The sequence below is a fragment of the Blautia sp. HCP3S3_C12 genome (genome assembly GCF_052064155.1).
In the GTDB taxonomy this organism is placed as follows: Bacteria; Bacillota; Clostridia; order Lachnospirales; family Lachnospiraceae; genus Blautia_A.
In genome coordinates this window covers 1-57,671 of record NZ_JBQHWC010000017.1, presented here as the reverse complement: position 1 = coordinate 57,671, position 57,671 = coordinate 1, and the positions used below count along the sequence as shown (strand labels likewise).

Here is a 57,671-nt window from a genome sequence, read left to right as displayed (position 1 = left end):
TACAAATAAAATTTCAGCTGCGGATTTGGAATGGTAAGAGGTGTCAGGCATGAAAAATAAAAGAATAAAAAATCCTCTTATAAGACGAATTCCAAGAAAAATGAGATGTGAATGGAGAAAGTATCTTGTAGTAGGGCTGTTTCTGATTTTGACTATTGGATTTGTATCCGGCATGTATGTTGCCAATGGCAGTATGATAAAAGCTTTAGAAAAAAGTATATCCAGATATATGCTTGAAGACGGACATTTTGAATTAAGCAGCAAAGCAGACGAGAACCTTATTTCAAACATCAGGACCGGAGTTAAAGCAGATGTAAAACAATACTATCTGAATCAGGCAAAAGAAGAATTAGATAAAAAATATGGAATGGCATTTCCCGGAATATATGAAGAATCATGGAAAAAAATTCAGGATGAGATAGAAAAAAAGTATGCTGATGCGGAAGAAAAATATGAGTTAAATGATCCGGATTTCAAAACTGTTCCAGTTAGAGTATATGAAAATTTTTATAAAGATGAGGAAGAAGACAATGATATCGATGGTATTTCTGACGGAACCATTCGTGTGTATGTTAAGAACGATGATGTTAATCTGGCATGCCTCATGGACGGAGAATTTCCCAAAGCAAACGATGAAATTGCAATTGATCGGATGTATGCAGATAACGCAGGAATTGAAGTGGGAGATACTATACTGGTTGGCGGGGAATCCTATAAAGTAGTTGGGTTGATTGCTTATGTAAACTATTCTACTCTTCATGAAAAGAGTACGGACTTGATGTTCGATGCTCTAATGTTTGACGTTGCGATGGTAACAGGGAGTGGATTTGAACGATTGAGCAGCTCTGTCCATTATTCTTATGCGTGGCAGTATGTGGAGAAGCCGGCAGATGAAGTGGAAGAAAAGCGCTTTTCTGATGATTTTTTGAAAGCGCTGCTCACACAGACTGTTGTGAGTAATAATGAAATGGTAGATTATATTCCCAGATATGCCAATCCGGCAGTCACTTTCGCAACGAAAGATATGGGAGCTGATAAAGCCCTGGGAGGTGTCCTGCTGGATATACTGATTGTAATCATTGCATTTATTTTTGCTATTACAATCAGCAACACAATGATAAAGGAGTCTCAGACAATCGGAGCATTACGTGCCTCTGGGTACACTAAGGGAGAATTGATACGACACTATTTGTCTATGCCAGTGATTGTAACGATTATTTCAGCAGTTATTGGAAATCTGCTGGGATATTCAATGTTCAAGAAAACGGTTGTGTCTATATATTATAACAGTTACAGTCTCCCTTCCTATGAGACTATATGGAATCCAGATGCATTTATTAAGACAACGGTCCTTCCATTGATGCTGATGTTGGTGGTGAACCTGATTGTTATCATGAAAATGATGCAGCATACACCTTTGCAGTTTTTAAGAAATGACCTAAAAAAGAAAAAACGTAAAAAAGCCATGCGTTTGCCGAGATGGAGGTTTTTCAACAGATTCCGCTTACGCATTATTTTCCAGAATATTCCTAACTATATTCTCCTTTTTGTCGGGGTATTTTTTATCATGGTGATGTTGGCGATGGCGGTTGGGATGCCATCCACGTTGAATTATTATAAAGAAAATGCCGAAGATTTGATATTTGCAAAGTATCAATATGTATTGAAAACATATGAAGACGAAGAAGGGAACAGAATTGATACTGAAAACAGGGGTGCAGAGAAATTCTGTATGAGGCTGTTGCAGAAAAAAGGAGAAGATCTGGATGAGGAGGTTTCTGTATATGGGATATCTGCAGACAGTGCCTATGTAGAAATTGCGGATTTGGGATCACTGAAAGAAAATGAAGTCTATATTTCCAGATCCTTTCAGGATAAGTATGGTTTGGAGGTAGGAGATACATTTTTTCTTGATGAGAAGTATGAGAATAAACGATATGAGTTTAAAACTGCAGGAATCTACGGCAAATGCCAGAGTATCGCAATGTTTATGCCCATAGGAAGATTCCTTACAGTTTTTAATCTGGATGAAGGGGAATTTAGTGGTTATTTATCTGATACGGAAATTACGGATATTATGGAAGATAACATCGCAACAATTCTCACGGAACGAGATATCACTAAAATGTGTGACCAGTTAGATCATTCCTTGGGAGCATATATGCAGTATTTTCAGTTCCTTTGTATTTTGCTATCAACCGTTATGATATATCTTTTGACAAAGATTATTATAGAGAAAAATGAAAATGCCATTGCCATGACAAAAATTCTTGGATATGAAAATCGTGAGGTAGCAAGCCTTTACCTGTTTTCTACGACAATAATATTGCTTTTCATAGACGCAATCAGCGTTGGTTTAGGGGCGTTGGTTATGGGAAAGGCTTGGAGAGCAATCATGTTTGAATATAGTGGATGGTTTTCATTTGTCATTGAACCAACGGGATATGTGAAAATGTTTATTTTTGTTCTTGTGGGATATTTGATTGTTGTGATTTTTGATTTTAATAGAATTCGGAAAATTCCAATGGATAAAGCCCTGAAAAATGTGGAATAGAAAGACCATAACGAAGCATAAGCGCAGGTTAGCAGGAAATGTTTTTGTTGACCTGCCTTTTGTTATATAAATTACCACAATATCCCCATATCTTCCCGCTATACTCCATGTGTAAATTAAATTATAGCATTTCAGGAGGAAGTGCAATGGCAGATAATGACAAGTTGTCACAAAACGGGCGGGAGGAAAGTGAAACTGAGGAAAAAATAATAAGAGAGATGGAAGCACAGAAAACGGAAAATAGTGCAGAGGAGGCGTCTGTGTTTTCAGATCTTTTACATTCTATGGGTTTCACCAAAAGGCAAAGTGACGAAAAAGTGTTACAAGAAGAACTGGAAAATTATGAAAGGCAATTGGAACAACAGGCTGAACCTACAGAGAAAATTGATTTAAGCCAGATTACGGATGATGAAGAGATCGAACTTTCTAAAACACCTCAAAGGAGAAAATGGCCATTAGTTATGTTGGGAGCATTTCTTCTGGCTGGAGCAGGGGCTGTCAGTTATTATGTCCTTCCAGTTTTAACTGAGCCCAAACCTCCGGCTCCGGATGTAGTAGGTTCTTATAATGGTAAAAACATTACGATAGATGAACTTACAGATTTTATTGCGGTAGAAGGTGTAAAAGAGCGGGAACATATGTTATGTCCGATCCATGGTTATGACCATTCCAAGTGCGACCTGTCAGAAGAATGCGAAAGCCATCCGATTGATAGTCTGGAAGGATATCGGCAGATGGTATCAAGACTGGCATCTGAGCAGATGATTTTGGACTGGGCAAAAGAGCAGGGAATTACAGGACGAGAAGAAGTGAAGCATAACATGGAAGACTTACTGAATGATGCAACGGTAGAGCAGTATATGACTCAGCTTCACGAAGAAAACGTTTCGCCGGAATCCATTCCCAAATTAGAGGTTCAGCAATACTATTCAGAAAATCAGAATGACTTTGAAGGGAAAACTTTTGATCAGGTGGAAGATGAAATCCGACAGATACTGGCAGCTGAAAAGGATGGAAGCTTTTTTGAGGCATATATTGAAGATTTGAAAAAAACGTCCGGTTTACAGGTTAATTTTGAAGTACTGGAAGTAACGCCTCCAACAAAAGATGCGGTTGAAAACTATTATAATGAAAATAAAGAGAATTATGTCACAAAACCATCGGTAGAATACAGTGAAATAAGAATTGCAGCAGTAAATGCAAAAACCGCAACTCAGGCAGTACGAAAGATACGTTCAGGGGAATCATTTGAGAGTGTGGCGGTCTCTTTCGCAGAAAATAAAGAAGTAATAAATAATACATCTGAAGAAGACCGGGATACAGTGCTTGATAAAACCATATCTAAAATGATAGAAGGTGATATAAGTGATCCGGTGGAAAATGAGGATGGAAGTATCAGTATTGTCCGTCTGGACAAAAGAATACCAGAGGGAATAAAGCCTTTATCCGAGGTTCAAAAAGAGATTGAGGTAATACTGCAACAGGAAAACATGGATGCAGAATACCAGATGCGGGAAAATGAGACGCTATTTGTTGTCCACAGCAGGCGGTACACTCTTGGTGATTTTTATAAAGAGTTTAAGGAATTATCGAAAAACTATCAATCCCAGTTGGCGACTTTTGAGGCAAAAAAGAAACTGGTGGAACAAATGATTGCAAAGGAATTATTGTTGGAAAAGAGTACAGATGAAGCAGACGATGGGGAAAACAGTCACAGTTTTGAAGAACTGCAGACACAGTATCTCTGGCAGGTGATGCATCAGGAAGAGGTTGATACGAATCTTGCAGAGCCGACAGAGGAAGAAATACAGAAGTATTATGAAGAAAATAAAGAATCACTTATGACTCCGGCTTCTGTAGAACTGAATTTGATCTGGATCAGTCAGGGTGAAAATGGGGAAAAAAGAGAGCAGGCAAAAGCCAAAGGGGAGGAAGCATTGGGAATGTTAGAAAACGGAAAGGATTTTGCAGAAGTAGCAAAGCAGTATTCTGAGGACCCTTCTGCAGAAAACGGGGGACAGATTTCAGGAACATTGTATGAGGATCATTTAGCTGAACCTTTGGCAGAAGCAGCATTTTCCATGAAAGAAGGGGAATATAGTTCCCTGATTGAATATCAGAATGCATTTTATATTATTCAGTTAAGGAGTATGACAGAAGAGGAACTGCGTCCGCTGGAAGAACTGGCAAATGGAATTAAATTGCATTTGAAAGAACAGGCCCATGAGCAGCTTTCGGAAGATCTATCTCAGAAAATTTTAGATAAAGCTGGTTTTCAGATTTATGACCGGACACTAAAAAAACTATTAACAAAATCATAGGAGCAGAGTGATGGGAAGAAAAGAAAAAACGATTTTAGTGACTATAATTGCAAATTTAATTTTGATAGCCCTGAGATTTTTTCTCGCAGATATATCAGGGAGCATTGGGCTTTTGGCAAATGCATACCACTCATTTACAGACGTATTTGTAACCAGCGTGGTATTTATTGGACTTATGGTTACAAGATTTTATGGAGAAAAAGCAGGAGCTGTGTCAAAGAAAATTGAACATCTGCTTGCATTATTTGTTTCTGTATTCATATTTTATATGGGAATTGAGATATTGTCAGATGCACTTGGAGGAGAGCAGACGGAACTAAGGTATGTCCCATTTGTGGCAGCAGGTGCTTTTATCGGTGTAGTGATCAATTATTTTATGGCTCGTTATAAAATTTATGTTGGGGAACAGACAGGTTCAGAGAGCTTGAAAGCGGATGGTTACCACTCCAAAATGGACATGTATTGTGGAATTGCCGTTCTGGTAGGCATTGTCGGTTCACTATTTGGAATGCCAGATCTGGATAAAGTAGCTGCGATTGTTGCAATGGTTTTACTGATGATTTCCGGATATGAGATTTTTACAGAAAATATCAGGGCACTTCTGCATCCGAATGAGGAAGTACAACATTCGTACCATGCACATGGTTTCCACGGCAATAAGAAAATGTTGGCGGGGATGGGGAGTGTATTAGTGGCAGCATATCTACTGTCAGGAATTTATACAGTACAAATGGATGAGTCGGGAGTAGTAAAACGCTTTGGAAAAGTGGTCAAGGAGGTATCTCCGGGTATCCACTATCGGTTGCCAGCTCCGATAGAGGAGGTTTCCGTTGTCAATTCTTCCAATATTCAGAAAGTGGAGACAGGTGTTCAGGAGCTTCTCACTGGTGACACGAATCTGGTAAATGTTAATCTTTCCGTTCATTATCGAATAAGTAATGCAATGCATTATTTATTAAATGTAAAGAATGAGGACATTCTAATACAGTCGGGAGCGGAAACCAGTATCCGTCAAATTGTAGGTAAAAGCAAAATAGATTATATTTTGACAGAAGGAAAAGATGAGATTGAAGCTTCTGCAAAAGAAGCATTGAATGCGATAATGGGAAAAAATGAAACGGGTATTGAAATTGTAAGTGTCCAGCTTATTCAGGCAGATCCGCCCGAAAGTGTATTGTCCAGCTTTCAGGATCTCGCAACAGCAAGGCAGGACAAAAGCATTTACATAAATGAAGCATTGTCTTATCAGAATACGATCATCCCACAAGCGAAAGCAGACGCATATAAAATGGTTTCAGAGGCTGAAAGCTATAAGGAAAACAAAGTACAAACGGCGAAAGGCGATGCAGCTCTTTTCGCACAGAAACAGGCAGCCTATGCAAAGTCAAAGGAGATAACAGAATTCAGGCTTTATATGGAGGCTATGGAAAATGTGCTGCCAAGTGTTAAAAAGCTTCTGTTGGGTACAGGGGTAGCGGTTGATAACGCAGAGCTTTGGATTGGGAATAACGCAAATTCTGAAAAATAAAGGAAGGCATGGAGGATAAAAAATGGCATCAACAAAAAAAATCTCAAAGCATTTGGTCACAGGTATTGTGCTTATAGTAGTCTTGTTTATAGCTACGCTGATGTTATATAAAGTGGATGTGACAGAATACGCAGTAGTGACACAGTTTGGAAATCCGGTCAAGGTGAGTGACCAGCCGGGACTCAGTGTGAAACTGCCGGATCCGATTCAGGCTGTACAAAAATTGGATAAACGTGTACAGGTATACCAGACAAATTCAATTGAACTTCTGACATTGGATAAGAAAAGTGTATCGCTTGATTATTATGGGACGTGGAAAATTACTGATCCGGTACTATATCTGAAGACAGTGAAAGATCAGATTGGTGCGGAAGCGAGGCTTACAGACGTGTTTTCATCCAGCCTCGGAGTACAGCTTGGAAAATATAATCTTGACCAACTGGTAAATACGAATACAGAAGAACTCCAGTTAGATGCTATGGTGTCAAATGTAGTATCTTATGCAAAAGAAAAGGCTGCAGAGTATGGTATTGAAATAGTAGATGCACAGATACGTGTATTGAATTTTCCGGAGGCAAACAAACAGAGTGTTTATGACAGAATGAGTGCTGAGCGAGAACAGATGGCACAAAAATACAGGGCAGAAGGTAGTGAAGAGGCAGCTAAAATTCGTTCTGATGCAGAAAAAGAGCAAAAATTGATTCTTGCGGAAGCATACCAACAGGAACAGCAGATAAAAGGTGAAGGAGATGCTGAAGCAATCCGGATTTACGGAGAGGCATATCAGAAAGACCCGGATTTTTATGAATTTGTCCGTACCCTTGAGACCTATGAGAAAACAATTGATGGGAATACTACTTTGATTTTGCCTTCTACAGCAGAGATTTTGAAATATTTAGGTGGCAGTGAGAATGAGACAGGAGGGGAGACTGGCAAATGAAAATACCATTCAGGCAGAGAGACCCGGAAAAGAAAATAGAAGAGGGAGAGGTATCAGGTAGAAAAAAGGATAAAAAAAGCAGAAAGCTGATTAACTTTCATAAGAAAAGAAAGCATTCTGCGTCAGAGGGAAATGATGTTATTAAGGATTTGAGGGGAGCTTTTGGACATATCAAACCGAAAAAAGTTCTTTTAGTGCTGGGTATTTCTGTATTTTCCATTTATCTCTTAACAGGAGTTTATGTGGTAAATCCAGGAGAACAGGCTGTAGTAAGAAGATTTGGCCGCATCAGTAACCAGTCTGTGGGGGAAGGGCTTCACTACAGGCTTCCCTGGCCGATAGATCAGGTACAGAAAGTAAATGTTTCAGAAGTACGCAGGGCAGATATCGGTATGTCGCTTCCAGAACACATCCATCAACCAGATGAGGAACCGCAGGCAATCCAGTTACTGACAGGTGATGAAAATATTATTACGACTCAGGCGATTGTACATTATAAAGTCAGCGATGCTGCAAAATTTTTGTACGGAGTCAACGGAAACAGTGAACAGTTAGTACGCTATAGTGTAGAGGCATCTCTTGTCAGGCTGATGGCAAATACCGCTGTAGATGATATACTGGGAACAGAAAAAACCGCTGCCCAGAATGAAATACTGAAGCTTGCACAGGAAACTTTGGATGGATATGATGCCGGAATCCAGATCACAGCTTTTAATATTCAGGAAATCGTTCCACCAGACACGGTTTCGGATGCTTTTCTGGATGTTACGACTGCAAAAGAAGAAAAGGAAACGGCAATTAACGAGGCGAATGGATACTATAACAGCCTGATTCCACAGGCAAGAGCCCAAGCAAATTCACTTGTGTCCAATGCCGAGGCATATAGGGAGGAACAGATTTCCAAAGCTACTGGAGATACAGAAAAATTTTTAAGCATGCTGAAAGAATATAAAAATAATTCTGCAATATATTCGGAAGATACGACAAAATACAGGCTGTTATTGGAAACGCTGGACAAAGTGCTTCCATTGGTAAAAATGTATATTGTCGATTCATCAGATGGAAGCGTGGATTTGAAATTAATTGATGCAGGAGTATCTGGCGTGAGTATGATGGCAGAATAAGAATGGGAACAGTACATTGTACAGATCATTAGTCTGAGAGTGTACTGTTTTCAGGCGTTCTGAAAATGAGTATCATAAGAGAGAATTTTGACCATGAAAAGGGAGTGCGGATGATGGAACGGAGATTTTTTATGCTTTTCGGTTTATCAGATAAGATGATTGCACAAAAAATATGCAATGAACTTAGCAGGATATATGGCATGATATCCGTTGAAATAAAAAAAGAAACAAATATACTTGTATTGGAAGCAGCAGAAAAGGATATGCCAAGGATTATTTATGCTTCCCTCACGATTTTGAGCATCCTGGATAAAAGAATCGTTGCAAAGGAATGTGATCAATTTGGTGAGCAAATAAGGAGCAAACTTTAAACGAAAGGCAGAAAATACAGACATGGGAAAGAAAATATTGATTGTAGATGATGAGAAGAAAATTACAGAAGTTCTGCAGGCATATTTGGAAAAGGAAGGTTATCGTACATTAGTTGCGTTTAATGGAAAAAACGCCATAGAAATGGCTGAAACAGAAAGACCGGATCTTATTCTGCTGGATCTTATGCTTCCGGATATTATGGGAGAAGAGGTGTGCAGGATTGTTCAAGGAAAAACAAATACTCCTATTATCATGTTGACGGCCAAAATAGAGGAGCAGGATATGATCGGTGGACTGCAGTGCGGTGCCGATGATTATATTATGAAACCGTTTAGCCCGAGAAATGTTTTAGCGAGAGTTGAAGCCGTATTGAGGCGGGCCGGGCGATACAGTCCGGAATGCTTTAACATAGGTGATGGTTATCTGGAATTGGATTTTGAACGAAGGAGTATCAAAAAGAATGGTGAAGAAATACATCTTACGCCAACAGAGTATAAAATCTTTGAACTTCTGGTAAAGGCTCCAAACCGTGTTTTTACAAGGGATCAGATTATCACATATGCGTTGTGTGATGAGTTTGATGGGTTTGACAGGAGTATTGATACGTATATAAAAAGTATCCGTCAAAAGATTGAGCCAGATAACAGAACACCAAGGTATATTGTAACGGTGTATGGGGTCGGCTATCAGTTTACGCCATAGGAGAAGAGAATGAAAACAATAAAAAGCAGATTGATTTTATCTTATTCATTTATTTCTTTTTTAATTATTGTATCTTTGGCTGTTTTTTATACGATATCTATGGAAAGTGTATTCAGCAAATATGCAAAAGAACAGCTTGAGGAGAAGATCAGTTCAGTAGTCAGCCAGATGGAAGAACTATATCAGGAAGATACCGGGAAATATGAAATGACCGGGATAGAGATTATTGGAAATGCTGCATTGCAGAACGGACTGTTAATGCATGTAAAAACAACGGATGGCGAATTGGATTGGGATATTCGCACACACAAAGAAGAGGAATGTCAGATTGCGCTTCAACATGCAGAAAACAATATGCATGGACGTTATCTTGGATTTGATGGAAAATATCAGGAAAAGGAATATATGTTGGAGTCTGATGGAAAGCAGGTCGGAACCCTGACAGTAGGGTATTATGGTCCATATTCGTACACAGATAGTGAGCTTCAGCTTCTAGGTAAACTAAACCAGTTCCTTGTCCTTTTTGCCTCTGCATTTGTTTTCCTTGCTGTAATACTCGGTGGTTTTATGTCCCGAAAATTTACCAGGCCGATTTCATCAGTGATTGATGCTGCATCTCATATAGCTCAAGGACAATATGGAATAAAAATAGAAGAGAAAAGTAAAATTGCAGAGACACAGAAACTGATTAATGCAATCAATGAAATGTCAAAGGATTTAGAAAAAGAAGAAAAACAAAAACAGCAGATTTCTGCAGATGTGGCTCATGAACTAAGGACACCTTTGACAAACCTTCAGGGACAATTAGAAGCTATGATTGATGGAATATGGGAACCAACTGATGAAAGACTTGAAAGCTGCCATGAAGAGGTTTTACGCCTGATTAATATTGTAAAGCAGTTACAGGAATTATATGTACTGGAAAATAGGAAAGACATGATGCATTTTGAGAAGATTGATTTCTATGAAATGTGCAAAAAGCTGTACTGGAGTTTTTCAGCCAGATTGGAACAAAAACAGCTGAGGATTCGGTTATTAACAAAAAATGGGGATATGATATGGGCAGACAGACAGAGAATTATGCAATGTATGACAAACTTAATGTCTAATGCAATACGGTATTCGGAAGATGGAAGTGAAATCCAGATTAGTTATCATAGAACTGAAAATCATTCTGTGTGTCTGGAAGTGCAAAATAGAGGTAAGCAAATTCCAAATGAAGCATTAGAACATTTATTTGAACGTTTTTACAGAGTAGATAAATCAAGAAATATGCAAACAGGGGGCATGGGGATTGGTTTGTCAATCACAAAAGCAATTATAGATAGACATGGTGGTAAGATATGGGCAACAAGCGATGGAATTAGAGGAACAATTTTTTATATGGAATTGCCGGAGGATGGGGAAAATTACCATAAAATCCCCACAGTTCTTCGCTAATATGGAATAGATGAGTTTATTGAATAAGGGACAGGGATAAAATGGAACAGGTCAGAATGAGGGCAAGACAATTGAGAAGAGAGGAGGAAATAAGAAAACGCAAGGAGCTTCTTGTAAAAAAACGAAGACTTAAACTGACTTTGAAGTTATGTGTATTGCTTGTTATTCTTTTGAGCGCTGGATTTGTGGGGTATGAATTTTTCATTGATACACAGACGATGGGGTGTCGTATCTCTATTTTTGGAGAGGATGTATCACGACTGACCCCAGATGAGGCGGCACAGAAACTTGAAACATCCTTTGGGGAAAAACAGATATATTTTTATGAAGATGGAGAAAAGGTATATACAGCAACATTAAAGGAATTAGGGTATTCTTTTAACTTAGAGCATTTGGAACAGGCATTGGCTCAGAAAAGAGACGAAAGATTAAAAAGCAGAGGGATTGTTGAGAAAAGAGAAGATTTGGAAGTTACATATGAAATCGTTAAGGATGAAGTGGAACAGGCAATGACGTTGACGGAAGAAAATCTGAAAATAAGTACGGAAAGGAAAGCTTCTGAAGATGCGTTTATTGACTTCGATACAGTGGAAACGAAATTTGTGGTCGTAATTGATCAGCAGGGAAATCAGATAGACCAGAACAAATTGATGAAGTATACAGACGATTATTTGGAAAAGAGTTTGGCTGAAAAATATACAGATGATGTGATTATTATGGAAATTAACAGTCAGGTTTATAAAGCTGCGGAGATTACGGCAGCGTCAGAAGACCTGAATAGTAAAGTGAATGAATTGAATGCAAATATAGAGAAATACAAAAATACATCCATTACTTACTTATTCGGAGATACAACTGAAACAATAGATTCTACCACGATCAGTTCATGGTTAATTGTTTCAGAAGATAAAGTAGAAATAGATTTGGATCAGGTGTGGAGTTATGTAGAGGAACTTGGAAATAAGTATAATACTATTTACGTACCGAGATATTTCCAGACCTCTGGCGGACAGACGGTAGAAGTAAGTAATAACGAATATGGCTTCCGTATTAATCAGGATGCGGAGTTCGAGCAACTTTGTGCTGATTTAGAAAGTGGGCAGGCTATCCAAAGAGCACCTGTATATGAAAAGGAAGGAATGACCCGCAATGGAACGGATGATTTAATTGGAAGCTATATAGAAGTCAGTTTGGAACGGCAGTATCTTTGGCTATATAAAAACGGTAGTCTTGTAACGGAAACTGACATTATAAGTGGTCTTCCTACGGAAGATCGGGCAACTTATACGGGAGCATATTCAATTGCTTATAAGGCAAGCCCATTTACACTCACGAGCGATATTTATGGATACAATACAGAAGTTACTTATTGGATGCCTTTTGTGTATGGCCAAGGATTACACGATGCAGACTGGCAGCCAGTATTTGGAGGGGAAGTTTATAAAACAAACGGGAGCCATGGATGTATCAATCTGCCACCGTATCAGGCGGAAATTATATATAATGCGATTGAAGGAGGATATCCTATTATAATATATTAAAATATCTGAATATACAAAACGACAGAATAAATGGGAGTGAAGATATTACTGCATAAATAATTATAGGATGGAATACAAATGAGTCAAAAGATGGACAGACAGGAAATGTCATATTCCTGTTTAATAGATAATTTCAAAGTAATCTTAATATTTTTAGTAGTATTCAATCATATTATTGCGTTTCAACTTGTGAAGATTGATAAAATGGTAAAATATATCTGGTATGCTATTTATATTTTCCATATGCCGGCGTTCATATTTGTTTCTGGTTATCTGTCTAAAAAAACACAGAATGTTTTAAAGAACGTGAAAAATTTGTTGCTACCGTATGTTTTGGGATATAGTCTTACATGGTGGATTCAGGTGTGGGCAGGAAATAAAATGGATTATGAGCTTTTACGTCCATCAGGTACAGTAATGTGGTATGTTTTGGCTTTATTTGTATATCGGCTTACCATCGAGGCTTTTGGGAAGATTCGTTTTGTTGTACCACTAAGTATCATCTTTGCATTGTGGGCTGGAACCAGAATGGAGTTTTCAACCTTTTTGTCATCTTCCAGAATTGTGGTTTTTTTCCCGTTTTTTGTGGCAGGCTATTTATGGAAAAGCGAATATATAGAAATGCTACGTAAATTAAAGGGTAAATGGAATATTTTGGTTTTGGCGGTATTTTTACTTTTGGCAATAACAAACTATATGATTAGTAGAGAGCTTCCGGTAGATATTTTTCGTGGAAATCATTCTTATAAAGCCTGTGATTTAGATGATTTGCAAGGGATAATCATTAGGCTGCTCACATATTTTGCCTCTTTTCTTGTCATTCTGGCGTCATTAGCTTTATTGCCGGACAGGAAATTGCCGCTCACTTTTATTGGAAGCGGTGGAAAAACGATGGGAATTTATTTTTTCCATTACCCAATTATGATTGTAATGAATGAGTTGTTGATTTTAAAAATCCCTGAGCTTTTGAATATATGGGTTTTATTTGGACTCTCTTTGTTATTTATTTGTGTATTAGGAAGTCTTCCGGTTAATTGGGTGTATAACAGTATTTTACGGACTATTACTTCTATTCTTTTTAAAAGTAAGAGTAATAATGTGGTGTAATAAGATGATGAACTATAGCAGACATTTTTGAAATCAGTGAAGGAAATGTGAAAATGGAAATTGAAAAAAATAATATGAGAAAAAATGCATTTTGGATATCCAGAAAAGAAAACGTAATATCTCTTACAGCAAATTCTTCATGGGATATGGTGAGTTCAAGAAATGATAAAGAAATGTGGGAGAAGATGTATTCCTTGATTAATGCGGGGTATCGTGTGAAATAGTACACATTAATATGATAACTACCTTATGGTTATACCTATTAGTGAGACAGAAGATAGTTTTCTAAATAAAAAAATCCATGGGCTGTTAGTAAAAATGTGAAAGGAGGATTGCAGCAGAATAAATAGTATAATTCCATATGTAATATTTAAGGGATCCTGTTTAAATTTCTGCAAAAACAATAAATTATTAGAACAGTGTAATGTTGTATTGAAAGGATTGAAATAAATGTGGATTTGCTTCTGATAAAAATGGAGAAGGTGGATGAGAACTTTTATAAAAGCCTTTTACAATTCATATCAGAAAGTGGTTACAAGTCTCAAATTGTTACATATAGCACAGATGAATTAGTATATAAAGAGCTTGCAATAATTCCATCAAAACGGCAGGTGCTGTTGCATCAGAAAGAAGTTATCCTAACGGCGAAAGAGTTCGATATCCTTGAACTGCTGGCACGTAATAAAGGGCGGGTATTCAGTAAGGATGAGATATATGATCGTATTTGGGGAGAAAGCTATGTTTTGGATAATAGGAATATTATTGCTTATATTAATAAAATTCGTAAAAAGATAGAGCCTGATCCGTCAAACCCGATTTACATTTTAACAGTATGGGGAGTAGGTTACAAATTTAATGATCAGATAGAGTGAGCAGTGGTGTATGAAATGTACAATCGCTGCTTATTTTATAAATAGATGAATTCTAAGGAGGATGTGGGTAATGGAAAATGAAGTGCTTGAGAAACTTGAGGTGTTTTTGCAAAATCTAAGGTGTGAGGATACACATCGTAGCTCACTTGTACATTTGGAAAGTTGTAAACGAGAGCAGAAAAAACTAGACGGTCTTCAAAATGGCTATAACAAACTTCTAGCAAGTATTAAATCATCGGAGAAAAAGGAGTTAATTGATTATGTAGAGCAACTTTGGAGTGCTGCCTTTGCAGAGCAACAGGAAGCATATTTGCAGGGATTACTTGATGCTTTCCAGATACTATTTGGTTTGGGTATGCTTTCACCGAATGAAAATGTGAAATCCATAATAGAAAAAATTAAAAATGACTCATCAAAATAAATGATGGGCCATTCTTTTCTTGGTTTTGCGGTAAAAAATAAAAGAATACCGCAAATTCTATAATAATTCTATATTTAAGATGATAAAAAAACTATTTCTATCATTTATCATGTCTTGTGTCAGAGCCATCTTTCAGAAGGGCTTCAGCAGTGGCGAGTAATACAGAAAGTTTATATTCATCACACTGATTGATTAAATGAAGTAGTGATTTATATACAGGAAGCTCAATATTCTGATTTGGATAAACATAATCATCAGCCGAAATATTGAGTACCCTCATAATCTTGCAGAACATAGGAACGCTGGGCATGCCGATACCGTTTTCAAGATTTTTGTAGTATTGTGTGTGGCAGTCAACAAGCTCTGCTACTTTTTCCTGTGTTAACCTACGCTCAAGCCGTGTCTTTTTGATTAGCTCGCCCAATTTTGGATCAACTTCCCCCATGTTTTTACCTCCCATGCTTTCCTGTACGTAGTGTATAACAATACCTTTGGAAAGTGAAAAGTGTGTAGGATGAATAAAAAGTAGTGTATTACACTACTGAAATATAGATAAACCTTTGAGGTTGTAAAAAAAACACAACCGGGCAAAGGTTTTTTTGGCGTGCTTTTCCTAGAGCCTGTGTTGTGGCGGAAATGGAAATGTACATAGACAGGCAGAAGGAACAGATAATTCAATTAAAAAAATCCAAATTAATGTCATTTCCAAACACACTCTTGAAGGTAGTGCTAGAGAATACGCATATGTAGTTAGATTAAATACTATTGATATATTGAGCGTCCAGTGGGCTAGAACCCATCTGGGTGCTTTTTATATACGTCAAATTTTTTTTCAAAAAGTTTTGACTTCACCCCAACATGGGCAAATACCCAATCGGGATATTGAGCGAAAGGGAAACAAAGGATTTCGCTCATACCAGTTGGTCGGGAAGGAGGTGAACTCTTATGGAGCAATCTTCTTCCTGGAAAGAATGGACGGTCAGACATCAGTTTGACCGGATATGTAAATTGGCATTAAAAGGCGAAGTCATTGATTATCAAAGACATTTGGCCTATCGGCAAAAGCACGAAGTGATGTTGTCGGAATTGTCGCAGAAGGAGTTGAGCAGATTTTTTACGATGGATGAATACGATTTGGAAACATGCCGCTTTCAGGTCCTTGGTTATGATATTGAAGTTAAAGATGCTTTGATTGCGGAAGCCTTAAAAAATCTGACGGAAAAGAAGCGGAATGTCATTCTGTTATCCTATTTCATGGATATGAGTGATGCGGAAATTGCAAGGGAAATGAACCTTGTACGCAGTACCATCCATGAACATCGGAAACGCTCACTCGAATTACTCAAACAAATTATGGAGGCAAATACGGATGAGAAAAAACGAAAGACAGATTGATGAATCTGAATTGCTGCCTTTCCATATTATTCAGGCAGCATCAGAGGGTGATGTGGAAGCAATCAATGTAGTGCTGAAGCATTACGAAGGATACATAACCAGTTTATCCACAAGAATGCTATTTGATGAATATGGACAGGCATATTTCTGTGTAGATGAGACTTTGCGTCGGCGTTTGGAAACAAAACTGATCACAAAGATACTCGATTTTGAGCCGGTTCCTTATGGAACTGGAAAAGCTGCGAATAGGAGATAGGAGAAATAATTCTCTGATCTTTACTATTCGATTGCATTTCATAGTTTGCTACTCTTTTCCCTTTCAGGAGTAGGGCAGATTGGGATGCAGCGCACCTTGAAAATTGAATATGGTTGATCCTGCAAGACGTATGGAGCAGTTGAGCTATGGAATGGATACGCCAGGACTACCTGTCCTTCTGATTTCCCGACAAATTGTCGGGAGGTCAGAGGGATTGGAAGCGAGGAAATGCTGTTACGGGCATTGAAGCAAAGGTACGAGCGACAATTATTTGTTCCCGACAGAGAGATAGGTACTTTGTGGCGAAGATGCTGTTCTTGATAATGATACTTCCGGCAAGAGTCCGGTCTGATGAAGATGGTGCAAATCCAATGGGGCTATACCTGATAGCCACTTGCAGGATTTTTTGTGATGCCTACCAATAAAAGAGCATTTGAAAAGTGTTTTTTTATTGGTAGGCATACAGTATACCAAAATAGCAAAGAGGAGGTTTGAAAATGGAACTAGACAAAACGTTGCTGTCTATTGATGAATTTTGCAGTTATGTCGGAATTGGGAAGACAAAGGCAAGGGAGCTAATATCTAATCCATGCTGCAAATATGTTGTTCGCATTGGACGCAGAGTTTTTGTTCATAAGGAACTTTTTGATGAAGAACTAAAGAAAAATGCAAAATATCAATTAACAATGTGATTATCATATTTTATAGAAGAAATTATAGCTGCGACAGTTACTAAAAAGGCTTGAATTTGATGCATAATTATGCTACAATTAAATGCGAAAGGAGATGAAAAGATGCCAAGAATAATTCCTATTAGAGAATTGCGAGATACGAACGCAATGTCAGAGATGTGTCATAGCACAGAAGAGCCTATTTTTATAACTAAAAATGGTTATGGAGATATGGTAATTATGAGTCTGGAAACATTTGAAAAGAATTCTGGAATGAGTGATTTTTATGGCGATATTAAGTTCCGTAAGGGAAAGTATTCTGATACAGTAGGAACGAAAGAGCATCCAATCTCCAAGTAATTTTAGTAATTGCCGATAATTTGAACTTCTGTAATTGTGGAACACAATTGTGAAAGGATGAAAATTATGGGTAAGGATTTAAAGGGGAAAGAGTTAGGAAAAGGCTTATCCCAAAGACCGGATGGAAGATACATGGGGAGAGCCCAGATTGAAGGTCATCCGATAGTATTGTATGATTGGAAATTAAAAGAACTGAAAAAGAGACTGGCCATTGCTATCGACGAGGTAAAGAGAAGTAATCTAATGCCGGGAATGGATGGCAAATCCATTACTTTAAATGAATGGTTTGAAGAATGGTATTCAAAGTATAAGGCTCCCATTTTGAAGGATGGCGGATCGGCTTCATACAAAAGGAAATTTGTCAACTACTATGGTGTCCGCATCGGTTCTAAAGCTTTGGCTGATATTCGTCAGCTTCATGTTCAGACAGCGATAGCAGATATGTTGGAAGCAGGAAGATCATCAAAGTCGGTAAAAGACGCAACAGGTATTCTTCAGAATTGTGTTGAAGCAGCTATTGCGAATGGCTTAATGACACTTAATCCAGTGTTGGGTGTTGTGATACCAAAATGTGAGAAAGTGGAAAGACGTGTTTTGACAGTTGAAGAACAGCAGATTTTTCTGGACTATCTTGCAAGAACGAATAGCTGGTATGAAGAAATGTATCAGTTTATGTTGCTTACTGGTCTGAGGGTTGGTGAAGTAGGTGGATTGCAGTGGGAGGATATTGATTTTGCCAATAAATTCATCTATGTAAAGAGAACATTGTCTTATCAGTATGAAAATGGTACAAAGACAATGAAACTGACTTCTCCTAAAACTGAAAATTCAGTCAGAAAAGTACCTTTTTTCGGAGAGACAAAAACTATCCTTGAAAAGCAGTATGAGAAAGTGAATAGAAAACGTGCAGAATTGGGGACACGTTGGAGACAGCCGGAGGAACTTGGCAATTTAGTGTTTCTCACTTCAATGGGTTCTCCAATCGGAAGATACAGTGTTGAAAGTGATATGCGGTATGTAACAAGTCAGATTAATGATATGCTCCGCACAGAAGCACTGTATAACGGGGGAATTCCGAAACATATTGAAAGAATTCATCCTCATGCACTGCGTCACACATTTGCTACACGTTGCTTTGAAAAAGGAATGACACCGAGAACGGTACAGGAAATTATGGGGCATGCAAATTATAATACAACAGTGTCCTATACACACGTTTTAGATGATATGAAGACAAAAGAAGCGGAACGTGTGGGAGATTTTTTAAAGAATAACAACAATAAAGAAACGCACGAGTATGAGGCTTTACTGGGCATTATGTGAAAGGGACTTGTACTCAACGTAATTGAGTAAACTTGATAGGAAATGCGGGGTTAAGTTTATTTGATTATGTTCGAAAAATGCGATAAATACGGGCAAAATGTTCGTTACATAAAGAAATGCAATGCGAAACTTCGCTAAGCAGATGGGTAAATAATCTGTAAAGATTAATTTTCTATTTAGATTTAAGTATTTATAGGCCCTGAGAGTCTTATAAACACTATGTTTTAGAAGTGATTATAAGATTTTCAGGGCTTTTTTTCTCTATTTTTTTCAAAAAAGTCTAAATTATCTTCAGGCATCACTGAAAATCATCAAAAAATGCAATTAGTTGAGTACAAAATGAGTAAAAGTATAGGCATGTAATCTTCAGCGAAGTTTACTCAAGTTATCAGCGATTTTATTATAGTAATCCTCGTAAATAATGCATAAATATGATTATATATTGATCGACTGTATGCCGTCACTGGGGATGGTAACGATTAATGCACTGGTGGCTGCTGATTATGTATTGATTCCAGTGGAAGCTGCATATAATTTTGATAATCAATCATTTAGAGAGTTGAAGGAAGGAGAAAAAGGAATACTGACTTATCAGGGTACAAGGTATCTGGGGGTTAAAATAATTTTATATTCTTGCATTTCTTCGTGCATCCTTTAATTCTGTGATTTTGCGAAAAGCATCTTCCAGTGGCAATTCACGACCAGCTTCCATATCATCAATTCCCCGGTCTAATATGCAGAGAAGATGATTGTATTCCCGGCTTTTATCGGTTATAGGGATTTTTTTGTTAATTCCATGAAATCATTCCAATCATACGGTTTATAAATAGTGTAGTCAGATTGCAGGGAATCTTGGAATGATTAAGGGAGCGTTATACAGACATTATGAAAATAAGCTGTAAACGAAAGTATAGCATAATGCAATGATTTTTAACAAAAATCAGTAGAAAATGTTAAGGAAAGTTGGTCGTAAGACCACTCTTTTTATGCTAAAATATGTTAAAAATAATTGCAAAGGTGGGAAAAGTATGGATAACACAAGAAGAATATATTTGGATAATATTCGCTGGATTACGGTTTGCATTGTTGTAATTTATCACGTGATTTATATGTACAATGGTGTCCAGCTGTTTGGAGTAATTGGTCCGTTTAAAGAACAACAGCTGCAGGATACTCTCCAATATCTAGTATATCCCTGGATGATGGCTTTGTTATATACGGTGTCTGGTATGACAGTCAGATATTATCTGGAAAAGCATAATTTAAAAGAATTTATCCGAGATAAAACACGCAAGTTGTTGGTTCCTTCCACCGTCGGACTTTTTGTATTTCAATGGATACTGGGATATTATAATATGAAAATCAGCGGTGCTTTTGAAAGTTTTGAGTCAGTTCCAGGAATAGTTCGGTATGTGATCATGGCTATATCAGGAATCGGTGTTCTTTGGTATATACAGGTGTTATGGATTTTTTCGATGCTTCTGCTATTAGTGAGAAAAATTGAAATGGATCGTATCTGGAAAAAAGGAGAAAAAACACCAGTATGGCTGCTGGTTTTGTTAACTGTCTTTGTATATGGATTCTCACAAGTTCTTAATACCCCGATAGTAACTGTGTACCGGTTTGGAATTTACGGGTTTTGTTTTTTTACAGGTTATTTTATTTTTTCACATGATGAGGTTGTTGAGCGTTTAAGTAAATGGTGGGGGATTTTTCTGATCGCAGCTGGTGCAACAGGAATATTCTACACGATATATTATTTTGGTGAAAATTATGCGGTAGAGCCTGTGCTTAATAATCTGCCTGCCTGTATTTATTGTTGGTTTTCAATTCTTGCAATTTTGGCATTTATGAAAAAATATGGAAATTCAGAAAACAAAGTATCAAGATGGATGTCAAAAAAATCCTGGGGAATTTATGTTTTTCATTATCTTTCATTAGCTTGTGTAGCTTATTACCTGAGGTGTTTTGCTTCAGAACTTTCGGCAGGTATTGTATATATAGTCGTGGGAATCAGTGCATTTGCAGGTGCATTGCTTTTATATGAAATCATCAGTAGAATACCGATTATCCGCTGGTGTGTATTAGGTCTGAAAAAGGAGAAAAAACATGTTTAAAGATAACCTTGTATCCGTACGTAAAATGCATGGCTTTTCACAGGATGAATTGGCTGAAAAGATTGGTGTAAGCAGACAGACACTTTCAAAATACGAAACAGGAGAATCCTTACCTGATATTGAGAGGTGTAAGCTCCTGGCAGAAGTATTGGATGTAAGTCTGGATGAACTGGTAAATTATGACAGAGAAAACAGCAATAATCTTGGCCTGGGTGTACCACCAAAGGGAAAGCATGTTTTTGGAATCACGAAAGTGGGAGAGAAAGGTCAGATTGTGATACCGGCAAAAGCAAGAAAAATATTTGATATTCAGCCAGGTGATAATCTGATCATACTGGGTGATGAAAGTCAGGGAATTGCTATTATCAAAGAAAAAAGACTAATGGAAATATTAAACGGAAATGAATAAGAACACTTTACTTTACGTAGGTTGTTGCCACACAGATATTGCAATACAATAGATTATGGCAACAGCAGGTTGCTTTTCAGACTGCAGATTTATCGATATGATAAAGATAACGGAGGTGACGACTATGGAAACAAAAAAGATAATTCTTAAACTTAGAACAGAAAGAGGAATGTCACAGGACGAGCTGGCAAATAAAGTTATGGTGACGAGACAGGCAGTATCCCGTTGGGAAAATGGAGACACAGTCCCGAATACTGATACACTTAGACTTCTATCAAAAGAGTTTGGTGTCTCCATCAATACGCTTTTGGGAGAACCCAGAAAGCTGATCTGCCAGTGTTGCGGGATGCCAATTGATGATGATTCTATCTTGGGACGTGATAAAGATGGTACATTAAATGAGGAGTATTGTAAATGGTGCTATGCAGATGGAACATACACATATAATGATATGGATGAATTGATTGATGTGTGTGTAAAGAATATGGTAAATGAAAACTTTACAGAAGAACAGGCACGCTCTTATTTGAAGGAAATGCTTCCAAAGTTAGATTACTGGAAAAGATATGATGAACTTAGTGACAATGGGCAGTTTGAAGAGTTTAAAATGCAATTGATAAACGAAATAAATGATCTGCATATCGACGGACTTCCAAGAGTAGACAAGCTAAATGCACTTGTGGGGAAATATGTGAATCTGGAATATACTCTGCCTAATGGACAAAAAGTGAAATTCCTTGATGATCAGAAAACCTATCTGGGGAATCAACTGGAGTCTGAATTTGGAGGAGATAGGTGCTTCGGTATTTTGGCAAGTATGGATTTTATTCTGGTATGTACATATGAGAAGGATGGTGAAAATCCAGAGCTGTTGATTTATAAAAAGAGATAATATAAGATGATATATGCAAAAAGAAAATGCTTGATATTAATTTTGAAAGAATGCCGTAAATACGCGCTTTTCCGGGCATATTGGCAGGAGTCTGTGACAATCTTGTGACAAATGCGGGAAAAATATGAATTTACAGTGTGAGAAAGCAGTAGAAAAGATATGGTGGTTCGGTTATAATAAAGAAAAAAGTATCGAAGCAGGAAAGGAGAAAACATTATGCCGGTAACAATAAAAATATTGTTGGATCAGTATACCGAAATATTACGGAAGATATATGGAAGTCATTTAAAGACAGTAATTTTATATGGATCCTATGCAAGGGGAGATTATAAGGCAGATTCTGATATAGATATAATAATTCTCCTGGACTTGTCAGACATAGATATTAAACAGTATCGCCATGAATTGTCAGGAGAAACTTTTGATTTCAATATGGATCATGACCTTGATATTAAACCGATAGCAAAAAGCCAACAGCATTTCCAGAACTGGGTTGATGTATACCCATTTTATGCGAATGTAAAGAAAGAAGGGGTGAAACTGTTTGATGCAGCCTAATGAAAAGGGAACGCAGAAAGATTTGGTACTGTATCGTATTGAAACCTCTAAAAGTGATATTAAGGCAGCCGAAATCCTTTTGGCAGCTAAAGAATTCCGTGGAGCAAATAACCGGGCATATTATGGGATTTACCATGCAATATCAGCTGTGCATGCGCTGGATGGTAATGCGTATAAAAGACATAAAGATGCTCTGGCGAATTTCAATAAGAATTATGTAAAAACGGAGATTTTTCCGAGAAAGCTTGGAAAGAAAATTGTTGAATCAGAAGAAATCCGTCATGCCAGTGATTATGATGATTTTTATATAGCGACAAGAGAAGATTATTTATCACAGTAATCCTGCCATTGCTGAAACCGGTACTTGCAACCACTGGTATTCTGAGTTTCATGTGGGTATGGAATGAACTTCAGATTCCAATGTACTTGCTGAATTCATCATCTAAATGGACGCTTCCGCTTTCAGTATATAATTTCTACGGACAGTACAGCCATAGCTGGAATCTGGTATGTGCGGACGTTGTTCTTGTATCCCTGACAGTTATCCTTGTCTACATTTTTGCACAGAAGTGGGTAATCGAAGGAATGACAGCAGGAGCAGTGAAAGGATAAAAAAGAATGGACCATTGGATATTGAGCTACAAAAGCCCGGCAGAAGCCTGGAATGAGGCACTGCCGCTGGGAAACGGAACTCTTGGAGTGATGTCCTATGGCCGTCTGGAAAATGAAACGCTTAAATTGAATCTTGATACTTTATGGTCCGGTGACGGCAGTTCAAAGCTGAATAAAAACGGTCATGCTGACCTTGGGCATATCTGGGAACATTACTGCTATACAGAAGACCTGGATTTCCTGAAAGACAGGGCATATCCGGTGATCGAGGGAGCCGTAAAGTTCTATCTTGGGTTCCTGTTCCCGTATGGGGGATACTATGTTACCGGACCTTCCACTTCCCCGGAGAACCGTTTCTGTGGAGGAGATGGAAAATCCCACAGTGTGGGAATGGCATCCACCATGGATATCAGCATCCTGAAAGAATTGTTTGGGTATTACCTGAAAATCTGTAACATCCTGGATATAGAGGGAGAGACAGCGGATGTAAAACGGGTACTTTCAAAACTGCCGCCATTTAAGACGGGAAGCTTTGGACAGATCCAAGAATGGTTCCTGGATTATTCGGAAACAGAGATCCATCACCGCCATGTATCCCATCTGTATGGCCTTTATCCCGGAAGCCTGATCACAGAAAACACCCCGGAACTTCTGGAAGCCTGCCGGGTGTCACTGGAAAGGCGCGGGGACGAAGGAACCGGATGGTGCATGGCATGGAAGGCATGCCTCTGGGCCAGACTCCGGGACGGGGAACATGCACTGGGGCTTTTGAAAAACCAGCTCCGTTATACCAGGGAGGAAAATATCTCCTGTGTGGGAGGCGGCATTTATCCCAACATGCTGTGTGCACACCCGCCATTCCAGATCGATGGGAACTTTGGCTTTGCAGCTGCAGTTGCAGAGATGCTTATCCAGAGCAGGAAAGGGTATATCCTGTTACTTCCGGCACTTCCGGATGAATGGAAGGATGGAAAAGTCCGGGGAATGAAGGCACAGGGTGACATCACAGTTGATTTCGAATGAAGAGAGGGCAGGATACACAGGGTTCGCCTCTGTTCTTCCCATGAGCAGAAAGTAACGCTGGAATGTAATGGAATTTTGAAAATAATATTTATAAAACCTGATGGGACAGAGGACATGATTTTTGCTTGACCTGTCCTTAGGGCCTGTAATAATTGACAGCCGTATCATGTAAAAACACATGGTACGGCTGTTTTTAGTACCTGGAATATTTTATAGCACCTTGACTGATAATCATGAAAAGCATGGAAGCGTTCAAACTAATCTTTTGGGGATTTTCTGAGATTGTTAAAATAAATTGCAACTTTTTTGGGAGTTTGCACGTCTAATAAGTAGAAGCACATAAAGAAAAGCTTTTATACAATATTTCCTGATGACCGGTCTGATATAGGAGAAGGGAGACGACAATGAATGAGATTTTGATACGAAAAGCAAAGAAAGGCGATAAAGATGCTTTTTGTCGGCTTATAGATGAGAATGTACAGAGTATGTACAAGGTTGCAGCGGCATATCTGAAAAATGATGAAGATGTTGCGGATGCAATACAGGATACGATTCTTTCCTGCTATGAAAATTTGAAAAGTCTGAAACAGAACAGATATTTCAAGACATGGATGATCCGAATTCTGATCAATAAGTGCAAGGACATGATACAGAAGAAAAAGCTGGTTACTTATACGGATCAGATGCCGGAAACGCCTTTTCACGAAGAAAAATATGCAGCAATGGAATGGATCCAGGCCTTAGAGCCATTGGACAGTAAATACCGCTTGGTTGTTCTTCTATACTATATGGAAGGATTTGGTATCCGGGAAATCAGTGACATTCTGGATATGAAGGAAAGCACTGTAAAATCTCGTCTTTATCGTGGCAGAAAACAGATTGCAGAGATGTATGGATATAAGGTTAAGGAGGGACGTGCCTAATGATGACTTTAAATTATAATGAGAAAGACTTCCAGAAAAAACTTCAAAAGGATATAGAAATGCCGGAAATCGTGCATGAACATATTAATCAGGCATATCGTTTGATTGAAAATAACGCTGTTTTACAGAAAAAAGCATCAAAGGATCCATATCATTGGATGAAAAGTGGAGGCAGGATAGCAGGAGGAATGGCAGCGGTACTGGCAGTAGGATTTGTATTCTGTGCAATCAATCCGGTAATGGCAAAGAATATCCCGGTTGTAGGAGGACTCTTTGAAATTTTACAGGATAATGTGAGTTTCTTTGGTGACTTTTCAGATCATGCAACAACTTTGGAAGCTGTTGATGGAACGAAGACAGACAGCAGTGAAACAGATGGAGCCAAGACAGATCATGCCAATAATGATACTATTTACACTAAGACAGCAGATGGGCTGACAATTACATGTTCTGAGGTATATGCAAACAGCCAGGCAATTTATGTGACTATGCAGTTTAAAAGTGATAAACCGTTCCCAGAAACAGAAACTGGGGCGGAAAGTGGAACACCAGTCATTGATCTGGATATGACAGGGGGTGTGGACTTTAATTCAGAGGCTAGCCCGGTAATTGACGGTCAAGTGGAAGGAAAATTTCTGGATGATAACACCTATGCATGTATTTTCCGTTATGATTTGGCTGAAGCCGCAAAAGATTATACGGAATATAATGAGAAATACAATGAAATGACACAGCAGGTAATGGATGAGATGGGAATAACTCAGGCGGACTTAGATGATCAGACGGATGAAGGTTATGCGCTGCTGGAAGAGTTTATCAATAAATTGTCTGAACGTGGTGGAGAATATCAGAAGTACATTAAAGATATTGATATTCCAGATACCTTTAACCTGCATCTGGATATTACGAAGGTAAGAGGACTGGAAGCAAACTATCAGTGGTCAGAAGAGGATGAGAAAAAATATGGAAGGGATGCTGGCTACTACAAATATGAAGGTGACTGGAGCTTCGATATCCCGGTTACGGTAGATGATTCCCAGACAGAAGTATTGGAACTCAATGATACAAACGATGCAGGTATTGGACTTAAATCGGTGATTCGTACTCCATATGAATTGACGGTAAATGAACTTTATAAGGAAGGTTCCAACAGTGATTGCTTTATGGTAGCTCTTGATGCCAATGGAAACACACTTCCGTACAATGAGTCTACTGGAAACTGTAATAACTTCGCAATTCAGGACAGAGATATTTCTACGGTAGACATTTATTTTCTGGATTATGTCCAGTATATGGATGAATTGAAAGGTCAGCAGAATTTTGATAATCCTACGAAAGAGGATGGACAAAAATGGAAAAAACTTCTGGAGGAGAATGCGAAGTACCATAAGACATTGCATTTTGACAATGACAATGTAAAAAACTAGTTGATATAAAAGAAAGATGAATAAGATATGAGACAAAAAGAAGTGATGGGGCAATCAATAAGAACTTCAAAATCGGCAAGACCCGGAACAATTACTTATGTGCCGATAGACAAGTCTGAATTCAGATCTACTGTATCTTCAGACAAAAAGAAAAACAAAATTATGAAAATAGTTGTAATGCTTATAGTGATGATTTGGGTTATGAGCTGTTGTGTGTATGCAGGTATATCTTATTATTACTCATATCACTTCTTTTTGGGTACGACCATCAATGGAATTGACAGTTCAAATAAGACAGCTTATGAAGTTGAGCAGGAGATTGCAGGGAAAAAGGATAACTATGTTATTCAGGTAAGTGCAAGGATGCAGGAACCTCAGACTATCACAGGGAAAGACATTGATTATCAATATGTATCCAGCGGGGAAATCCTTCAGTTGCTGAAAACTCAGAAACCATGGGAATGGATCAGAGGTTTTTTTGAAACGAAAAATTATATGGTTCAAGAAGAGACTGTTTTCAGTCGGGAAAAGCTGGAGGAACAGGTAAGTTCACTAAATTGTGCCAAAAAAGAGAATCAGATAGCACCGGAAAATGCGTATGTAAGTTTTTCTAATTCAGAATTTACTATTGTGCCAGAGACAGAAGGCAGTGAATTAAATGCCAAGGAAGCTTATCAGATGATAAGCGGAGCAATTGATAATGAGGCGGCAGATGTAGATCTGGGAAGCAATCCAAAGGCTTATAAGGAAGCAGATGTGACGAGAGATAGTTCAGAACTTCAGAATATGGTAAATACGTATAATAGCCTGGCAAAAGCAAATATCACATATACATTTGGAGATGAAATGGTAACACTTGACGGGAATACCATCAAAAACTGGCTGCAGTTTGACGAGAAAGGGCAGCTGCTTCCGGATGATGGAGCCTTCAGGCAGCATGTAGTGGATTATGTGGCACAGCTTGCAGCAGATCATGATACAGTTGGCACTGAAAGACAATTTGAGACCACAAGCGGAAGGACTGTGTATGTATATGGCTCAGCCTATGGATGGAAGATTGATCAGGACAAGGAAGCAGCACAGCTCATGCAGGAAATTCAATCAGGAACCCAGACAACCAGGGAACCGGTATATTCTATGAGAGCAAATGCACATGGGATCAATGATCTCGGAGATACATATATAGAGGTAGATCTTACAGAGCAGTATATGTGGTATTATCAGAATGGGAATATTATTTTTCAATCAGAAATCGTATCCGGACTGCCAGGTGATCCGGATAGAAAAACACCTCCTGGAATATTCACACTGGATTCAAAGAGCAGTCCGTCTGTGCTGCGAGGTGAAATGACAGCAAATGGAACCTATTCTTATGAACAGCCGGTAACGTACTGGATGCCATTCAATGGAGGAATTGGCTTTCATGATGCAGACTGGCAGCCGTACTTTGGTGGTGACAGATATCTTACAGGTGGTTCTCATGGATGCATCAATCTTTCCCCGGAAAATGCCGGGCAACTTTATAGTCTTATTCAGTATGATGTCCCGATAATTTGTTTTTACTAATTCTATATTATTCTGCCAGACGGCTTTAATTAATATGTTTTCAATCCGCCGGATATTTGTTTTGGAAAAGAAGACCTCATTTTTAAAGAATTAAAAAATGCCTGTGATGTGGGCAAAACTTTTTCAGGATCTTTTAAAAGATTGTGACCGGGAAATATATTCAAATCCGCGATTTTATACATGGAAGAAAACAAAGTAATAGCAAGTCGAATGGCTGTGTATTAAAATTAGGTAATGTAATTGAAGAAAAGATATGATATCATATGGGTAACAAATTGAACTGTGTGTGGAGGTGATGGTCGTGAAGAAAAAAGTGACAATAGTGTTGGTCATTATTAGTATTGTTGTTATAAGTACAATGATTATGTTTTCAATATATAAGTCTTCAGAAACCTGTCGAAAAGCAAATGCAGCGATACAATGGGATTGTTCTGTAACCTGTGCGGAAGAGTCAACGCCTGATTCTTATGTAATTACATATTCCGATGCAAAAATTTTATCCAAAACAGGCGTGTTGACGGTTCAGAACAGAAACGATTTTGACATTATTGTGCATCTGCTCTGCGAAGGAAAACAGGAACTCGTATCTGGCAGTATTCCTGCGGGTGGCTGCTATTCTTTTCTGAACGTTACAGATGAAGAACACACGGTAGGTATTCATGCTGATGTTGGTGAAAATACGGATATAAAAGTATTTGTATATGACGGAAAAGACACCGAATCATATACAAGATAATTGATAAGACGAAGAATATTGAAAAAAATATTCGCAGATATTTTGGGATATGAAGTTCAGGAATGGATAATGGATTTAGAAGCGTTAGGAATTCACTCATATGATTTGGACGATCTGGCACAAACACAGAAAACATTCCACTGCCGATAAAAAAGGCAGCTTTTCCCTATATCTACACGCCATAGGTATCGAAAACCTATGGCGTTTTTTATAAAATTTTTTTCTTGAAAGCAAATGGCTGTTTTTCAAGTCTAATAATTATAAGAAGAAAAGGAGGTACGTTATGGATGCTTTAATAACAGAGGCTAAAAATGGAGATAAAGAAGCATTTGTCAGATTAATCCGGATGAATAAGCAGAGCCTGTATAAAACTGCCTGGATTTATCTTCGGGATGAGCAGGACATTGCAGATGCCCTGCAAAATACAATCCTATCCTGCTATGAAAATATACAGAGATTGAGAGAACCGAAGTATTTTAAAACCTGGCTGATGCGGATCCTTATAAATGAGTGCAAGGACATTCTCCGCCAAAAGAACCATGCAGCAGAACTGGATGATTTTGCAGAAGGTGTACATTGTGAAGAACTGAATCTCTGTGAATGGAAACAATTGCTTTTATGCCTGGATGAAGAAAGTAGGAAAATCGTGGAACTCTATTATTTTGATGAGTTTTCAGTTAAGGAAATCAGTGCCCTTCTTGAAATGAACAGCAATACCGTATCAACCAAACTTTCCCGGGCAAGAGCAAAATTAAAAAAGGTGATCAGGAGGTGAGACTATATGAGGGAAATCAGAAGGATTTTAAAAGAAGAAACTGCAATACCGGAAAATATTGATAAAGCCATGGAAGATGTTCTGAGTGGAATTTTAAATTCCCCAGACGAGAAAACAACGGGGGCTTTAAGTAAAAAAACAGATGGAGAAAGAACGAAAAATTCAGGAAATAAGAAAAAAATAATTCGGATTCTTCTTCCAGTAGCTGCTATATTAGGAGTTAGTACTGGTGTACTTGCAACAAATATCGGACGACTGTATAAAGAACTTGAACAACAGGGTGTCGCTGAACAGGAGGCAGCTCAAATGGTTGTCACAGAACCTGAGTCAACTGCAGAAAATGTGGAAAATATTACTTCTTATCCAATAACTCCCGAGGCGGTCGATTGGAATCAGTCCATGTTGACTGTTAAAGAAGCGTATTTTGATGGCGGCGGTTTAAGTTTTGTGGGAGAACCTTCCAATGAGGCAAAGAATTATATGATCACTTGCCGTGATCATGCAACGGTGAATGGAAAAGATGCACTGGCTTCTTTAAATAAAATAGAAGGAGAAGATCTTTATTATGGGCATATTACTTTGTATGATGACGCTTTGATTGAGAAAATATTAAATGAAGATTCTGAAGTAGAACTTTCCATGACTATTCAGGCATATCCTGTTTATGACGGTAAAATTTATTATATCTGGAAAGACACTGAAGCTTACGAAAAGATTTTTAAAATTGGTTCTTTTACAGATTCAGAGGGAAGGATTTCTTATGCACTTCCTGCGGAGGACGTTTACAGAGGATATACGCCTCAGACTCTTACGTTAACCCTTCCATTAAAGGATGAAGTAAGGGATATCATTGAAAAATATAGAAAAGAAGGGAAATTGCAGGCTGCTGACACCGGAATAGAACCATCTTCGGGTGAGAGTACGCAGAACACAACAGATTTGGATAGTTCGTCAAATACTACGAGTGTAAATGAAAAATATGATCCGGAGAAAACAATGTTACAGGTAAAGGAAAACCATGTAACAGCTTCTCTGTCAGGGAAATCAGGAACCCTTACAATAGAAGCTGATATTACCGGAAATACTGATGACGTTTCAAAGGGAGTTCTGAAAAAATGCAATATATCAGAGAAAGACATCTGCTCCTGGTTTGGCGGGAAAGATGGATGGGAAAAATCTGTAACAGATGAAACGGTCTGGGAAAATAAAGAAAAAGGACTGCAGTTATTTATTTCGGATGGGATGATAGAGTGTGATGGATTAAGTGAAAAAGATCTGGGATTTTTAGGCGAGAATACGGAAGATGAGAAATTAAATATTATAAATCAACTGTTTTCCAAAGCTGATTTATCTGGAACTTCTGTAAGAAAACCAATTAGCGACATGACGGAAGGATATGATTATTACGACATAGAAGTTCTGTTGAATGGAATACCGGCAGGTGGACTTTCTCAGTATCATTATCAGGGAAGCACAGGATTTGGTCTCAAGCCTGAAGACTGCTATTTCAAAATACCAATCCCGCTTCAGGTGAAAGAGAAAGAAACAGTTACTATGCTTCCCATGGAAGAAATTATGAAATCGGTGGAACAATATGTAAAAGAAGGAAAAATCGGATTTTTTACGGAAGAGGACACGACGGAGAAAACAGAACCAATCACGATTCCAGTTACGAAAATCTGCCTGAAATATTATATTGATGAAACCGCAGATGGACTTGTTTACAGGCCTGTATGGAGTTTTTGCTGTCCTTACCAATGGAAGGATTCACCAGAAGAACAGGAATTGTTTTATATAGACGGAGAAACCGGAGCTTTGATCCGGGACGCATTCGGATGGTAGACAATCATAAACAAGATATCTGCAGAGTAGAAAATTATTTACACGCCATAGGTATCGAAAACCTATGGCGCTTTTTATGCCCATTTCTGAAGGAGTACCGGAAATAAAACTGGCAAAAGTAAAAATGAAGAGTATTCATGGTACAGCTTCCATTCCTTATTTTTGCTGATATGAAGCAGGCAGAATGCCGGGAAGACGATGTATCAATTGAAGGTATGAGAATCCTTTTGGCCGAAGACAATGAATTGAACATGGAAATTGCGGAATTCCTTCTGACAAATGCAGGAGCAGTAATTATAAGGGCTTCAAACGACAAGGAGGCTGTTGAAGCATTTGCAAAATCAGGTGTTGGTGAGGTCAATGTAATTCTGATGGATATTATGATGCCAGTTATGGATGGCCTGGAAGCTACCAGAGAAATACGTACAATGAACAGAAGTGATGCATCTGCTGTTGTGATTATAGCCATGACAGCAAATGCCTTTGCAGAAGACAAGAGTAAAGCGTTGAAAATGAATCTGTATACACCCTTGGTTTCGCAGTCAGATTATCAGGCACATGAAAGCCAGAGTGTTCTTGAGAAACTTTATGGGAATTCACTAAAAAAGTTTGTAACTTCACTTTATCATGGAAAGAAGATCAGCTCGGAAGAAGTCCAGGATCTCAGTGAATTTCTTAAGAACCTGGAGGACAGGGAGGAATAGCGAATTACGGAGGTTTTCATTCTGCACATTCTGAAACTGAATATTATTGCAGCAGTAGTAATTTTACTGGTAAAAGTGCTTGCGACTCTGTTTAAAGGACGTGTATCAGCGAGATGGAAGTACTTTATCTGGCTGTTGATTACGATAAGCCTTTGTGTTCCGGTGCGCCTTCCGGAGAATCTGGCACTGGTGGATTTCAAAGTACTTAGAAGCAGTCAACAGAATACGCAAAACCCGAAGATAACGAATTACGCAGTCAGACCAGAGGAAAGTCAGAAGATAACAGAAACCGTATCATCTGCGAGCAATGACATGAAAAATCTGACAGAAATCCCGGAACAAAAGAGAACTGTCAGGTACGAATCAGATAAATGGCTGGGAATTGTGGCTGTGATTTTTGCTGCTGTCTGGCTGAGCGTAGCGGTACTTAAACTGACAGGAGAATTGCTGGCATATTATTTTTCTATAAGGAATCTGGAACGGATGAGTCTACAGGTAAGTGATACGGTGAGTATTCAGATGTACCGTGCAGCTTGTCAAAAGAAGCACGTACGCAGAATACCGGAACTCAGGCAAAACGCAGGTCTTACCACACCGCTTCTTGCAGGACTTTTACATACAAAATTGTATCTACCAGCAACTGGGTATTCAGCAGAAGAAAGAAAACTTATCTTTTACCATGAACTTACACATTATTGCCATCGGGATCTCTGGTATAAGATGATCCTTCGAATCTGTGCATCGATATACTGGTTCAATCCCTTTCTTCTTATCATGCTGAAAGAAGCGGATAAGGATATTGAGAATCTGTGTGATGCAGCAGTTGTTCGCAGAGTTAATAAAGAGGAACATAAATTATATCGACAGCTGCTTCTCAGGACAGTGGCCATGGAAAATCAGATTCCATATGTGACAGCAAGTCTTAATGACAGCGAAATGGTGTTTAAAGATCGGATTCTGTATATGGTGAACATTCGGAAACTCCGCAAAGGAATTCTTCCGGGAATTCTTGTGACGCTGCTACTTGCAGGCGGTAATCTGGTATTTAATGTTTCTGCCGGGACAGATACAGTTTCAGTAGAGACGGAGAAGTCTGGTATTGAAAAAAATGCAGATCCAGAGAAAAATAATGTACCGGATTATGCACCGTTTTCTGAAATGGTAACTATGCAGAAAACTGCTGAAACACAGGACGAAGGAGGAGTGACAGAGAATACAGATACAGAGGATTCTGTAGACGAAGAGGAAAAAGCGGATGCGGAAACAAATGATGAACCTGCCATGGAAAACAGCGGACAGGTAAGTGAAACGACCGATGATGGAATTACCTCTGACAACAACGGGTCTGTTTCATCTTATGAGAGTCTGCCAGCAGGCGTACCATATACCAGTGGATTCAGTACTGCCTCCGGTGTAGCATCAATTGTAGCACCGGATGGAGGAGATGAAGAATCCAGAGTTCTTTACGATAACGGAGATGGGACCTATTCTGATGATTATGGGAGCCGATACAGTTATCAGGGAGATGGAAACTGGGCAGATGCCAATGGAAATTCATATCGTACCTGGAATGACGAAGATTATTATTCCGGAAACCAACTGGAACAGCATGAACTCCAGGGCAGTAACGGTACTGTTAATGTAAAAGAAACAACAAACGGAGATTATTATTATCGTGACGCAGAGGGGGTCGGATACACAGACAATGGTGACGGTACCTGGACGGATGAGAATGGGAACATCTATACAGAATGAAAAGAAGCAGGACAATGGGAGTTGCTACCCAATGCCCTGCTCCTTTGTTTATTGAAAATGAACCGTAATATGTTTTTGATTGCGACTTTTAGGTTTATCGGGAATAATCATTTCTAATTTCCCGGATTCTAAAAACGGATTGATATGCTTCAAAGTGAAGTTTCTTAAATCTTTGAAGCCACAAAATACTGCAAGCTTTTTCTTTGATTTTGGTGTTGTGCAAAAAGCCAAAATCTGTTTGGATACCGTTGATGATTCCGGTTCCTGTCTGTCAGCCAGATTTTCCAATGGGATAAATTTACTGGATTTACGCACAAGGCTGTAACATTCGTTGATTAAGATACGGATTAACCAGGTCCGGGCATAGTTATCGTTTTTTAATGTACCGACGTTGGAAAAAGCCTTCACAATTGTATATGGGTAAGAAGTAAGACAGGTGTATCATGTCAACAGAGGGGAAAGATTTATTTCTTCTATTATTAAAAAAATAAAGTTTATTTGGGGATATTTTGAAAAACTGTACGTCTAATTTATGTAAATGAAAATTGCCGGCCGGCTAAAGAAGGTGGTGTTAAAGTGACCAAAGAAGAATTAGGGACGTTGATTCTCAATTCAGAGAGACAATTGTATTCTACTGCCAAAACAATTTTAATTAACGATCAAGATTGTGCGGATGCTATTCAGGAAACGATAGTTAAGGCATTTTCAAAGATTGGAACTTTGAGAAATGACAAATATGCCAAGACTTGGTTGATTCGTATATTGATCAATGAGTGTTATACTCTTTTGAGAAAGTCGAGTAAACTTGTTTCTTTGGAAGGTATGAGTGAAATGACAGAAATTGAGACAGATCAGAAAACTGACTACAGTGACTTGTACAGAGCCGTAAATTCTTTGAAAGAAGAATTACGAATGCCAGTTATTCTGTACTATATTGAGGATTTCAACATAAAAGAGATTGCGCAGATTCTTGAGATAACCGAGGGAGCAGTTCAAAAAAGACTTGCCAGAGCACGGGGAAAGCTTAAGCGTAATTTACAGGAAAGTGAGGAGCTGACAGTATGAGGTTAGAAGATATGAAAAAAAATATTCCTGAAACTCCGGAGTTCATCCACACGATGATCCAAAGCGAAGTGAAAAAACAGCTTCAGGACACGAAGGTGGTTAACATTCAGACAAGGAGAGTGAAAAAATGGACAGGTGCCAGAGTGGCTGCAGCAATAACCGTATGTGTATTGGCTACATCGACCATAGTCTATGCAGGTGCCAAATTATATCATATGTTTTTAGAAAAACAAGGAGCCTACAGTATCGTAACGGGAATTAAGGCGGATGGCAGCACAGGGAAAATTAATCTTCCTGAAAAAATTCATGATATAGATATCTCAGCAGGATATATTCCAGAAGGTATGGAATGGATTGATGAATTTCATCTGGAATATCCTGAGCATGATCGAACCGGAGGATTCAGCTTTGCATCTGTGCTTTTAGACGAGGATGATTTGAGCAAAGTAATGCAAGATAAGAATGTTGTTGACTGTGAGGAACGAACTTTTGGCAATTATGAAGGTGTATATCTTAAATATAATGATCTGGCAGAGGATGGATCTTTTAATCAAAGGATTTACCTTCTTTGCCCAGATGTATATCGTGTAATTACTGTTTATATCGGTGATGATATTTCAAAAGAGGATGCCATTAAAGTGGTAGAAAACCTTGTAATCACTGAAAATGATACAATGATTGAAACCGCTGGTTTGTATACGTGGAGCGAAATGGTATCCCCTGAAGAATCATCGGGAGAAGCAGTGATGACTTCTATTGCAGATAATAAATTGCTAATGCATCAGATTGGTGAAGTGTTTGATATATCAGCATCTGGTGAAGACAGAGATGGCAACTATATTGAAAATGATAAAATTTCAGTTTGTGTTGATGCTGTTCAGGTGGAGGACAATCTGCAGCTGCTTGGTCAGAATAATGTGCCGGAAGAATGGGCTGATGCAGTTGGAACTGATGGAAATTTAGTAAATAATACGCTATCTTATATTAAGTCCGGTAATGGCATTGATTCAGTGGATGAGATTGTAAAAACAGAAAGTGTGAAACAAAAGCTCGTCTATGCGACAGTTACTTATACCAATAAGTCAGATGAAGAAATTAACCATATGCTTTATATTGGTACATTGCTGTTGATGGACCATGAAGATGGATCATATCAAATTTACGATCCGACAGAACAGTCCGGAGATGACTACGATCGTGTTATATGGGATGGTGTTGCACGTACAGCTGAAATGACATACAACAGTATATCAGAGGATTATGGAAATGGAGGAAACTATATTTCTTCATTAAAACCTGGTGAGAGTATACAGGTGAATATGGCATGGATCGTAAATGAGAATGACTTGAATAATATGTATCTGAATCTTAACGGTGATGGAGCTGCATATGAGTTTTCAGATTCAATGTTAAAAACAGGATTGGTGGACATATATCAGTAATGAAAAACTTATTATAGAGAAGAGGCTGTCCGTAGTGGGCAGCTTCTTTTAGATGTAGCGTTCGGGACGGATTGCTTAAAAACATCATTCCAGATGCTATACTCTACCATTAACCTGCCAAACATCAATCTGGGGCAGTTGCAGATAATTCTAGCAGCAGCGGGCTTGCTTTCTGTATTAGTAACGGTTAGCTGTACGTTGTTCCTGTCTGCAAAATGTAAAGACACATTGACAGTTTTGCTGATCTCTATTGTAGTTCTTCTCATGCCGCTTTTTGCTTATGTGGCGATGGGAGCAACATGGCTCTCTACCATACTTCCATCTGCCGGAATTGGTATGCAGAACAATTTCCTTTCTCAGCTTGCAGATTTCAATTATCTGAATATCGGTGGAATGAGTTTCTGGACACCGTATGGATTTCGGCAGGAATTGAATAACTGTGCATCGCATTCTCGTTACTTTAGTGATGAGTTAGGCGCACTTTTTTTAAAAAACGAGCAGAACAAATGTTTGTAAACACTTCTTGCATATGATATAATATAAACATGGAGAAAAATATGTTTAATATCAATAATAATGAACTTTCATATGGTAGAGGATATGTGTATTCCCTACAGTACCATCTGGTATGGTGCACAAAATATCGGAAAAAGGTTTTAAAAGATGGTATTGATGCAGAATGCAAAGAAATGCTCTGTGATCTTGCAGAAGAATATAAATTTCAGATTCTGGCTATGGAGGTTATGCCGGATCATATCCATCTGCTTGTAGACTGCAGACCACAGTTTTATATCTCTGATATGATCAAGATCATGAAGGGGAACATTGCCCGGCAGATGTTTCTTGCGCATCCAGAACTGAAGAAAGAGCTTTGGGGAGGGCATCTGTGGAATCCATCTTATTGTGCAGTAACGGTGAGTGACAGGAGCAGGGAACAGGTATGTTCTTATATCGAGGGGCAAAAAGAAAAACAGTAACCTGAAAGAATCCGTTTTTTATATTTGTAAGAAAGAGGAAAAAAGATGAGGACAGTATCCAGTTATGGTGTAGAATTGCGAAAATAAAATATCCCGATCCGCCAGACACTGGATATTTATCGTTCTGCGGTCAGTTGTCTGATTGAGATCTATGCCCAGATATGGGATGAACTGGCAGTGATCACAGAACCTAAAAAACGTTTCAACACGGCAGAACATCTGGTACATACCACCAAAAAGAACCAGGCAAGGTTTGATTTTGACCTGCGTTTTCCAAAGATGCCTTCTTATCTCAGAAGGGCGGCTATCCAGCATGCCCTGGGAAGTGTATCCTCATATAAGACAAGGATGGAACTGTGGAAAAAAACGGATCAGAAAGGTGGCAGGCCGAAGCTGGTGTGTGATAATCATGCCATGCCGGTATTCTACCGAGATGTGATGTATCGTGAGGATACAGAAGAAAAAGATGGAGCGTGCCTGAAACTTTATGATGGTCATGACTGGAAATGGTTCCGGGTCAGCCTCAGCCATACAGATATGGAATATCTAAGAAAGAACTGGGCAGGAAAAAAAGCTGCAGCACCCGTGCTGGAAAAAAGGCATCGTAAATACTTCCTGCGTTTTTCTTATACGGAAGAAGTGCCGCTTACAAAGACACCTGTAAAAGAACAGATCATCTGCAGTGTGGATTTAGGACTCAATACGGATGCAGTCTGTACCATTATGCGGGCAGATGGAACTGTCCTGGGAAGAAAGTTTATTGATTTTCCCAGTGAAAAAGACCGGATGTACCGTGTGTTGGGACGAATAAGCAGGTTCCAGAGGAAACATGGTTCTGCACAGGTGAAAAGCAGATGGGCCTACGCGAAGCGTCTTAACACAGAACTTGGAAGAAAGATTGCAGGTGCAGTCACAGGATATGCAGAAGAAAACCATGTGGATGTGATTGTGTTTGAGTATCTGGAAATAAAAGGAAAGATATCCGGAAGAAAGAAACAGAAGCTGCATCTGTGGAGAAAAAGAGATATCCAGAAAAGATGTGAACATCAGGCGCATCGCAGAGGGATGCGGATTTCCAGAATCTGTGCATGGAATACCAGCAGGCTTGCCTATGATGGGTCAGGAACAGTTGTCCGCGATCCGGGCAATCACAGTTTATGTACATTCCAGAATGGAAAAAGATATAACTGTGATCTTTCAGCGTCCTATAATATTGGAGCAAGATATTTTATACGGGAACTTTTAAAACCCATTCCGGTAACGGAAAGGTCTTTGCTGGAGGCAAAAGTCCCTTCAGTAAAGCGTAGGATCTCATGTGTATATGCGGACTTAAGAGAACTATTTTTAGAAATGGAACTCTTAAGAGCAGCATAAACACAGGCAGATATACAGCGGACTACCTGTGGTGTGGGAACCTGCCATATCTGGCATGGAAAAAAGCGCATGACTGCGCATATCCTAAGTTACAGGCGTATCCGCCGATATTTAGCCTTGTCGCTTAAAGCGGCTGAGGAGCATGTGACTTTAGTCATGTGAGATCCACTTATTTGTGTTTACATTCTTGGCGATTCATTCCTATTGCAGACATCAGGTAGCATAAAAGAAATTCAAAATAGAATGAATTGATTATCTGCCGCATGACGGCAAAAGAAAAAAGCAGACAATTTGGAACGGCGGCTTTGATTTCAGAGCCAACGTTTCTTTGTGGCAACACAAACCTATGATGAATTTTCCAGAAATATTGTAGCTAATAGCATTGTTTATGCGTTGAAAATATCTGAAAAATTGATGATAGTAGAAATATAATATTAAAATAAAAAATAATATAAAAAATTGTTTTACTATAGAGAAATATATAGTATAATACAACCATAAGAAGTGATAAAAAAATAACAAGTTGACCTAGCCAAACATAATAAGTTTTACTGTTGTGTTTGGCTTTTTTTATTTGATAGCCAGAGCGGGAAGTGAGGTGTCTGCAATGATAATCTGTGTTATCTTTGATTTGGGAATGGCAGTGATTATGTTTTTATTCGGAATCTGCTTTGTAAAATCAAATGGAAAGGCCGCTGCATTTTTGTCTGGCTATAATATGAAATCTAAGGAAGAACGAAAACAGTATGATGAAAAAGAAATGTGCAGAGTATATGGAAATCGGATGATGTGGATGGCACTGCCATTTGTAGCCGGGGCAGCCATAGATTTTTTATATAGTGGAGTTGGGTGTCTGGCAGCATGGGTAATATGGACAGTTCAATTTGTTTTATTGATGAAAGAACGTAAGAAACGAGAAAAATAAAAAAGAACATTTAGGCGAAAGACATATGCGAAAGGAGATATACAATCTATCTAGGAACAGGATAATACTCGGTAACAAGAGGAACTTTAACTACTTAAAGGAGATGACATGAATATGAGATGTCCATATTGTGAAGGAAAAATGCGAAAAGATCAGTTGCATGCGGTTGGTGCAGGGGCAGGACTGGAGTGGAAAGAAGACTCTGAGAGTTTGCGATTAAATACGGATCCAGAGTTGGCAGCAAGGATATCTGGAGATCGCATAGCTGCCTATAATTGTGATTTTTGCAGAAAGATTATTGTTTCTTACGAATATTGAGATTTTCAATTCTTTGAAAAATATGCTTTATGTAGAGATGGGAACCAATTGAATTTGAATACGATTACTTGCGAGGAATCAGGCGATGAAGATAAAACGTGAAGATACTTATCAGATAAAATTGTATCTGGAACCTGGGAAAATTTCTGATCACAATAGAAGAGACAATGGAACTTTGAAATTTACAGGGGTAGCATCATGGTTTATCGGATTGTTTATAGATGTAAATATTGATTTTGGTGATCCTCAAGGATTTTGGACTCTTAGGGTGCTGCTTCCTGTTTTGGCAATGGGAATTTGTATTCTAAAAGCTATCAAAAACAATGAGAAGAAATAAATTGGAATTTGGAAAGGGGGGCACTGCCATGCTGAGAAAGTTGAATTGTTTTTTAAACATCGTTATCGGTTCATTCATAGGAGTTTTCATTGGGTTCGGAATTTATAAGTTTTGGCATTTTAAAACCTATCCAAATCTATATGTCATGCAATCTGCACCGTGGTACACAGAGTTACTGTTGGATGGTGCCTTGGTGGCTGTTGTGGTGGTCGTATGTATTATCCTAAAACTGATTATTTGGAGAAAGTTATAAATTTCTATTTACCTGATTCACGAACAGTTTAATAACAAATTTACATAGTATTTTATCCAAATGGTTAATGAGCTATTTTTATACCACAAAAAGAGAAACGAAATGTCACATAAATTAAAAACTGAAGGGAAAACGGACTATCCGTTTTCAGCATTGGCGGATCCGTCTGCTAATAAGTGGTTTATAAATCAAAAAACGTGGTAAGGGTATTTTCATAATTCTGTTCAATTTTGTCTATGTTTTCGAGAATCCTGTTCATGTACAAATGCAACTAAATTAGAGTATAATAAGGGAAACCATTGAAACTGGGTTTCCGTATTGGACATTCCTGTGATGGCAGGAGTGTCCTTTACATATAGAGGTAAATTTTGAAGTAGTTTGCATAGAAGTTCATGAGGTAGTTGACGTATGCTTTAAATCTTTTCATTTCGTTTTCCTCCTTTCTTTATCTTACAAGCACATTATAATATCAGAAGACGTATATTACTTGCCAAATGGGAAGAAAAAGTAGACAAAACTTGCAGGAGATTAATTGGAATGTACTGATAAGAGCATCACAGACATTTGCATGGATGCAGGATTTGAGGTCTAAAGGAGAAATAGGATGGCATTTATAATCTGTATAGCAGCACTCATAATCATGATGTTTGTATTTACCAAAATGTTGTTAGGTTTTAGCAATAACAGCAGTGCGGCAGTTGAATCTGTTGATGCGACTGTAGTTGAAAAGAAGCAAGGTATCTATACCCATATGCAGTCTGAAGCACATGTACCTTGGTTTCGCGTTGTATTTGAGATGACAGATGGAAGTTTGATGGAATTTCAAATGCAACAGGGAGATTTTCGTGAATTGGAAAAAGGCGATCGAGGTATGCTGACTTATCAGGGAAATCGGTATATATGTTACCAAAAATATAAATTTAAAAGTGAAGCACAGGAGGAAGAAAAATGTTAAGTGAAAGCATTGCAAAACTGGTACAGTATGGAATTACAACAGGTCTGACACCGGAATGTGAAAGAAACTACACAACAAATCTTCTGCTGGACGTTTTTCATGAGGATGACTATGAGAAACCGGACAACATTGAGGAATCTGTTAATCTTGAAGCAACATTGGGCGAATTGCTGGACGAAGCCGTAAAAAGAGGACTGATCGAAGACAGTATTGTATACCGGGATCTATTTGATACCAGATTAATGAACTGTCTGATGCCGCGTCCGGGCCAGGTGCAAAAAGAATTCTGGGATAAATATAAAGAAATCCCAAAGGAAGCAACCGATTATTTTTATAAACTGAGTCAGGACAGCAATTATATCCGCAGATATCGCGTAGAGAAGGATCAAAAGTGGAAGGTAGACAGTCCATACGGTGAGATTGATATTACCATCAATTTGTCCAAACCGGAAAAAGATCCAAAAGCAATTGCCGCGGCAAGGAATGTAAAATCCGGAAGCTATCCGAAATGTCTTCTTTGCCCGGAAAATGAAGGATATGCGGGACGTGTTAATCATCCGGCAAGGCAGAATCACAGGATTATTCCGATCACAATCAATGATACTCCTTGGGGATTCCAGTATTCTCCGTATGTATATTACAATGAGCATTGTATTGTATTTAATTGCCAGCATACTCCAATGAAAATCGAGAGAAATGCATTCATTAAACTGTTTGATTTTGTAAAACTGTTTCCGCATTATTTCCTTGGATCTAATGCAGATCTGCCGATCGTAGGCGGCTCGATCTTAAGCCATGATCATTTCCAGGGTGGACATTATACATTTGCAATGGCAAAAGCACCAATTGAGCAGCACGTGGTACTTCCGGGATTTGAAGATGTAGAGGCTGGAATTGTAAAATGGCCGTTATCTGTACTTCGTATTCGTCATAAAGATTCTAACCGTTTGGTAGATCTGGCAACACATGTGCTGGAAGTATGGAGAGGTTATACTGACGAAGCAGCATTTATTTATGCTGAAACCAATGGAGAGCCTCATAATACAATTACACCAATTGCACGTAAAGTAGGGGATATCTACGAATTGGATCTGACATTAAGAAACAACATTACAACAGAAGAACATCCGCTGGGCGTGTATCATCCGCATGCAGAATATCATCATATTAAGAAAGAAAATATCGGTCTGATCGAAGTTATGGGCCTTGCAGTTCTTCCGGCCAGATTAAAAGGAGAGATGGAACTTCTGGAAAAGTATATTCTCGAAGGCAAAGATATTTCTTCAAATGAACAGATTGAGAAACATGCAGAGTGGGTTAAGAAGTTCCTTCCGAAATATCCGGAAATCACAAAAGAAAACATCCATGGCATTCTTCAGAAAGAGATTGGAATCGTATTTACCCATGTTCTGGAAGATGCAGGAGTATACAAATGTACGACCGAGGGAAGAGAAGCATTCATGCGTTTTCTTGAAACATTATAAAAATTGAAATAAAAGGATTCTTTGCAGGAAATGATTGCAGGAGTACAGATAAACCAGGAATCGGATGTTTAATTGCATGTGCGATATGGTTTATTATGTTTATTCTGTTGCTTATGGAGAGACATAAAAGAGAAAGATAATTTATAGAAAAATAGAATGTTTTCGGGGTGAAAATGCTGTTTATTTGTTTTAGACATACGATGTCCGGTTGAAAATTAGCGGATTCTCGTTTTATGTCGTGGTAATTTTGGTGCATATTGGTAAGCTGTAAGAGGAAGGGAGGTAGAAACATGGATACAAAAAAGATTGGAGCTTTTTTAAAGCAATGTCGTAAAGAAAAGAATCTTACACAAGAGCAGCTTGCCGAGAAGTTTGGGGTATCTGCAAGAACAGTTTCCAGATGGGAAACAGGAATAAATATGCCAGATCTCAGTGTACTTGTTCAACTTGCTGAATATTACGATGTTGAGATGAGAGAGCTCCTGGATGGAGAAAGGAGCCAGACTATGAATAAAGAGATGAAAGAAACACTGGACAAAGTTGCGGTGTATGAAGAATGGGTGAAACAAAAAGCATTAAAGGCTGGAAATCTTGCATTTGCATCAATGTTTGTGATTGGTGTGTTAGCGATTATTATTCAGATGCTATTAATAGTGGATACTCGTTTGGTTTTGGGAGAGATAGTAACTGTCTTAGTAGGAGGAATCCTATATGTAGCTATTATGGTGTATAATGGAATATGGGATAAATGCCTGCCAAAAAGTGCTGCTATATGGCGAAATTTTCTCACCAGTGTAATATGTGCAGGAATTTTTACCGTCATCTATGGTATATGTTTATTTAGAATGGGAGCTACAGAAACACAGATAACACGATTGGCATTGGGATTTCTGATAGGTATTACTATTGTGTCATTTATTATTCTTAGGACCTTAGCATTTATTAATCGAAAAAGAAGTCAGAATTCACCAAATGTTCAGGAGAGAAAAGAAACTTCCCAATCTAAGACAGAATGGACAAAGATTTATAATGCACAGAATATAGTAGAGACAGAACAGCTCGTAGAAATGTTAAAGCAAAGTGAAATAGAAGCTTTTTCCCAGGAAGCAGGTGCGAATGTTGCAATGCATGGAGCACCTGGATTTGGAATATATGGTGTGAATATATTCGTGAAAACCGATGATGCAGAGAAGGCAGTACAGCTGATCAAGGAGATTAATAACCAAGAGAATGAAGAAAAATTTTGACATTTCCACACATGCGTGCTAATATGATTATAGAAAAAGAGTGCTACCGATAGACGGTTTGTCCACATACTTAATTGATTGAAAATAACCGTTCAGTTTGCGAGGCTGAAGCGGTTATTTTTGTGTCTTTTTATTATCTTTGCCGAATACCTTTGAGTAACGAGGGAGTGAGATATATGGAGCAATTATTGATTGTTGAAGATGATATTGGTTTGAATCAAGGTTTATGCAAAGCACTGAAAGTAGATGATCGGAAGGTTATTTCCTGCAAAGACCTGAAAACGGCGAAGGAGCAGCTGCTTTGCGGCGGTGTATCCCTGATCCTGTTAGATATCAATCTGCCGGATGGCAGTGGGCTTGAATTGCTACGGGAGGTCAAGGAAACCACACCCGGGATTCCTGTTATTCTGCTGACTGCCAATGATACCGATCTGGACATCGTGGACGGACTGGAGAGGGGCGCTGATGATTACATTACCAAGCCCTTTTCTCTTTCGGTTTTGCGGGCAAGGGTGAATACCCAACTGCGAAAGCAAACGTCAAGCCATAAAAATGCACCGATCCATATTGATCTTTTTCACTTTGACTTTGAAGCAATGACCTTTTATGTGGGAGATTCAAAAGTGGAATTGAGTAAAACAGAACAAAAATTACTGCGTCTGCTTGTTGAAAATCGTGGTCGAACCATGACCCGTGGAGACCTTGTAGACAGGATCTGGACAGATGGTGCTGAATATGTGGATGAAAATGCTTTGTCTGTTACGATCAAGCGTCTGAGGGATAAGCTTGGGGCACAGAAATACATTAAAACCGTCTATGGAATCGGTTATAGCTGGGTGACAAAAGATGAATAAAACCGGCATTGTGATCATACTGCTGTGTTCTCTGGCGGCGGCAGCTGTTGTATTATGGGAGCGGAGAAAGGTCAGAAAAACGATGGAAGAAATCGAAAGGATGCTGGACGCTGCCATGACCGGTTCTTTTTCTGAAATCACTTTTGATGAAAGCCAGCTGTCTGCTTTGGAAACAAAGTTTGCACACTATCTTTCTGCCGCAGAAGCATCTTCTCGAAATATGGCACAGGAAAAAGACAAAATCAAATCCTTGATTGCGGACATTTCCCACCAGACGAAAACGCCGATTGCAAACCTGCTGTTATACAGCGAGCTTTTGATGGAGGAAACTCTGCCTGCATCGGCAAAGGAAAACGTGGAGGCACTGTACAAACAATCGGAAAAGCTACGATTTCTGATTGATTCTCTCGTAAAACTTTCCAGACTGGAAAATGGGATCATTTCACTTTCCCCTCAGCAAGCATCACTTCAGCCGCTGCTTGAAAGCGTAGTAGAACAATATGCCGCCAAGGCTTCTGGAAAAGGATTATCCATATATCTGTACGATACAGATATTTCCGCTACATTTGACTTCAAATGGACAGCGGAAGCACTGGCTAATATTGTAGACAATGCCATCAAATATACGGAGCATGGAACAATCACGATTTCTACCGTAAGTTACGAAATGTTTACAAGGATCGATATATCGGATACCGGTTCAGGTATCCCGGAAAACGAGCAGGCAAAGATATTTTCCCGTTTTTATCGTTCAAATGCTGTTCAGGAACAAGAAGGGGTTGGCATCGGCTTATACCTTGCCCGACAGATTATATCCGGTGAGAGCGGTTATATCAAGGTTGCTTCCGTTCCGGGAAAAGGAAGTACGTTTTCCATATTTCTGCCGAAATAACAACAATTCTATCAAAACTGTTAGATTTCATTTTCCGCCGGAAAGAATGTGGAAAGATTCCTATGCGATAATCTGTATGTATCAAAGGATCATTTCCTTTCATACATACAGATTTTTTTATGGAGGTACTCATTTATGGAAGTTTTACAGGCAAAAAACCTGAAAAAGATTTATGGCTCCGGCAATAACGCAGTTCATGCGTTGGATGGAGTTGATTTAAGTGTAAAGAAGGGCGAATTTGTTGCAATTGTCGGCACATCCGGCTCCGGCAAATCCACGCTGCTGCACATGCTGGGCGGGCTGGATCGCCCTACAAGCGGCACGGTCATGGTGGACGGACAGGATATTTTCTCCCTGAAGGAGGAAGCGCTGACCATCTTCCGCCGCAGGAAAATCGGCTTTGTGTTCCAAGCATATAATCTTGTTCCGGTGCTGAATGTGTATGAAAATATTGTTCTACCCATTGAGCTGGACGGTGGCAAGGTCAATAAGGATTTCGTACAGCAGATTGTACAGACACTTGGGCTGGATGATCGTCTGGATGCGCTGCCCAATCAGCTCTCAGGCGGTCAACAGCAGCGAGTAGCCATTGCCCGTGCGCTGGCGGCAGCACCCGCTATCATTCTGGCAGATGAACCCACAGGCAATCTGGATTCCAAAACCAGCCAGGATGTATTGAGCCTTTTGAAAGTCACCAGTCAAAAGTTCGCCCAGACAATCGTAATGATCACTCACAACGAAGAAATTGCGCAGATGGCAGACCGCATTATCCGTATCGAAGACGGTCGGATCGTCTCCCAGAACTAACGGGAGGTGGCTACGATGAATGTCAAAAATCGAAAATGTATTCGAAAACTCAGCTTAAAATCTCTTTATGCGAACCGTCGTCGCAATCTGATCGCCATTTTTGCCATTGCGCTGACAACGCTGCTATTTACGTCCATGTTCACCATTGTCTTGTCGTTGAACGCCAGTTATGAAACCTACCAGTTTCGGCAGGTAGGCGGCTATGCGCATGGCACCTTTAAGGATGTTTCCCCCGAGCAGGCGGAACGCATCGCTGCCCACCCAAAGGTGAAGGCTACGGGGGCACGGAAGGTAATCGGTATCACTGCGGAGGGGGTCTTTGCCAAAATACCGGCAGAGATCAGCTACATGGATGCCAACTGCACTAAATGGAGCTATGCAACCCCTACTACCGGACGGATGCCCGAAAGCGGCAAAGAGGTAGCCATGGATACGGCAGCGTTGCAGCTGCTTGGCGTAACGCCGGAGCTGGGCGCCGAGGTCACGGTTTCCTATTCCATTACGGACAAGGATCAAACCGCCTTTACTGTAACAGACACCTTTACGCTGGTGGGCTATTGGGACTATGATGAACTAATGCCTGTTCATTACATCAACATCAGCCGTGATTACGCAGATGACATCGAAGCGCAGGCAGTGAAAACAGGTTTACAGCCTTTCCGCACCGATTTGAATGTCATGCTGGCCTCCGGCACAAACATTCAAGGGCAGATGGAGCAGGTGGATACCGATCTTGGCTACACATGGGACAGCTATACCGATCCCAACAGCGTCCGGATCGGCGTCAACTGGGGATATACCTCATCCCAGCTGGAGTCGAAGCTTGATCCGGAACTTGTGATCGCCATAGCAGCTTTTTTGCTGCTGGTGATTTTCACTGGGTATCTTATCATCTATAACATTTTCCAGATCTCTGTTGTAGGGGATATCCGGTTTTACGGACTTCTGAAAACCATTGGCACAACGCCCCGGCAGCTCGAACGCATCATTCGCCAGCAGGCACTTCTGCTTTGTCTGATCGGCATTCCGGCAGGGCTGCTGCTGGGCTACGGCATTGGCGCTGTTCTGGTACCTGTTGTCTTGCGCTCCACCCAGTTGGGGATGGGCATCACTACCATCAGCACCTCGCCTGTGATCCTTGTTGGCTCCGTGCTGTTTGCTCTGCTGACAGTGCTCTTGTCCTGCTCCAAGCCCGGAAAAATGGCAGCCAAGGTTTCTCCGGTGGAGGCTACCAAATATACGGATGCGATGCAGACGAAGAAAAAACGGCGCAGTACCCGGGGAGCGAAGCTCCATCAGATGGCCTTTGCCAATCTGGGACGAAACAAGAAAAAGACGGTACTGGTGGTGGTGTCTCTGGCACTGTCGGTGACACTGTTCAATGCGCTGTGTGCCTTTGTGGGCGGCTTCAGCATGGAGAAGTATGTATCCACCATGACCTGCGCCGATTTTATCGTCAGCACTCCCGACTATTTCCGTTACAACCCGGCAGATGAATTCATCACGCCGGAACAGATCGAAGAGATCGCAGCAAACACAAAGGCCAGTCTTTCCGGCACGGGATATGCTGTGCGAAAACCCAAATATCTGTGGATGGCGGAGGATGCTCTGCGGCAGGACTATGCAAGGTACGAAAGCGCCGAGCAGTTGGACAGCCATATGAGCCGTCTGGAGCACCGGGGCAATATGGTGATGGGAGATACCAGAATCGAAGCTCTGGATAACAGTCTGTTTGACAAGCTGCAAGTGCTCGACGGAGATATTTCTCCCATGTTGGAGCCGGACAATAACGCCATTGCCATTGCGGTTTCTTTGGATGATTACGGTAATCTGCCCAATCTTGAATACTACCCCAAGGTGGGAGACACGATCACCGCTACCTATGCGGATGATGTGAAATATATCGACAGCCGCACCGGAGAACTCCGCACCGAAGATACACCGGAGGAGTACATTCAGAAAAAACTGTATGGAGCCAGAGATGTAGAGTACACGGTCTGCGCCTTGGTAAATCTTCCGAATTCCATGAGTTATCGTTATAGCGGCGTTGGCTATGATGCAGTTTTGTCTGTGGATACCGCACAGCGGGACAGCGGTGGTGCAGCCATTCCGATGCTCTACCTGTTCGACACAGCGGACGACGCTGACGAGGCCGAAGCAGAGCAATATCTATCGAAGCTCACTGCCGGTGAGTTTTCGCCCTTGATGTATGAAAGCAAGGCCACGGCTCGCTCTGAATTTGCTCAGTACCGGCAGATGTTCCTTCTGATAGGTGGTACCCTCTGTGCTATCATCGGGCTGGTGGGACTCTTAAATTTCTTCAACGCCATGATGACCGGTATTCTTTCCCGCCGCCGTGAATTTGCTGTGCTTCAGGCTGTAGGAATGACGAACCGGCAGCTCAAAACCATGCTGATCTACGAGGGATTGTTTTACGCAATGTCCTCCGTAGCGGTGGCTTTTATTCTGTCGCTGGCGGTGGGACCTCTTGCAGGAAAAATGCTGGGCAGTATGTTCTGGTTCTTTGAGTATCGGTTCACCGTTCTGCCTGTCCTGCTGACAATTCCGGTATTTCTTCTGCTTGGGTGGCTGATTCCTTGCATGATGTATGATAACGCAGCGAAATGCAGCATTGTAGATCAGTTAAGGGATGCTCAATAATTGTTAAGCCAAAATTAGCCCTCTGTCAATGAAAAGGCTGAGGGCTGGAATTCAAATAATAATCAAAGTGACCATTACACTGGCCAGCGGCAAGAAACAGGTCATTTCCGTTACTGTGCAAAAAACAACAGTAAGAACAACAAAGATCACCGGACTGAAATCAAGCGTGACCGTTGCAAGAAATAAAAAACTTACGTTGAAACCGGTCATCAGCCCGATTACTTCCTAGGAGAAGGTTACCTACAGTTCTTCAAATAAGAAGATCGCAACGGTAAGTTCCAGTGGTGTGATCACTGGAAAGAAAAATTTTAAGTAGAATTGGAATTTAGTTTTTCATTTAAGTAAGTAGTAGTGATGAGTTAGACGCGCAAATTTTTTACTCAAAGAAAGAACGCATGTTTACTTCTGGCACTATATGTGCTAAAATATAGCCATGGGTAATAGAAAAAACAACAGAATCTGAGAAAAGAGTTATCAGGGAGAAATAAAAATGCAGATAATATCCAGTTATGGTGTAGAATTACGAAAACATAATATCCCAATCCGCCAGACACTGGAGATCTACCGTTCTGCTGTCAGTTATCTGATTGGGATTTATGTGCAGGTATGGGAAAAATTAGCAGAAATCCCGGATGCAAAGAGGCGTTTTAATGCTGCAGAACATCTGGTACATACTACGAAGAAAAACCATGCCTGTTTTGATTTTGATATCCGGTTCCCAAAGATGCCTTCCTATCTGCGCAGATCTGCCATTCAGCATGCACTGGGGATAGTATCCTCTTATAAAACACGGCTGGATCTGTGGGAAAAGACAGACGGAAAGAGTGGGAAACCAAGGCTTGTATATGAAAACCACGCCATGCCGGTCTTCTACCGTGATGTCATGTACCGTGAGGGAGCGGAAGGAAAAGACGAAGCATACCTGAAACTCTATGACGGTCATGACTGGATATGGTTCTGTGTACGTCTGGAGCATACAGATATGGAATATCTGAGAAAATACTGGTCGGGGAAAAAGGCATCTGCTCCAACTCTGGAAAAGAGACACCAGAAGTACTTTTTGCGTTTTTCCTATACAGAAGAAGTAACACTTACCAAAACACCTGTGAAAGAACAGATTATCTGCAGTGTGGACTTAGGGATCAATACCGATGCAGTCTGTACCATCATGCGGGCAGACGGAACTGTCCTGGGAAGAAGATTCATAGATTATCCCAGTGAAAAAGACCGGATGTACCGTACATTGGGACGGATCCGCAGATTCCAGAGGGAACATGGCTCTGCGCAGACACAGGGAAGATGGGCATATACGAAACGTCTGAACACAGAACTTGGCAAAAAGACTGCAGGTGCGATTGTAAGATATGCGGAAGAAAACCATGCATATGTGATCGTGTTCGAGTATCTGGAGATGCAGGGGAAGATATCGGGAAAGAAAAAACAGAAACTGCACCTGTGGAGAAAGCGGGATATCCAAAGACGCTGTGAACATCAGGCACACAGGAAAGAGATGCGGATATCCCGGATCTGTGCATGGAATACCAGCAGACTGGCTTATGATGGTTCCGGGGCGGTAACACGTGACCGGGAAAATCACAGCCTCTGTACTTTTCAGACAGGAAAACGATATAATTGTGACCTGTCAGCATCCTATAATATAGGAGCTAGATATTTTATAAGGGAACTTTTAAAACCCCTTCCGGCAACGGAAAGGTCTTTACTGGAGGCAAAAGTCCCTCCTGTAAAGCGTAGAACCTCATGCGTCTATGCAGATCTGAGGAAACTCCATTCAGAAATGGAACTCTTAAAAGTAGCATAGATACAGGCAGATATACAGCGGACTACCTGTAATGTGGGAACCAGCCATATCTGGCATGGGAAATGCGCATAACTGCGCACCTAAGTTACAGGCGTATCCGCCGATATTCAGTCTGACGCCTAAAGCGTCTGGAAGCACGTGACTTTAGCCATGTGAGGTTCACTTATTGCGGTAAGTGACCTTAGTGCATCGAATGCACCATCGTATCAGTTATGGAATCAGCTAAGCAGTCTGTACAATGTATGTACTCTGGTGTGTGCAATGATGGTATGTATAGGCATTCGTTTATAAGTTAGTGGATGGCCGTTACATGGATTGTACTAATACTGTCTATATTTATGATGGAAAAGACACATGGACAGATACAAATGGTGTGGAGTGGAACCAGGAAGTGATATAGTTTTGTCAGAATCAAAAAACAGGTTGCTGAATAGATATAATCTATATTATAATATATTTATAGCTAAGCTCACTTGGAGGTGATAACATGCCATTATTGAAAGAAGAAGCTTATACTATAGATGATATATATGCTTTACCAGATGGAGAAAGAGCAGAACTGATTGATGGTCGTATGTATATGATGGCACCACCAAGCCGAAAACATCAGAAAATATCAATGGAACTTTCTGGTATCATTCGTGAATATATCCGTTCACATAAAGGAAAGTGTGAAATATATGCAGCACCGTTTGCTGTTTATCTGGATGAAAGAAGCAATACTTATGTAGAGCCAGACATTTCTGTAATTTGTGATTTAGATAAGCTTGATGATAGAGGGTGTAAGGGTGCGCCTGATTGGATTATTGAGATTGTATCACCAGCAAGTAAGAAAATGGACTACCTGTTAAAGCTTCTGAAATATCGTTCAGCAGGTGTTAAGGAATATTGGATTGTTGATCCTGAGAAGAATCGTGTTATAGTATATAATTTTACCGGTGATGAAAGTATCAATGAATGTACCTTACAGGATTCTATCAAAGTAGGAATCTATGATGATCTTGCAATTGATTTTGGAAGTATGGAATTATAGGTGATTTTATGGATAAAAAACAATATGCTTTAGAGAAGAACGGAAATGAATCAGGTAGCATGAAAGCCTTCGGGAGTTAATTCTGGGGGCTTTTCTCATAGTGAAAGCCTCCCGGAGAATTGTTCTGGGAGGCTTTTGTCAGATTATTTTTCAGAAAGGTTTACTGTATTGGTTCGAAATCTACAGCACCATGTTTACAAAGTGGGCATATGAAGTCTTCCGGAAGTTCATCACCTTCGTAAATATATCCGCAAATTTTGCATACAAAACCTTTTTTGCCCTCTGTCTGAGGTTTCGGTTTTACATTTTGCTGATAATAGGTATAGGTCATAGTATCCTGATCGCTCATGACACGAGCTTCAGTGACACTACAGATAAACATTCCGTGTGTGCCCAGGTCCACATATTGTTCTACTTTCAGTGACATGAACGCATTGATATATTTGTCAAGAAAGATGAGACCGTTTCCGGAACGGTTGATTTTCTCACCTGCAAATTTATCAACAGTTCTTCCTGACTGGAAACCAAACTGCTGGAAGATGGAAAATGGTGCATCAATAGACAGACAATTAACATTCATAATGCCGGTCTGCTGTATTACATGATGAGAGTAGTTGGCTTTGTTGATATTTACCGCTACACGATAGGGATTGTCTGTCAACTGGGTAACAGTGTTAACAATTAGACCATTATCCTTTCTGCCATCATTGGAAGTTACGACATAAAGTCCATAACCAATGCGGAAAAGAGCTGTCATATCGTTTTTGTTTGCCAGAGAGTCGTCTTTTGCGATATATTCCTTGCAGAGTTCATCAGCCATTGCATCGATTTCTCTGCGATTTTCTTCTTTGACAGCAGACCAGATGTGTACGGAGTTTTTTAACCAGTCTATTTTAGTACATTTGTCCATCATTTCTTTCATGATTTTTGCAGCCAAAGGTGCCCAGCTTCCGTTTTCAATGAGACCGACGGTGCGGTTTTGATAGTTGTGTTCTACCAGTCTGGTGATAAAATCATTCATGAATGGATAAATACTTGCATTATAAGTAGTAGTTGCAAGAATCAACTTGGGATAGCGGAAAGCATCGCTGATTGCCTGGGACATATCGTCTCTTGCAAGGTCATAGACCAGGACTTTGGGACATCCTCTGGATTTCAGTTTATCGGCAAGTAAAGAAACTGCAGTTCTGGTATGACCATATACAGAAGTGTACGCGATAACAATTCCATCTGCTTCCGGTGTATAGGATGACCATAAATCATAAAGATGAATATAATGTCCAAGATTTTCTGTAAGGACAGGACCGTGCAGCGGACAGATGATCTGAATATCGAGGGTGGCTGCAACTTTCAGGAGGTTCTGTACCTGCTTTCCGTATTTCCCTACGATTCCGATAAAGTATCTTCTTGCTTCATCATCCCAGGATTCCTCTACATCTAGCGCGCCGAATTTGCCAAATCCGTCAGCGGAAAAAAGTACCTTATCTGTACTGTCATAAGTAACCATAACCTCTGGCCAGTGTACCATTGGGGCAAATACAAAAGTAAGTTGATGATATCCAAGAGAAAGAGTGCCGCCGTTTTCCATTTCTATTTTCTGATTGCTCAGATCAAGCTCAAAGAAATTGCGGATCATATGGAAAGCTTTTGCTGTAGCCACAACAGTAGTATTCGGATAAACTTTCAAAAAATTGGCAATATTTGCAGCATGGTCAGGCTCCATATGCTGTACGATGAGATAATCAGGAGTACGTCCCTCCAGAACCTGTTGGATATTATCAAGCCATTGATGAGTAAAATCTGCATCTACAGTGTCCATAACTGCTATTTTTTCATCTAAAATCACATAGGAATTATAGGACATTCCATTTGGAACTTTGTACTGACCTTCGAACAGATCAATCCGATGATCGTTTACGCCGACATATTTAATGGTTTCTGTAATTTTCATGTAGTTTCCTCCCATTTTTATTAAGTGAATGAATGGTGTTTTGAATTTATTTATATGATAACATGGAATAAAAGATAATTCTGTTGCAAAAGTCACAAAAAGAATGCTTTATTGATAAAAATGTGATATATTAAAAAGAACCAGGAGGAATGATTATGTCACATATTACTTTATTTACAGATATTCTGCCCGAAGAGCAGGAAAGAATGCGTGTTTGTTTTCAGGCAAGAGAACTTGTCTTTAAAAATGGTGAGATAGTTATGGAATATTCCAGTACTATGCATAAAATAGGACTGATCCTTTATGGCAGGGCCACGTTGTACTGTTGTGATAAAGATGGCAATCAATATATGATTGACGAATTGAAAAAAGATACAGTTTTTGGGGAACCTTTTTTGCTTCCGGCAGATTCCCAGCATTATTATGTGAAAGCAGAGGAAGAAACAAAGGTAATGTTTATTGATTATGAACATGTGATTAAAAGGTGCGAGAAGGCCTGTCATCATCACAGTCAGATGATCAGTAATCTTCTGCAGATGACTGCTTTACAGTCCAGACAGCAAATGCAGAGGATTTATATTTTGTCCAGAGCTACTACAAGGAAAAAGCTGCTTGCGTATCTGAATGGACTTTCTGTGGAAAAACACAGCTGCAAAATACATATTCCAATGTCTTATACAGCATTGGCTCAATATCTTGGGGTGGACAGAAGTGCTATGACAAGGGAATTAAAAAGCCTGGAAGAGGATGGAATCGTGGCAAAAGAAGGTAGAGATATTGTGTTTCCTTACAGATTGAATTCATAATACGTCCGTGCATTTGAGAGAATGGCAGTGGCAAATATAACTCTGATGCATAAAATACCAGGAAAGTAGTTTTGCAGGAGTTTGTATGGACTTGGATAAGAATAGACGGATGCAGCAGGAAAATGTGGATAGGGGGAGGTATCAAGTATCAGTAGTGGATCAGTTGAGTAACCGACCTGTGGAGAATGCACGGGTAAAGATTTCTTATACAGGGGATCCTGATTCTGTGATCGAAGAGCTGGTAACGAATTCTTCAGGACGGACACCGGTGATTGAATTGAAAACACCGCCACTGGAATACAGTATGGAACCGGTGGAACAGCAACCGTATGCGGAATATACGGTGCAGATTGATGCAGAAGGATTTGAGTCTGAGGAAGTGGCTGGAAGTGAGGTGCTTCCACAGGTGCTGTCCAGTCAGCCGGTGATGCTTGCTGCCAGATCTGTTTCAGAAGAATACCAGCGGATCGTAATTCCGCCTCATACATTGTTTTATGAATATCCGCCAAAGATTGAGGAGGCAGAGATCAAACCGGTAAATGAGACAGGGGAGATTGTGCTAAGTAAAGTTGTAGTGCCGGAATATGTGATCGTACATGACGGACCGGTGGGAGATACTTCAGCAGAAAATTACTATGTGAGATATAAAGATTATATTAAAAATGTAGCCAGCAGTGAAATTTATGCAACATGGCCGGAGGATACGATAAGGGCTAATGTTCTGGCAATCATGTCCTTTACATTAAACCGGGTTTATACGGAGTGGTACCGGAATGTTCACTAATTCGGTATTGCAGGAACATTCAGTTTGACGAATTATGTATTAAAGTTCATGGGAAAAACGCTTATACCATAGAAAATAACAGGGATAAGGAAGATTAGAAAAATTTTCTGATAGAAATCGAAAATAACCTATGGTATAGTGATATTAGAAAAGGAGGATGGCAAACGGTGAAACAAAATAAAATTAAACCGGATACCATACTAAAGAACTTTTGGAGAGACAATCATCATTTTGCAGATTTGTTTAATGCTGCATTGTTTGACGGTGAACAGGTACTGAATCCAGCTGATCTGTCAGAAGCAGACACGGATGTTTCCTCATTTCTCAAATTTAATGGACATGCTGAAACAGTACAGAAAGTACTGGATGTTGTAAAGAAAACAGCATATGGTATTGATTTTGTAATCTGGGGACTGGAAAATCAGGCAAAAATTCATTATGCAATGCCACTTCGTCATATGATTGGAGATGGTTTTTCCTATCTAAAAGAGTATCAGGAAATTGCAGCAAAGAACCGAAAAGATAAGAACTTTGCATCATCAGATGAGTTTCTTTCCAATATGAAGAAAACAGACAGACTGCATCCAATGATAAGCCTTTGCGTTTATTATGGAGAGAATCCATGGGACGGACCTTTGTGCCTGATGGATATGCTGGAGGTTCCAGAGAAAATAAAACCTCTGGTAGCAGACTATAAGATGAATTTACTCGAATTAAGGACAAGCGGATCACTTCAGTTTCATAATCAGGATGTCAATACTGTATTTGATATCAGCCGTTCTATATATGAACGTGATTATAATAAAATTAATACAGTATATAAAGACAGGCTGATTGCATCAGAACTGGGAGTGGTGATCGGAGCGATCACACAGTCGCAGGAACTGATAGATCATGCTTTAGAACTGGAACAAAAAGGAGGTCAGGTTAATATGTGTAGTGCGTTGGAAGAATTAAAAATGGAAGGAAAGCAGGAAGGCAAGAAAGAAGGACTTCAGGAGGGCATGATTGCTGGCACAATTAAAACCTGTAAAAAATTTAAACTTGACCAGAAAGCAGCTATTAAAAATGTAATAGAAGAATTTTCCTTATCTGAAAAAGATGCTATAAATTATGTGAAGAAATACTGGTAGTATATAATGTACTCTATATTTTACGAAAAGAAGATGTTCGGAAAGGAATAGGTGAAATTATGGGAGGAAAAGTTCTGGAACTGGAATCTGAAAGACTTAAAGCTGAGGGAAAAGCGATTGGACGTGCAGAAGGAGAGGAAATCGGACAGGCGAGAGGTGAGCAGTTATATAAAGAATATAATCTTTAAGAAAAATGACGGTAGTGTAAAATAGTTTGTGTTTTTGGTAAAAAATAACTCCTTTTTGGTAAGAATTCAGATATGACAATTCTTATCGAAAAGGAGTATT

57 protein-coding genes and 3 pseudogenes (1 of these 60 running past the window's edge) are annotated in these 57,671 nt (G+C 39.5%); 57 read left to right on the top strand and 3 right to left on the bottom strand.

From position 1 onward, the window contains the following. From ACTNDS_RS12870 to ACTNDS_RS12805, 14 genes are all read left to right on the top strand, one after another. Positions 1-37, top strand: partial view of an ABC transporter ATP-binding protein gene (locus ACTNDS_RS12870; protein WP_441036178.1) — the end only. It extends 680 nt beyond the left edge of the window; 37 of the gene's 717 nt are visible here — the last part of the coding sequence; the start codon falls outside the window, past its left edge; it ends in the stop codon at positions 35-37. 12 nt (positions 38-49) lie between these two features. Next, positions 50-2,554: an FtsX-like permease family protein gene (locus ACTNDS_RS12865; RefSeq protein WP_441036177.1), complete on the top strand. Its 2,505-nt coding sequence runs from the start codon at positions 50-52 to the stop codon at positions 2,552-2,554. Between the two features lie 146 nt (positions 2,555-2,700). Continuing rightward, a complete protein-coding gene (locus tag ACTNDS_RS12860) occupies positions 2,701-4,875 on the top strand; it encodes a peptidyl-prolyl cis-trans isomerase (RefSeq protein ID WP_441036176.1) in 2,175 nt (724 codons plus the stop codon). 10 nt (positions 4,876-4,885) lie between these two features. Next, the gene (hflK, locus tag ACTNDS_RS12855; protein ID WP_441036175.1) at positions 4,886-6,403 is read left to right on the top strand and encodes an FtsH protease activity modulator HflK; all 1,518 of its coding nucleotides are present in this window, start codon (positions 4,886-4,888) and stop codon (positions 6,401-6,403) included. A 22-nt stretch (positions 6,404-6,425) separates the two neighbouring features. Beyond that, a complete protein-coding gene (gene hflC, locus ACTNDS_RS12850) occupies positions 6,426-7,343 on the top strand; it encodes a protease modulator HflC (protein ID WP_441036174.1) in 918 nt (305 codons plus the stop codon). After that, positions 7,340-8,467 carry an FtsH protease activity modulator HflK gene (gene hflK, locus ACTNDS_RS12845; RefSeq protein WP_441036172.1) on the top strand — a complete coding sequence of 376 codons (1,128 nt, stop codon included), beginning with the start codon at positions 7,340-7,342 and terminating at the stop codon, positions 8,465-8,467. The genes hflC and hflK (ACTNDS_RS12845) overlap by 4 nt, the downstream gene beginning before the upstream one ends. Positions 8,468-8,598: 131 nt before the next feature. Next, the gene (locus ACTNDS_RS12840; protein ID WP_441036170.1) at positions 8,599-8,838 is read left to right on the top strand and encodes a hypothetical protein; all 240 of its coding nucleotides are present in this window, start codon (positions 8,599-8,601) and stop codon (positions 8,836-8,838) included. A gap of 22 nt (positions 8,839-8,860) precedes the next feature. Further along, positions 8,861-9,541, top strand: coding sequence for a response regulator transcription factor (locus tag ACTNDS_RS12835; RefSeq protein ID WP_441036168.1), 681 nt, complete (start codon positions 8,861-8,863; stop codon positions 9,539-9,541). 9 nt (positions 9,542-9,550) lie between these two features. Beyond that, entirely contained in the window at positions 9,551-10,981 is a 1,431-nt protein-coding gene (locus ACTNDS_RS12830) for a sensor histidine kinase (RefSeq protein ID WP_441036166.1), read from the top strand. 140 nt (positions 10,982-11,121) lie between these two features. Next, positions 11,122-12,522 (top strand): L,D-transpeptidase family protein, encoded by a 1,401-nt coding sequence (locus ACTNDS_RS12825; protein ID WP_441036164.1) that lies wholly within the window; start codon positions 11,122-11,124, stop codon positions 12,520-12,522. A 78-nt stretch (positions 12,523-12,600) separates the two neighbouring features. Further along, the gene (locus ACTNDS_RS12820; RefSeq protein ID WP_441036162.1) at positions 12,601-13,629 is read left to right on the top strand and encodes an acyltransferase family protein; all 1,029 of its coding nucleotides are present in this window, start codon (positions 12,601-12,603) and stop codon (positions 13,627-13,629) included. 53 nt (positions 13,630-13,682) lie between these two features. Continuing rightward, positions 13,683-13,853 (top strand): hypothetical protein, encoded by a 171-nt coding sequence (locus ACTNDS_RS12815; RefSeq protein WP_441036160.1) that lies wholly within the window; start codon positions 13,683-13,685, stop codon positions 13,851-13,853. 228 nt (positions 13,854-14,081) lie between these two features. Further along, on the top strand, positions 14,082-14,501 hold the full coding sequence (locus ACTNDS_RS12810) for a winged helix-turn-helix domain-containing protein (RefSeq protein WP_441036158.1): 420 nt from the start codon (positions 14,082-14,084) through the stop codon (positions 14,499-14,501). A 70-nt stretch (positions 14,502-14,571) separates the two neighbouring features. After that, positions 14,572-14,922, top strand: coding sequence for a hypothetical protein (locus ACTNDS_RS12805; protein ID WP_441036156.1), 351 nt, complete (start codon positions 14,572-14,574; stop codon positions 14,920-14,922). A gap of 100 nt (positions 14,923-15,022) precedes the next feature. Here ACTNDS_RS12805 and ACTNDS_RS12800 read toward each other — a convergent pair whose 3' ends face one another. Further along, a complete protein-coding gene (locus tag ACTNDS_RS12800; RefSeq protein WP_441036154.1) occupies positions 15,023-15,367 on the bottom strand; it encodes a helix-turn-helix domain-containing protein in 345 nt (114 codons plus the stop codon). Positions 15,368-15,867: 500 nt separating this feature from the next. On the opposite strand from ACTNDS_RS12800, the gene ACTNDS_RS12795 reads away from it, so the two are divergent. From ACTNDS_RS12795 to ACTNDS_RS12695, 21 genes and pseudogenes are all read left to right on the top strand, one after another. Further along, on the top strand, positions 15,868-16,317 hold the full coding sequence (locus tag ACTNDS_RS12795) for an RNA polymerase sigma factor (RefSeq protein WP_441036152.1): 450 nt from the start codon (positions 15,868-15,870) through the stop codon (positions 16,315-16,317). After that, positions 16,292-16,573, top strand: coding sequence for a helix-turn-helix domain-containing protein (locus ACTNDS_RS12790; RefSeq protein ID WP_441036150.1), 282 nt, complete (start codon positions 16,292-16,294; stop codon positions 16,571-16,573). Before ACTNDS_RS12795 ends, ACTNDS_RS12790 begins: the two co-directional genes overlap by 26 nt. Positions 16,574-17,070: 497 nt before the next feature. Continuing rightward, positions 17,071-17,265, top strand: a complete 195-nt coding sequence (locus tag ACTNDS_RS12785; RefSeq protein WP_441036148.1) for an excisionase — start codon at positions 17,071-17,073, stop codon at positions 17,263-17,265. Between the two features lie 102 nt (positions 17,266-17,367). After that, positions 17,368-17,604 (top strand): type II toxin-antitoxin system Phd/YefM family antitoxin, encoded by a 237-nt coding sequence (locus ACTNDS_RS12780; protein WP_441036146.1) that lies wholly within the window; start codon positions 17,368-17,370, stop codon positions 17,602-17,604. A gap of 66 nt (positions 17,605-17,670) precedes the next feature. Then, positions 17,671-18,927 (top strand): tyrosine-type recombinase/integrase, encoded by a 1,257-nt coding sequence (locus ACTNDS_RS12775; protein WP_441036144.1) that lies wholly within the window; start codon positions 17,671-17,673, stop codon positions 18,925-18,927. A 427-nt stretch (positions 18,928-19,354) separates the two neighbouring features. Continuing rightward, positions 19,355-19,459: pseudogene (locus tag ACTNDS_RS12770) on the top strand (ParA family protein); the annotation flags it as partial. Positions 19,460-19,877: 418 nt separating this feature from the next. Further along, entirely contained in the window at positions 19,878-21,044 is a 1,167-nt protein-coding gene (locus ACTNDS_RS12765; RefSeq protein WP_441036142.1) for an acyltransferase family protein, read from the top strand. Further along, positions 21,037-21,453: a helix-turn-helix domain-containing protein gene (locus ACTNDS_RS12760; RefSeq protein ID WP_118331114.1), complete on the top strand. Its 417-nt coding sequence runs from the start codon at positions 21,037-21,039 to the stop codon at positions 21,451-21,453. Before ACTNDS_RS12765 ends, ACTNDS_RS12760 begins: the two co-directional genes overlap by 8 nt. Before the next feature lie 124 nt (positions 21,454-21,577). After that, positions 21,578-22,345 carry a zinc ribbon domain-containing protein gene (locus tag ACTNDS_RS12755; RefSeq protein WP_441036140.1) on the top strand — a complete coding sequence of 256 codons (768 nt, stop codon included), beginning with the start codon at positions 21,578-21,580 and terminating at the stop codon, positions 22,343-22,345. Between the two features lie 216 nt (positions 22,346-22,561). Next, positions 22,562-22,903 carry a nucleotidyltransferase domain-containing protein gene (locus ACTNDS_RS12750; RefSeq protein WP_441036138.1) on the top strand — a complete coding sequence of 114 codons (342 nt, stop codon included), beginning with the start codon at positions 22,562-22,564 and terminating at the stop codon, positions 22,901-22,903. Continuing rightward, positions 22,893-23,243: a HEPN domain-containing protein gene (locus tag ACTNDS_RS12745; protein ID WP_441036136.1), complete on the top strand. Its 351-nt coding sequence runs from the start codon at positions 22,893-22,895 to the stop codon at positions 23,241-23,243. The genes ACTNDS_RS12750 and ACTNDS_RS12745 overlap by 11 nt, the downstream gene beginning before the upstream one ends. A gap of 8 nt (positions 23,244-23,251) precedes the next feature. Continuing rightward, a complete protein-coding gene (locus tag ACTNDS_RS12740; protein ID WP_441036134.1) occupies positions 23,252-23,515 on the top strand; it encodes a hypothetical protein in 264 nt (87 codons plus the stop codon). Between the two features lie 6 nt (positions 23,516-23,521). Next, on the top strand, positions 23,522-24,538 hold the full coding sequence (locus ACTNDS_RS12735; RefSeq protein WP_441036133.1) for a glycosyl hydrolase family 95 catalytic domain-containing protein: 1,017 nt from the start codon (positions 23,522-23,524) through the stop codon (positions 24,536-24,538). A gap of 404 nt (positions 24,539-24,942) precedes the next feature. Next, positions 24,943-25,461: an RNA polymerase sigma factor gene (locus ACTNDS_RS12730; RefSeq protein WP_008703676.1), complete on the top strand. Its 519-nt coding sequence runs from the start codon at positions 24,943-24,945 to the stop codon at positions 25,459-25,461. Continuing rightward, complete coding sequence (locus tag ACTNDS_RS12725; protein ID WP_441036131.1) at positions 25,461-26,888, top strand: DUF4179 domain-containing protein; 1,428 nt, start codon at positions 25,461-25,463, stop codon at positions 26,886-26,888. The genes ACTNDS_RS12730 and ACTNDS_RS12725 overlap by 1 nt, the downstream gene beginning before the upstream one ends. A 27-nt stretch (positions 26,889-26,915) precedes the next feature. Continuing rightward, the gene (locus ACTNDS_RS12720; RefSeq protein WP_441036129.1) at positions 26,916-28,454 is read left to right on the top strand and encodes a L,D-transpeptidase family protein; all 1,539 of its coding nucleotides are present in this window, start codon (positions 26,916-26,918) and stop codon (positions 28,452-28,454) included. 295 nt (positions 28,455-28,749) lie between these two features. After that, positions 28,750-29,190, top strand: coding sequence for a hypothetical protein (locus ACTNDS_RS12715; RefSeq protein ID WP_441036128.1), 441 nt, complete (start codon positions 28,750-28,752; stop codon positions 29,188-29,190). Between the two features lie 283 nt (positions 29,191-29,473). Further along, the gene (locus tag ACTNDS_RS12710) at positions 29,474-29,965 is read left to right on the top strand and encodes a sigma-70 family RNA polymerase sigma factor (RefSeq protein WP_025577142.1); all 492 of its coding nucleotides are present in this window, start codon (positions 29,474-29,476) and stop codon (positions 29,963-29,965) included. 6 nt (positions 29,966-29,971) lie between these two features. Then, positions 29,972-31,807, top strand: coding sequence for a hypothetical protein (locus ACTNDS_RS12705; RefSeq protein ID WP_441036127.1), 1,836 nt, complete (start codon positions 29,972-29,974; stop codon positions 31,805-31,807). A 137-nt stretch (positions 31,808-31,944) separates the two neighbouring features. Next, the gene (locus ACTNDS_RS12700; protein ID WP_441036125.1) at positions 31,945-32,511 is read left to right on the top strand and encodes a response regulator; all 567 of its coding nucleotides are present in this window, start codon (positions 31,945-31,947) and stop codon (positions 32,509-32,511) included. A gap of 3 nt (positions 32,512-32,514) precedes the next feature. Then, positions 32,515-34,266 carry a M56 family metallopeptidase gene (locus ACTNDS_RS12695; RefSeq protein ID WP_441036193.1) on the top strand — a complete coding sequence of 584 codons (1,752 nt, stop codon included), beginning with the start codon at positions 32,515-32,517 and terminating at the stop codon, positions 34,264-34,266. Between the two features lie 48 nt (positions 34,267-34,314). Here the strand turns inward: ACTNDS_RS12695 and ACTNDS_RS12690 are convergent. Beyond that, positions 34,315-34,608, bottom strand: a pseudogene (locus ACTNDS_RS12690) (Fic family protein); the annotation flags it as partial. A 234-nt stretch (positions 34,609-34,842) separates the two neighbouring features. Here ACTNDS_RS12690 and ACTNDS_RS12685 point away from each other — a divergent pair. From ACTNDS_RS12685 to ACTNDS_RS12600, 18 genes and pseudogenes are all read left to right on the top strand, one after another. Then, entirely contained in the window at positions 34,843-35,331 is a 489-nt protein-coding gene (locus ACTNDS_RS12685; protein ID WP_118567189.1) for a sigma-70 family RNA polymerase sigma factor, read from the top strand. After that, positions 35,328-36,773, top strand: a complete 1,446-nt coding sequence (locus tag ACTNDS_RS12680) for a DUF4367 domain-containing protein (protein ID WP_390386331.1) — start codon at positions 35,328-35,330, stop codon at positions 36,771-36,773. Before ACTNDS_RS12685 ends, ACTNDS_RS12680 begins: the two co-directional genes overlap by 4 nt. Positions 36,774-36,938: 165 nt before the next feature. Continuing rightward, positions 36,939-37,289, top strand: a complete 351-nt coding sequence (locus ACTNDS_RS12675) for a hypothetical protein (RefSeq protein WP_441036123.1) — start codon at positions 36,939-36,941, stop codon at positions 37,287-37,289. 29 nt (positions 37,290-37,318) lie between these two features. After that, on the top strand, positions 37,319-37,750 hold the full coding sequence (gene tnpA, locus ACTNDS_RS12670; RefSeq protein ID WP_008703594.1) for an IS200/IS605 family transposase: 432 nt from the start codon (positions 37,319-37,321) through the stop codon (positions 37,748-37,750). A 177-nt stretch (positions 37,751-37,927) separates the two neighbouring features. Beyond that, positions 37,928-39,124 (top strand): IS200/IS605 family accessory protein TnpB-related protein, encoded by a 1,197-nt coding sequence (locus ACTNDS_RS12665; protein ID WP_441036121.1) that lies wholly within the window; start codon positions 37,928-37,930, stop codon positions 39,122-39,124. 607 nt (positions 39,125-39,731) lie between these two features. Next, the gene (locus tag ACTNDS_RS12660) at positions 39,732-40,049 is read left to right on the top strand and encodes a DUF3784 domain-containing protein (protein ID WP_441036120.1); all 318 of its coding nucleotides are present in this window, start codon (positions 39,732-39,734) and stop codon (positions 40,047-40,049) included. Between the two features lie 108 nt (positions 40,050-40,157). Beyond that, the gene (locus tag ACTNDS_RS12655; RefSeq protein WP_441036118.1) at positions 40,158-40,367 is read left to right on the top strand and encodes a PF20097 family protein; all 210 of its coding nucleotides are present in this window, start codon (positions 40,158-40,160) and stop codon (positions 40,365-40,367) included. Positions 40,368-40,452: 85 nt separating this feature from the next. Further along, positions 40,453-40,704, top strand: a complete 252-nt coding sequence (locus tag ACTNDS_RS12650) for a hypothetical protein (protein ID WP_441036116.1) — start codon at positions 40,453-40,455, stop codon at positions 40,702-40,704. Between the two features lie 857 nt (positions 40,705-41,561). Then, positions 41,562-41,912, top strand: a complete 351-nt coding sequence (locus ACTNDS_RS12645) for a DUF2500 domain-containing protein (protein ID WP_441036115.1) — start codon at positions 41,562-41,564, stop codon at positions 41,910-41,912. Next, positions 41,906-43,396: a UDP-glucose--hexose-1-phosphate uridylyltransferase gene (gene galT, locus ACTNDS_RS12640; RefSeq protein WP_441036113.1), complete on the top strand. Its 1,491-nt coding sequence runs from the start codon at positions 41,906-41,908 to the stop codon at positions 43,394-43,396. The genes ACTNDS_RS12645 and galT overlap by 7 nt, the downstream gene beginning before the upstream one ends. Positions 43,397-43,686: 290 nt before the next feature. Beyond that, on the top strand, positions 43,687-44,643 hold the full coding sequence (locus tag ACTNDS_RS12635) for a helix-turn-helix domain-containing protein (protein ID WP_441036112.1): 957 nt from the start codon (positions 43,687-43,689) through the stop codon (positions 44,641-44,643). A gap of 176 nt (positions 44,644-44,819) precedes the next feature. Further along, positions 44,820-45,497, top strand: coding sequence for a response regulator transcription factor (locus ACTNDS_RS12630; protein ID WP_055053976.1), 678 nt, complete (start codon positions 44,820-44,822; stop codon positions 45,495-45,497). Further along, positions 45,490-46,389: a sensor histidine kinase gene (locus ACTNDS_RS12625; RefSeq protein ID WP_118392952.1), complete on the top strand. Its 900-nt coding sequence runs from the start codon at positions 45,490-45,492 to the stop codon at positions 46,387-46,389. Before ACTNDS_RS12630 ends, ACTNDS_RS12625 begins: the two co-directional genes overlap by 8 nt. A gap of 135 nt (positions 46,390-46,524) precedes the next feature. Beyond that, positions 46,525-47,196, top strand: coding sequence for an ABC transporter ATP-binding protein (locus ACTNDS_RS12620; RefSeq protein WP_006858253.1), 672 nt, complete (start codon positions 46,525-46,527; stop codon positions 47,194-47,196). Between the two features lie 15 nt (positions 47,197-47,211). Next, a complete protein-coding gene (locus ACTNDS_RS12615) occupies positions 47,212-49,857 on the top strand; it encodes an ABC transporter permease (protein ID WP_441036108.1) in 2,646 nt (881 codons plus the stop codon). A gap of 241 nt (positions 49,858-50,098) precedes the next feature. Then, a pseudogene (locus tag ACTNDS_RS12610) lies at positions 50,099-50,173 on the top strand (hypothetical protein); the annotation flags it as partial. 174 nt (positions 50,174-50,347) lie between these two features. Next, complete coding sequence (locus ACTNDS_RS12605) at positions 50,348-51,676, top strand: IS200/IS605 family accessory protein TnpB-related protein (RefSeq protein ID WP_441036106.1); 1,329 nt, start codon at positions 50,348-50,350, stop codon at positions 51,674-51,676. Positions 51,677-52,163: 487 nt separating this feature from the next. Continuing rightward, positions 52,164-52,709 (top strand): Uma2 family endonuclease, encoded by a 546-nt coding sequence (locus tag ACTNDS_RS12600; protein ID WP_303242394.1) that lies wholly within the window; start codon positions 52,164-52,166, stop codon positions 52,707-52,709. A gap of 160 nt (positions 52,710-52,869) precedes the next feature. Here the strand turns inward: ACTNDS_RS12600 and ACTNDS_RS12595 are convergent, their stop codons facing one another. Beyond that, a complete protein-coding gene (locus ACTNDS_RS12595) occupies positions 52,870-54,660 on the bottom strand; it encodes a flavin reductase (protein ID WP_441036104.1) in 1,791 nt (596 codons plus the stop codon). A 155-nt stretch (positions 54,661-54,815) separates the two neighbouring features. Here ACTNDS_RS12595 and ACTNDS_RS12590 point away from each other — a divergent pair, with 155 nt between their 5' ends. The 4 genes from ACTNDS_RS12590 (at position 54,816) to ACTNDS_RS12575 (ending at position 57,571) form a co-directional block, all read left to right on the top strand. Further along, positions 54,816-55,466, top strand: a complete 651-nt coding sequence (locus tag ACTNDS_RS12590) for a Crp/Fnr family transcriptional regulator (RefSeq protein WP_441036102.1) — start codon at positions 54,816-54,818, stop codon at positions 55,464-55,466. Between the two features lie 91 nt (positions 55,467-55,557). Beyond that, a complete protein-coding gene (locus ACTNDS_RS12585) occupies positions 55,558-56,250 on the top strand; it encodes a carboxypeptidase-like regulatory domain-containing protein (protein ID WP_441036100.1) in 693 nt (230 codons plus the stop codon). A gap of 167 nt (positions 56,251-56,417) precedes the next feature. Continuing rightward, positions 56,418-57,383: a hypothetical protein gene (locus tag ACTNDS_RS12580; protein ID WP_441036098.1), complete on the top strand. Its 966-nt coding sequence runs from the start codon at positions 56,418-56,420 to the stop codon at positions 57,381-57,383. 59 nt (positions 57,384-57,442) lie between these two features. Beyond that, positions 57,443-57,571 carry a hypothetical protein gene (locus ACTNDS_RS12575; RefSeq protein ID WP_441036096.1) on the top strand — a complete coding sequence of 43 codons (129 nt, stop codon included), beginning with the start codon at positions 57,443-57,445 and terminating at the stop codon, positions 57,569-57,571. Positions 57,572-57,671 lie beyond the last annotated feature (100 nt).

Bases quoted from the DNA above. Each gene is read 5' to 3' on its own strand.
- ACTNDS_RS12865 (WP_441036177.1), top strand. From the start codon at position 50: ATGAAAAATAAAAGAATAAAAAATCCTCTTATAAGACGAATTCCAAGA.
- ACTNDS_RS12860 (WP_441036176.1), top strand. From the start codon at position 2,701: ATGGCAGATAATGACAAGTTGTCACAAAACGGGCGGGAGGAAAGTGAA.
- hflK (WP_441036175.1), top strand. From the start codon at position 4,886: ATGGGAAGAAAAGAAAAAACGATTTTAGTGACTATAATTGCAAATTTA.
- hflC (WP_441036174.1), top strand. From the start codon at position 6,426: ATGGCATCAACAAAAAAAATCTCAAAGCATTTGGTCACAGGTATTGTG.
- hflK (WP_441036172.1), top strand. From the start codon at position 7,340: ATGAAAATACCATTCAGGCAGAGAGACCCGGAAAAGAAAATAGAAGAG.
- ACTNDS_RS12840 (WP_441036170.1), top strand. From the start codon at position 8,599: ATGCTTTTCGGTTTATCAGATAAGATGATTGCACAAAAAATATGCAAT.
- ACTNDS_RS12835 (WP_441036168.1), top strand. From the start codon at position 8,861: ATGGGAAAGAAAATATTGATTGTAGATGATGAGAAGAAAATTACAGAA.
- ACTNDS_RS12830 (WP_441036166.1), top strand. From the start codon at position 9,551: ATGAAAACAATAAAAAGCAGATTGATTTTATCTTATTCATTTATTTCT.
- ACTNDS_RS12820 (WP_441036162.1), top strand. From the start codon at position 12,601: ATGAGTCAAAAGATGGACAGACAGGAAATGTCATATTCCTGTTTAATA.
- ACTNDS_RS12815 (WP_441036160.1), top strand. From the start codon at position 13,683: ATGGAAATTGAAAAAAATAATATGAGAAAAAATGCATTTTGGATATCC.
- ACTNDS_RS12805 (WP_441036156.1), top strand. From the start codon at position 14,572: ATGGAAAATGAAGTGCTTGAGAAACTTGAGGTGTTTTTGCAAAATCTA.
- ACTNDS_RS12800 (WP_441036154.1), bottom strand. From the start codon at position 15,367: ATGGGGGAAGTTGATCCAAAATTGGGCGAGCTAATCAAAAAGACACGG.
- ACTNDS_RS12795 (WP_441036152.1), top strand. From the start codon at position 15,868: ATGGAGCAATCTTCTTCCTGGAAAGAATGGACGGTCAGACATCAGTTT.
- ACTNDS_RS12790 (WP_441036150.1), top strand. From the start codon at position 16,292: ATGAGAAAAAACGAAAGACAGATTGATGAATCTGAATTGCTGCCTTTC.
- ACTNDS_RS12785 (WP_441036148.1), top strand. From the start codon at position 17,071: ATGGAACTAGACAAAACGTTGCTGTCTATTGATGAATTTTGCAGTTAT.
- ACTNDS_RS12780 (WP_441036146.1), top strand. From the start codon at position 17,368: ATGCCAAGAATAATTCCTATTAGAGAATTGCGAGATACGAACGCAATG.
- ACTNDS_RS12775 (WP_441036144.1), top strand. From the start codon at position 17,671: ATGGGTAAGGATTTAAAGGGGAAAGAGTTAGGAAAAGGCTTATCCCAA.
- ACTNDS_RS12765 (WP_441036142.1), top strand. From the start codon at position 19,878: ATGTTAAGGAAAGTTGGTCGTAAGACCACTCTTTTTATGCTAAAATAT.
- ACTNDS_RS12760 (WP_118331114.1), top strand. From the start codon at position 21,037: ATGTTTAAAGATAACCTTGTATCCGTACGTAAAATGCATGGCTTTTCA.
- ACTNDS_RS12755 (WP_441036140.1), top strand. From the start codon at position 21,578: ATGGAAACAAAAAAGATAATTCTTAAACTTAGAACAGAAAGAGGAATG.
- ACTNDS_RS12750 (WP_441036138.1), top strand. From the start codon at position 22,562: ATGCCGGTAACAATAAAAATATTGTTGGATCAGTATACCGAAATATTA.
- ACTNDS_RS12745 (WP_441036136.1), top strand. From the start codon at position 22,893: ATGCAGCCTAATGAAAAGGGAACGCAGAAAGATTTGGTACTGTATCGT.
- ACTNDS_RS12735 (WP_441036133.1), top strand. From the start codon at position 23,522: ATGGACCATTGGATATTGAGCTACAAAAGCCCGGCAGAAGCCTGGAAT.
- ACTNDS_RS12730 (WP_008703676.1), top strand. From the start codon at position 24,943: ATGAATGAGATTTTGATACGAAAAGCAAAGAAAGGCGATAAAGATGCT.
- ACTNDS_RS12725 (WP_441036131.1), top strand. From the start codon at position 25,461: ATGATGACTTTAAATTATAATGAGAAAGACTTCCAGAAAAAACTTCAA.
- ACTNDS_RS12720 (WP_441036129.1), top strand. From the start codon at position 26,916: ATGAGACAAAAAGAAGTGATGGGGCAATCAATAAGAACTTCAAAATCG.
- ACTNDS_RS12715 (WP_441036128.1), top strand. From the start codon at position 28,750: ATGGTCGTGAAGAAAAAAGTGACAATAGTGTTGGTCATTATTAGTATT.
- ACTNDS_RS12710 (WP_025577142.1), top strand. From the start codon at position 29,474: ATGGATGCTTTAATAACAGAGGCTAAAAATGGAGATAAAGAAGCATTT.
- ACTNDS_RS12705 (WP_441036127.1), top strand. From the start codon at position 29,972: ATGAGGGAAATCAGAAGGATTTTAAAAGAAGAAACTGCAATACCGGAA.
- ACTNDS_RS12700 (WP_441036125.1), top strand. From the start codon at position 31,945: ATGGTACAGCTTCCATTCCTTATTTTTGCTGATATGAAGCAGGCAGAA.
- ACTNDS_RS12680 (WP_390386331.1), top strand. From the start codon at position 35,328: ATGAGGTTAGAAGATATGAAAAAAAATATTCCTGAAACTCCGGAGTTC.
- tnpA (WP_008703594.1), top strand. From the start codon at position 37,319: ATGGAGAAAAATATGTTTAATATCAATAATAATGAACTTTCATATGGT.
- ACTNDS_RS12660 (WP_441036120.1), top strand. From the start codon at position 39,732: ATGATAATCTGTGTTATCTTTGATTTGGGAATGGCAGTGATTATGTTT.
- ACTNDS_RS12655 (WP_441036118.1), top strand. From the start codon at position 40,158: ATGAATATGAGATGTCCATATTGTGAAGGAAAAATGCGAAAAGATCAG.
- ACTNDS_RS12650 (WP_441036116.1), top strand. From the start codon at position 40,453: ATGAAGATAAAACGTGAAGATACTTATCAGATAAAATTGTATCTGGAA.
- ACTNDS_RS12645 (WP_441036115.1), top strand. From the start codon at position 41,562: ATGGCATTTATAATCTGTATAGCAGCACTCATAATCATGATGTTTGTA.
- galT (WP_441036113.1), top strand. From the start codon at position 41,906: ATGTTAAGTGAAAGCATTGCAAAACTGGTACAGTATGGAATTACAACA.
- ACTNDS_RS12635 (WP_441036112.1), top strand. From the start codon at position 43,687: ATGGATACAAAAAAGATTGGAGCTTTTTTAAAGCAATGTCGTAAAGAA.
- ACTNDS_RS12630 (WP_055053976.1), top strand. From the start codon at position 44,820: ATGGAGCAATTATTGATTGTTGAAGATGATATTGGTTTGAATCAAGGT.
- ACTNDS_RS12625 (WP_118392952.1), top strand. From the start codon at position 45,490: ATGAATAAAACCGGCATTGTGATCATACTGCTGTGTTCTCTGGCGGCG.
- ACTNDS_RS12620 (WP_006858253.1), top strand. From the start codon at position 46,525: ATGGAAGTTTTACAGGCAAAAAACCTGAAAAAGATTTATGGCTCCGGC.
- ACTNDS_RS12615 (WP_441036108.1), top strand. From the start codon at position 47,212: ATGAATGTCAAAAATCGAAAATGTATTCGAAAACTCAGCTTAAAATCT.
- ACTNDS_RS12605 (WP_441036106.1), top strand. From the start codon at position 50,348: ATGCAGATAATATCCAGTTATGGTGTAGAATTACGAAAACATAATATC.
- ACTNDS_RS12600 (WP_303242394.1), top strand. From the start codon at position 52,164: ATGCCATTATTGAAAGAAGAAGCTTATACTATAGATGATATATATGCT.
- ACTNDS_RS12595 (WP_441036104.1), bottom strand. From the start codon at position 54,660: ATGAAAATTACAGAAACCATTAAATATGTCGGCGTAAACGATCATCGG.
- ACTNDS_RS12590 (WP_441036102.1), top strand. From the start codon at position 54,816: ATGTCACATATTACTTTATTTACAGATATTCTGCCCGAAGAGCAGGAA.
- ACTNDS_RS12575 (WP_441036096.1), top strand. From the start codon at position 57,443: ATGGGAGGAAAAGTTCTGGAACTGGAATCTGAAAGACTTAAAGCTGAG.